The organism is Halorhodospira sp. M38, from assembly GCF_022227985.1.
Classification (GTDB): Bacteria; Pseudomonadota; Gammaproteobacteria; order Nitrococcales; family Halorhodospiraceae; genus Halorhodospira; species Halorhodospira halophila_A.
Genome location: NZ_JAJNQP010000001.1, coordinates 112,431 through 168,971 on the forward strand (window position 1 = coordinate 112,431; position 56,541 = coordinate 168,971).

54 protein-coding genes, 2 tRNA genes and 1 pseudogene (2 of these 57 running past the window's edge) are annotated in these 56,541 nt (G+C 66.4%); 27 read left to right on the plus strand and 30 right to left on the minus strand.

Features of this window, described 5'->3' with window-relative positions:
* On the minus strand, positions 1-2,491 hold the 5' portion of the coding sequence (gene rne, locus LRA98_RS00535) for a ribonuclease E (RefSeq protein ID WP_238632606.1). The gene continues 185 nt to the left of window position 1, outside the view; the window shows 2,491 of its 2,676 coding nt (coding positions 1-2,491); it begins with the start codon at positions 2,489-2,491; the stop codon falls past the left edge of the window.
* Between the two features lie 409 nt (positions 2,492-2,900).
* On the opposite strand from rne, the gene LRA98_RS00540 reads away from it, so the two are divergent.
* Together LRA98_RS00540 and LRA98_RS00545 are read left to right on the plus strand one after the other, a co-directional pair.
* Positions 2,901-3,878, plus strand: coding sequence for an RluA family pseudouridine synthase (locus tag LRA98_RS00540; protein WP_238632605.1), 978 nt, complete (start codon positions 2,901-2,903; stop codon positions 3,876-3,878).
* Positions 3,875-4,825 (plus strand): S49 family peptidase, encoded by a 951-nt coding sequence (locus LRA98_RS00545; protein WP_238632604.1) that lies wholly within the window; start codon positions 3,875-3,877, stop codon positions 4,823-4,825. Before LRA98_RS00540 ends, LRA98_RS00545 begins: the two co-directional genes overlap by 4 nt.
* Before the next feature lie 48 nt (positions 4,826-4,873).
* On the opposite strand, the gene LRA98_RS00550 is transcribed toward LRA98_RS00545, so the two are convergent.
* Positions 4,874-5,455, minus strand: coding sequence for a Maf family protein (locus tag LRA98_RS00550; RefSeq protein ID WP_201167181.1), 582 nt, complete (start codon positions 5,453-5,455; stop codon positions 4,874-4,876).
* A 92-nt stretch (positions 5,456-5,547) separates the two neighbouring features.
* On the opposite strand from LRA98_RS00550, the gene LRA98_RS00555 reads away from it, so the two are divergent.
* From LRA98_RS00555 to holB, 12 genes are all read left to right on the plus strand, one after another.
* Positions 5,548-6,063 (plus strand): YceD family protein, encoded by a 516-nt coding sequence (locus LRA98_RS00555; RefSeq protein ID WP_201242508.1) that lies wholly within the window; start codon positions 5,548-5,550, stop codon positions 6,061-6,063.
* Between the two features lie 51 nt (positions 6,064-6,114).
* On the plus strand, positions 6,115-6,294 hold the full coding sequence (gene rpmF / locus LRA98_RS00560; RefSeq protein WP_201167188.1) for a 50S ribosomal protein L32: 180 nt from the start codon (positions 6,115-6,117) through the stop codon (positions 6,292-6,294).
* A 58-nt stretch (positions 6,295-6,352) separates the two neighbouring features.
* The gene (gene plsX, locus LRA98_RS00565) at positions 6,353-7,384 is read left to right on the plus strand and encodes a phosphate acyltransferase PlsX (protein ID WP_201242510.1); all 1,032 of its coding nucleotides are present in this window, start codon (positions 6,353-6,355) and stop codon (positions 7,382-7,384) included.
* A complete protein-coding gene (locus tag LRA98_RS00570) occupies positions 7,381-8,352 on the plus strand; it encodes a beta-ketoacyl-ACP synthase III (RefSeq protein WP_238632603.1) in 972 nt (323 codons plus the stop codon). The genes plsX and LRA98_RS00570 overlap by 4 nt, the downstream gene beginning before the upstream one ends.
* 33 nt (positions 8,353-8,385) lie before the next feature.
* Complete coding sequence (fabD, locus tag LRA98_RS00575) at positions 8,386-9,339, plus strand: ACP S-malonyltransferase (protein ID WP_238632602.1); 954 nt, start codon at positions 8,386-8,388, stop codon at positions 9,337-9,339.
* A gap of 35 nt (positions 9,340-9,374) precedes the next feature.
* Positions 9,375-10,130, plus strand: coding sequence for a 3-oxoacyl-ACP reductase FabG (gene fabG, locus LRA98_RS00580; RefSeq protein ID WP_238632601.1), 756 nt, complete (start codon positions 9,375-9,377; stop codon positions 10,128-10,130).
* Between the two features lie 134 nt (positions 10,131-10,264).
* Complete coding sequence (acpP, locus tag LRA98_RS00585; RefSeq protein WP_011814030.1) at positions 10,265-10,504, plus strand: acyl carrier protein; 240 nt, start codon at positions 10,265-10,267, stop codon at positions 10,502-10,504.
* A gap of 87 nt (positions 10,505-10,591) precedes the next feature.
* The gene (gene fabF, locus LRA98_RS00590; protein ID WP_238632600.1) at positions 10,592-11,836 is read left to right on the plus strand and encodes a beta-ketoacyl-ACP synthase II; all 1,245 of its coding nucleotides are present in this window, start codon (positions 10,592-10,594) and stop codon (positions 11,834-11,836) included.
* Positions 11,837-11,849: 13 nt separating this feature from the next.
* Positions 11,850-12,716 carry an aminodeoxychorismate lyase gene (gene pabC / locus LRA98_RS00595; RefSeq protein ID WP_238632599.1) on the plus strand — a complete coding sequence of 289 codons (867 nt, stop codon included), beginning with the start codon at positions 11,850-11,852 and terminating at the stop codon, positions 12,714-12,716.
* Positions 12,713-13,738, plus strand: coding sequence for an endolytic transglycosylase MltG (gene mltG / locus LRA98_RS00600; protein WP_238632598.1), 1,026 nt, complete (start codon positions 12,713-12,715; stop codon positions 13,736-13,738). Before pabC ends, mltG begins: the two co-directional genes overlap by 4 nt.
* Positions 13,735-14,382, plus strand: a complete 648-nt coding sequence (tmk, locus tag LRA98_RS00605) for a dTMP kinase (protein WP_201167200.1) — start codon at positions 13,735-13,737, stop codon at positions 14,380-14,382. The genes mltG and tmk overlap by 4 nt, the downstream gene beginning before the upstream one ends.
* A complete protein-coding gene (holB, locus tag LRA98_RS00610; protein ID WP_238632597.1) occupies positions 14,379-15,434 on the plus strand; it encodes a DNA polymerase III subunit delta' in 1,056 nt (351 codons plus the stop codon). Before tmk ends, holB begins: the two co-directional genes overlap by 4 nt.
* Here holB and LRA98_RS00615 read toward each other — a convergent pair.
* The 4 genes from LRA98_RS00615 to LRA98_RS00630 form a co-directional block, all read right to left on the minus strand.
* On the minus strand, positions 15,410-16,561 hold the full coding sequence (locus tag LRA98_RS00615) for an aminotransferase class V-fold PLP-dependent enzyme (RefSeq protein ID WP_238632596.1): 1,152 nt from the start codon (positions 16,559-16,561) through the stop codon (positions 15,410-15,412). The genes holB and LRA98_RS00615 overlap by 25 nt on opposite strands.
* Before the next feature lie 193 nt (positions 16,562-16,754).
* Positions 16,755-17,321 (minus strand): cytochrome b/b6 domain-containing protein, encoded by a 567-nt coding sequence (locus LRA98_RS00620; protein ID WP_238632595.1) that lies wholly within the window; start codon positions 17,319-17,321, stop codon positions 16,755-16,757.
* Between the two features lie 299 nt (positions 17,322-17,620).
* Positions 17,621-18,394 carry an SDR family oxidoreductase gene (locus tag LRA98_RS00625; protein WP_238632594.1) on the minus strand — a complete coding sequence of 258 codons (774 nt, stop codon included), beginning with the start codon at positions 18,392-18,394 and terminating at the stop codon, positions 17,621-17,623.
* 104 nt (positions 18,395-18,498) lie between these two features.
* Entirely contained in the window at positions 18,499-19,476 is a 978-nt protein-coding gene (locus tag LRA98_RS00630) for a D-2-hydroxyacid dehydrogenase (RefSeq protein WP_238632593.1), read from the minus strand.
* Positions 19,477-19,582: 106 nt separating this feature from the next.
* Here LRA98_RS00630 and mobB point away from each other — a divergent pair, with 106 nt between their 5' ends.
* Positions 19,583-20,206, plus strand: a complete 624-nt coding sequence (gene mobB, locus LRA98_RS00635; protein WP_201167215.1) for a molybdopterin-guanine dinucleotide biosynthesis protein B — start codon at positions 19,583-19,585, stop codon at positions 20,204-20,206.
* 149 nt (positions 20,207-20,355) lie between these two features.
* Entirely contained in the window at positions 20,356-22,257 is a 1,902-nt protein-coding gene (locus LRA98_RS00640; RefSeq protein ID WP_238632592.1) for a propionyl-CoA synthetase, read from the plus strand.
* A 60-nt stretch (positions 22,258-22,317) separates the two neighbouring features.
* Here LRA98_RS00640 and LRA98_RS00645 read toward each other — a convergent pair whose 3' ends face one another.
* A complete protein-coding gene (locus LRA98_RS00645; RefSeq protein WP_238632591.1) occupies positions 22,318-23,070 on the minus strand; it encodes a zinc-dependent peptidase in 753 nt (250 codons plus the stop codon).
* Between the two features lie 72 nt (positions 23,071-23,142).
* Here LRA98_RS00645 and LRA98_RS00650 point away from each other — a divergent pair, with 72 nt between their 5' ends.
* Positions 23,143-24,342 (plus strand): TraB/GumN family protein, encoded by a 1,200-nt coding sequence (locus tag LRA98_RS00650; RefSeq protein ID WP_238632590.1) that lies wholly within the window; start codon positions 23,143-23,145, stop codon positions 24,340-24,342.
* On the opposite strand, the gene LRA98_RS00655 is transcribed toward LRA98_RS00650, so the two are convergent.
* Positions 24,339-25,892, minus strand: coding sequence for a peptide chain release factor 3 (locus LRA98_RS00655; protein ID WP_201167225.1), 1,554 nt, complete (start codon positions 25,890-25,892; stop codon positions 24,339-24,341). The two genes, LRA98_RS00650 and LRA98_RS00655, sit on opposite strands and share 4 nt — an antisense overlap.
* A 219-nt stretch (positions 25,893-26,111) precedes the next feature.
* On the opposite strand from LRA98_RS00655, the gene LRA98_RS00660 reads away from it, so the two are divergent.
* The 7 genes from LRA98_RS00660 (at position 26,112) to LRA98_RS00690 (ending at position 31,443) form a co-directional block, all read left to right on the plus strand.
* Positions 26,112-26,585, plus strand: coding sequence for a DUF4168 domain-containing protein (locus LRA98_RS00660; protein ID WP_238632589.1), 474 nt, complete (start codon positions 26,112-26,114; stop codon positions 26,583-26,585).
* 176 nt (positions 26,586-26,761) lie between these two features.
* Positions 26,762-27,286: a bifunctional 3-hydroxydecanoyl-ACP dehydratase/trans-2-decenoyl-ACP isomerase gene (fabA, locus tag LRA98_RS00665; RefSeq protein WP_201167229.1), complete on the plus strand. Its 525-nt coding sequence runs from the start codon at positions 26,762-26,764 to the stop codon at positions 27,284-27,286.
* A 38-nt stretch (positions 27,287-27,324) separates the two neighbouring features.
* Entirely contained in the window at positions 27,325-28,542 is a 1,218-nt protein-coding gene (gene fabB, locus LRA98_RS00670; RefSeq protein WP_201167231.1) for a beta-ketoacyl-ACP synthase I, read from the plus strand.
* Positions 28,543-28,605: 63 nt separating this feature from the next.
* Entirely contained in the window at positions 28,606-30,000 is a 1,395-nt protein-coding gene (gene hemN, locus LRA98_RS00675; protein ID WP_238632588.1) for an oxygen-independent coproporphyrinogen III oxidase, read from the plus strand.
* 19 nt (positions 30,001-30,019) lie between these two features.
* Entirely contained in the window at positions 30,020-31,180 is a 1,161-nt protein-coding gene (locus LRA98_RS00680; RefSeq protein WP_238640819.1) for a LytR C-terminal domain-containing protein, read from the plus strand.
* A 44-nt stretch (positions 31,181-31,224) separates the two neighbouring features.
* Positions 31,225-31,298, plus strand: a tRNA-Cys gene (locus LRA98_RS00685).
* 60 nt (positions 31,299-31,358) lie between these two features.
* Positions 31,359-31,443: transfer RNA gene (locus LRA98_RS00690), tRNA-Leu, on the plus strand.
* A gap of 165 nt (positions 31,444-31,608) precedes the next feature.
* Here the strand turns inward: LRA98_RS00690 and pgsA are convergent.
* From pgsA to LRA98_RS00705, 3 genes are all read right to left on the minus strand, one after another.
* Complete coding sequence (gene pgsA / locus LRA98_RS00695; protein WP_201167237.1) at positions 31,609-32,160, minus strand: CDP-diacylglycerol--glycerol-3-phosphate 3-phosphatidyltransferase; 552 nt, start codon at positions 32,158-32,160, stop codon at positions 31,609-31,611.
* Between the two features lie 9 nt (positions 32,161-32,169).
* Entirely contained in the window at positions 32,170-34,011 is a 1,842-nt protein-coding gene (gene uvrC, locus LRA98_RS00700) for an excinuclease ABC subunit UvrC (protein ID WP_238632586.1), read from the minus strand.
* A gap of 221 nt (positions 34,012-34,232) precedes the next feature.
* Positions 34,233-34,883, minus strand: a complete 651-nt coding sequence (locus tag LRA98_RS00705; protein WP_238632585.1) for a response regulator — start codon at positions 34,881-34,883, stop codon at positions 34,233-34,235.
* A 122-nt stretch (positions 34,884-35,005) separates the two neighbouring features.
* On the opposite strand from LRA98_RS00705, the gene LRA98_RS00710 reads away from it, so the two are divergent.
* Complete coding sequence (locus LRA98_RS00710) at positions 35,006-35,815, plus strand: RibD family protein (RefSeq protein ID WP_238632584.1); 810 nt, start codon at positions 35,006-35,008, stop codon at positions 35,813-35,815.
* Between the two features lie 34 nt (positions 35,816-35,849).
* On the opposite strand, the gene LRA98_RS00715 is transcribed toward LRA98_RS00710, so the two are convergent.
* The gene (locus LRA98_RS00715; RefSeq protein WP_238632583.1) at positions 35,850-37,247 is read right to left on the minus strand and encodes a class II fumarate hydratase; all 1,398 of its coding nucleotides are present in this window, start codon (positions 37,245-37,247) and stop codon (positions 35,850-35,852) included.
* A gap of 107 nt (positions 37,248-37,354) precedes the next feature.
* Between LRA98_RS00715 and purB the strand changes: the two genes are divergently transcribed.
* On the plus strand, positions 37,355-38,722 hold the full coding sequence (gene purB, locus LRA98_RS00720; RefSeq protein ID WP_238632582.1) for an adenylosuccinate lyase: 1,368 nt from the start codon (positions 37,355-37,357) through the stop codon (positions 38,720-38,722).
* A gap of 82 nt (positions 38,723-38,804) precedes the next feature.
* Here purB and LRA98_RS00725 read toward each other — a convergent pair whose 3' ends face one another.
* The 14 genes from LRA98_RS00725 to rpoE all read right to left on the minus strand — a co-directional run bounded on the left by LRA98_RS00725 (position 38,805) and on the right by rpoE (position 51,499).
* Positions 38,805-39,446, minus strand: a complete 642-nt coding sequence (locus LRA98_RS00725; protein ID WP_201167246.1) for an NUDIX domain-containing protein — start codon at positions 39,444-39,446, stop codon at positions 38,805-38,807.
* A gap of 17 nt (positions 39,447-39,463) precedes the next feature.
* A complete protein-coding gene (gene rlmD, locus LRA98_RS00730; protein WP_201167250.1) occupies positions 39,464-40,768 on the minus strand; it encodes a 23S rRNA (uracil(1939)-C(5))-methyltransferase RlmD in 1,305 nt (434 codons plus the stop codon).
* 7 nt (positions 40,769-40,775) lie between these two features.
* Positions 40,776-41,549, minus strand: a complete 774-nt coding sequence (locus LRA98_RS00735) for a 3'-5' exonuclease (RefSeq protein ID WP_238632581.1) — start codon at positions 41,547-41,549, stop codon at positions 40,776-40,778.
* A gap of 18 nt (positions 41,550-41,567) precedes the next feature.
* Complete coding sequence (acpS, locus tag LRA98_RS00740) at positions 41,568-41,948, minus strand: holo-ACP synthase (protein WP_201167254.1); 381 nt, start codon at positions 41,946-41,948, stop codon at positions 41,568-41,570.
* Positions 41,945-42,682, minus strand: a complete 738-nt coding sequence (gene pdxJ / locus LRA98_RS00745) for a pyridoxine 5'-phosphate synthase (RefSeq protein WP_201167256.1) — start codon at positions 42,680-42,682, stop codon at positions 41,945-41,947. Before pdxJ ends, acpS begins: the two co-directional genes overlap by 4 nt.
* Before the next feature lie 23 nt (positions 42,683-42,705).
* The gene (gene recO / locus LRA98_RS00750; protein WP_238632580.1) at positions 42,706-43,410 is read right to left on the minus strand and encodes a DNA repair protein RecO; all 705 of its coding nucleotides are present in this window, start codon (positions 43,408-43,410) and stop codon (positions 42,706-42,708) included.
* Complete coding sequence (era, locus tag LRA98_RS00755) at positions 43,411-44,328, minus strand: GTPase Era (RefSeq protein WP_238632579.1); 918 nt, start codon at positions 44,326-44,328, stop codon at positions 43,411-43,413.
* On the minus strand, positions 44,321-45,025 hold the full coding sequence (gene rnc / locus LRA98_RS00760) for a ribonuclease III (RefSeq protein WP_201167262.1): 705 nt from the start codon (positions 45,023-45,025) through the stop codon (positions 44,321-44,323). The genes era and rnc overlap by 8 nt, the downstream gene beginning before the upstream one ends.
* A gap of 3 nt (positions 45,026-45,028) precedes the next feature.
* Positions 45,029-45,790, minus strand: a complete 762-nt coding sequence (lepB, locus tag LRA98_RS00765; protein WP_201167263.1) for a signal peptidase I — start codon at positions 45,788-45,790, stop codon at positions 45,029-45,031.
* Positions 45,791-45,799: 9 nt separating this feature from the next.
* Positions 45,800-47,599, minus strand: a complete 1,800-nt coding sequence (gene lepA, locus LRA98_RS00770; RefSeq protein WP_238632578.1) for a translation elongation factor 4 — start codon at positions 47,597-47,599, stop codon at positions 45,800-45,802.
* Positions 47,600-47,693: 94 nt separating this feature from the next.
* Positions 47,694-49,169 (minus strand): DegQ family serine endoprotease, encoded by a 1,476-nt coding sequence (locus tag LRA98_RS00775; RefSeq protein WP_238632577.1) that lies wholly within the window; start codon positions 49,167-49,169, stop codon positions 47,694-47,696.
* Positions 49,170-49,232: 63 nt separating this feature from the next.
* Positions 49,233-50,222 (minus strand): MucB/RseB C-terminal domain-containing protein, encoded by a 990-nt coding sequence (locus LRA98_RS00780; RefSeq protein ID WP_238632576.1) that lies wholly within the window; start codon positions 50,220-50,222, stop codon positions 49,233-49,235.
* Positions 50,209-50,886, minus strand: coding sequence for a sigma-E factor negative regulatory protein (locus LRA98_RS00785; protein ID WP_201167274.1), 678 nt, complete (start codon positions 50,884-50,886; stop codon positions 50,209-50,211). The genes LRA98_RS00780 and LRA98_RS00785 overlap by 14 nt, the downstream gene beginning before the upstream one ends.
* A 28-nt stretch (positions 50,887-50,914) precedes the next feature.
* Complete coding sequence (rpoE, locus tag LRA98_RS00790) at positions 50,915-51,499, minus strand: RNA polymerase sigma factor RpoE (RefSeq protein ID WP_201167424.1); 585 nt, start codon at positions 51,497-51,499, stop codon at positions 50,915-50,917.
* 178 nt (positions 51,500-51,677) lie between these two features.
* On the opposite strand from rpoE, the gene nadB reads away from it, so the two are divergent.
* Positions 51,678-53,321, plus strand: coding sequence for an L-aspartate oxidase (nadB, locus tag LRA98_RS00795; protein ID WP_201242537.1), 1,644 nt, complete (start codon positions 51,678-51,680; stop codon positions 53,319-53,321).
* An 82-nt stretch (positions 53,322-53,403) separates the two neighbouring features.
* Here the strand turns inward: nadB and LRA98_RS13200 are convergent.
* The 4 genes and pseudogenes from LRA98_RS13200 to sdhA form a co-directional block, all read right to left on the minus strand.
* Positions 53,404-53,664 (minus strand): annotated as a pseudogene (locus LRA98_RS13200) (hypothetical protein); the annotation flags it as partial.
* Positions 53,665-53,713: 49 nt separating this feature from the next.
* Positions 53,714-53,995: an FAD assembly factor SdhE gene (locus tag LRA98_RS00800; RefSeq protein WP_238632575.1), complete on the minus strand. Its 282-nt coding sequence runs from the start codon at positions 53,993-53,995 to the stop codon at positions 53,714-53,716.
* Positions 53,992-54,780, minus strand: coding sequence for a succinate dehydrogenase iron-sulfur subunit (locus LRA98_RS00805; RefSeq protein ID WP_238632574.1), 789 nt, complete (start codon positions 54,778-54,780; stop codon positions 53,992-53,994). The genes LRA98_RS00800 and LRA98_RS00805 overlap by 4 nt, the downstream gene beginning before the upstream one ends.
* Positions 54,781-54,799: 19 nt before the next feature.
* Positions 54,800-56,541, minus strand: partial view of a succinate dehydrogenase flavoprotein subunit gene (sdhA, locus tag LRA98_RS00810; protein ID WP_238632573.1) — the 3' portion only. Its footprint extends 49 nt past the window's final position; only the last 1,742 of its 1,791 coding nucleotides appear in the window; its start codon lies beyond the right edge, outside the window; it ends in the stop codon at positions 54,800-54,802.

A 56,541-nucleotide genomic window follows, 5' to 3' on the forward strand; every position in this document is an offset into this window, starting at 1 on the left:
CAGCAGACGGCTGTGAGGGCTGTACATCCCCGGTCTCCGCGCTCGGGGGCTGTGTATCCGCCCGGTCCGGCGCGTTTGCAGGTTTGTCCGGCGTCTTCTCCGCATCCGCGCCCGCCGGCGTGGAAGTGGCGGGCGATGCGGCAGCCGCCGGGTCAGGTGCCGGGGATTCCGGCCCCGTGTCGCCGTTCTCCTCCGCGCCTGAGGCGGTGGTGGATCCGTCGGCGTGCTCGTTGCCGTTGCTGGAGCGACGGCGCCGGCGACCCCCGCGGCGCCCGCGGCGGCTGCGACCGCTGCGGGCGGAGCGGGCTTCGGCGTTGCGGGAGGTGTCGTCCTGACCCGCTGCCGCCGAGGGGGTGTCCTGCCGGGTGCTGCCGCTGTCAGCGTCCGTGGTCTGGGCATCGTCCACCGGGGGCTCGGCGGTGGCCTCAGCCTTGCCGTTGCCACCGGCATTCTTGCGCTTGCCGCCCGTGGAACGCCCTTTGCCGCCGTTGCCACCGTGCCCCTTGGTCTCATCCGGGGCGCGGGGCGCTTCGCTCGACGCGCCCTTCGACGGGCTCTCCTGCTCGTTTTGCTGCTGACCGTTGCCGCCCTCGCTGGCACCACCGCCGGGGCTGCGTCGACTCCGGCCGCCGCCGCGGGAGCGGCCACCGCGCCGGGTTCCCCGTCTGTTCTGGCCGGTGCTGGAGCCGTTGCCATCACTGGAGCTCCGCTCGCTCCGGGACCGTGGCTTCTTCTCGCGTCCGGAATCCCCCTCTTCGGTGCGCTCGTCGCCGGGCGCGCTCTGGAACAGCAGGCCGCGGAGACGGCGGAAGATCGAACTCAGCGGGGCATCCTCCTCCTGGTGGCCATCCCCGGCTGCAGCGTCCGATGTTTGTTGCGATTCCGGCGCGGGCGCCGGCGCGCTGGGGGTTACACCCTGCACGGCGGGTGCCGGTGGCCGGCTGGCCGGCAGGCCCGCTTCGATGACGGTCGGCTCCGGCGCGGGTGTGGCCAGGTTGTAGCTGGAGCCGCTCTGCTCGAGCCCCTCGTCGGTACGCACGCGCTGGACGTCGTAATGCGGGGTCTCCAGGTTGCGGTTCGGGATCAGCAGGACGTGCACGCCGTAGCGGTGTTCGAGCTCGGCGATCTGGGCCCGCTTTTCGTTGAGCAGGAAGGTGGCGACCTCGATCGGGAGCTGGGCGAGCACGCGCCCGGTCTTCTCCTTCATCGCCTCTTCCTCGATGATGCGCAAAATCGACAACGCCAGGGACTCGACGCTGCGCACCGTGCCCTGGCCGCCGCACCGACCGCAGACCTCTTGGTGGGCCTCACCAAGCGAGGAGCGCAGGCGCTGCCGGGACATCTCCAGAAGGCCGAACCGGGAGATTCGCCCGATCTGCACCCGGGCCCGATCCGCCTTGACCGCCTCACGCAGCCGATTCTCCACCTCCCGCTGGTGGCGCGGCGGACCCATGTCGATGAAGTCGATCACGATCAGGCCACCGAGGTCGCGCAGGCGCAGTTGCCGGGCGATCTCGTCGGCGGCCTCGAGGTTTGTGTTAAGCGCCGTCTCCTCGATGTCAGCACCCTTGGTGGCGCGCGAGGAGTTGATGTCGATGGAGATCAGCGCCTCGGTATGGTCGATGGCGATCGCACCGCCGGAAGGGAGGCGCACGTCCCGCTGGAACGCCGACTCGATCTGGCTCTCGATCTGGTAGCGCGAGAAGAGGGGAACCGGGTCGGTGTATTGCTTGAGCTTCTGCCGGTTGTACGGCATGACCTGCTCGATGAAGTCGCGCGCCTTGGCGAAGACCTCGTCGTCATCAACCAGGATTTCGCCGATGTCCGAGCGGAGATAGTCGCGCAGGGCGCGGATGATGACGTCGCTCTCCTGGTAGACCAGAAACGGAGCGGCGCGCTCGGCGGTGGCGTTCTGGATGGCGTCCCAGAGCTTGAGCAGGTAATCCAGGTCCCACTGGAGCTCTTCGGTGCTGCGCCCCACGCCCGCTGTACGCACGATCAAGCCCATGCCCTCCGGGACATCGAGCTGGCGCAGGCTTTCACGAATCTCGGCGCGATCGGAGCCTTCGATCCGGCGGGACACGCCGCCGGCCCGGGGGTTGTTCGGCATGAGCACCAGGTAGCGCCCGGCCAGGCTGATATAAGTGGTCAGCGCGGCGCCCTTGTTGCCACGCTCCTCCTTATCGACCTGGACGAGGACTTCCTGATTTTCGCGCAGGCCGTCTTTCGGCGTGTTCCGCTGACCATCCGCCGAGGTGAAGTAGGCGGGCGCGATTTCCTTGAAGGGCAGAAAGCCGTGGCGCTCCGCACCGTACTGGACGAACGCGGCCTCCAGGCTCGGCTCAACCCGGGTGATGATCCCCTTGTAGATGTTCGCCTTTTTCTGCTCGCGGGAGGGCGCCTCGATGTCGAGATCGTAGAGGATCTGGCCGTCCACCAGCGCAACGCGCAACTCTTCCGGCTGAGTTGCGTTGATCAGCATTCTTTTCATGGGTGCGCAATCTCCGCAGCCCTGCCGCCATCGCTTCCAGGCCGCCGGACAGGACGGACCGGTACGTCGGCGTCGTATCTGGCCACGCCACCAAGGGCCGCTCGGGCGACATTGGTGGCGCCGACCAGGCGGCGAGCCAGACCATCCAGTGCGACAGATCCGTCCGTGTCATCCGCGCTCGACTCCTGTTGAAGGGGCGCAGGGCTTGTTGGTCGTGGTCAAGTGGCCCGCGCCGCGTCCGGGCGCGGGCCCGTTGTCTCGTTCTGGTGCTGCAATCAGTGCCGCACGAGGTGCGACACTGCATGAAACCCGTCGTCGCGGATCCCGGCTTAACCGGTCGCCACGTGCGACTAATTGTATCAGTGACTTGCGTCACCCTTCAAATTTCTTCTTTTGCTAAAATTTCCGAATGAGTGCCTCTGATCCCAAGGTTCGACACCATCAGGTACTGGCCGAAGAGGCCGGGCAACGAATTGACAACTTCCTCCTGCGCCAGCTCAAGGGTGTTCCGCGCAGCCGGATCTATCGCCTGCTGCGCAAGGGGGAAGTCCGGGTCGACGGGGGGCGGGCGCGGCCCACGCGCCGCCTGAGCACCGGGGAGGTGGTGCGCATACCGCCGGTTTCGGGGCAGCGTCAGCCCGCTGAGGTCGCTTCCGGCGGGCTGCCCGACGGCCTAGAGGCGCGACTGCGCGATGGGGTCCTCTACGAGGATGAACGGCTGCTGATCCTGGACAAGCCGTCGGGGCTTGCTGTGCATGGCGGTTCTACCGTGCGTGTCGGGTTGGTCGAGGCGATCCGGGGTATTCGGCCAGACCTTCCCTTCGTTGAGCTGGTTCACCGGTTGGACCAAGAGACCAGCGGTTGCCTGATGTTGGCCAAGCGGCGCTCCACCCTGCGTCGGCTCCACGAGCAGCTTCGCCAGGGCAAGGTGGAAAAGCATTACGCCGCGCTTCTGGCCGGGCGGGTGCGCGGGGTGATGCCGGTGCGGGTGGACGCGCCTCTGGAGCGCCTGCCCGGCGCACCGCGGGATCGCCAGGTGCGCGTCAGCAAGCAGGGGCGGGCGGCGGTGACCGAATTCCGCCCGGTACAGCGGTGGGTGCGGGCGACTCTGGTCACTGCGCGGCTGGAGACCGGACGCACTCACCAGATCCGGGTCCACGCCCGCCATATCGGCCACCCGGTCGCCGGCGATGAGCGCTACGGCGATCGTGCGGCGAATGCCGCGCTGCGTGAGTGCGGCCTGCGCCGGCTGTTTTTGCATGCTTCATCGCTGCGCTTCCAGCATCCGGACAGCGGGGAGCCCCTATGTATCGAGGCACCGCTGGGCGATGAGTTGCAGGCGGTGCTTGAGCGCCTGTCGCAATCCCAAGACGAGGAGTCAGCATGAGCGAAGAGACATCCGAGCGCGAAGCGCTACTGGAGCTGCTGAAGGAGAATATCCGCGAGCAGCGGCGGGCACGGCGCTGGCGCCTGATTACCCGCGGTGCCGTTCTGGCGGTGGTTGTCTTGGTGGCGATCTCCCTCGGGCGCCTTGATTTCGCTGCCGAAGAGGAGGTTGGCCCGCACACGGCTGAGGTGCGGATCGATGGTCCGATCATGTCGGATTCTGCGGCCAGCGCCGAGCAGGTGATTCGCGGCTTGGTGCGCGCCTTCGAGGCGGACGATGTCGCCGGGGTGGTGCTGCGCATCAACAGCCCCGGCGGGAGCGCCGTGCACGCCCGGCAGATCTACCAGGAGATTCGGCGTCTGCGCGACGAGCATGAAGACATCCCGGTCCATGCGGTCATCGAGGACGTCGGCACCTCCGGCGCATACTATGTCGCTGCCGCCGCCGACCGGATCCACGTCAACGAGTCGAGTGTCGTGGGCTCGATCGGGGTGATCATGGGCAGCTTCGGTATTGGTGAGGCGCTGGAGAAACTCGGCATCGAGCGGCGAATCTATACGGCCGGAGAGGACAAGGCCTTCCTCGATCCCTTCGCGCCGGAGAACGAGGACCATGTCGAGCACGTCCGCACTATGCTCGACGATATCCATGGCCAGTTCATCGCCGCGGTCCGTGACGGGCGCGGGGAGCAGATCGACGCAGCTGGAGCCGACGAGGAGCGCCTGTTCTCGGGGCTGATCTGGACCGGGCGGCAGAGTCTCGACAAGGGGCTTGCCGACGAGATCGGCAGTGTGCGCAGCGTTGCCCGGGACGTGATCGGCGAGGAGGAGCTCGTCGACTACACAGCCCGTCGGGACTTCCTCTCCCAACTCGCCGAGCGTTTCGGCACCGCCGTGGGGCAGGGGGTCTACCAGTCGTTGCAGAGTCTCGAGTATCAGCCCCGCTGATGTCGCGCTGCGGGCCGGCCCCCGGGCCGGTCCGCAGCCGCAGGGGGATCAGGGCAAACGGTAGCCCTTGTCGCGCAGAAGCCGGGCGACGCCGATCAGCGGCAGGCCGATGAGCGCCGAGGGGTCGTTGCTCTCCACGGACTCCAGCAGAGCGGCACCAAGGCCCTCCGAGCGAATTGCCCCGGCACAGTCGAGGGGATGGTCGGCTCGGACGTAACGCTCGATGGTCTCTGCGTCGAGGCTCCGGAACCGGACCTGTACGGTTTCCAGCAGGTGTTCCTCGGCGCTGTCCTGGCATACGCAGACTGCGGTGAGAAAGCGCACGCATTGGCCGGAGTAGCGGCTCAGTTGCTCTCGGGCACGCTCTTCGCTTCCGGGCTTGCCGAGGATCTCGCTGCCGAGTGCGGCCACCTGGTCGCTGCCGATCACCACGGCTCCGGGGCGACGCTCGGCCACCGCCCGGGCCTTCTCCCGCGCTAGGCGCGCCACGGCGCCTTCCGGGGATTCGCCGCTGGCGATGGTCTCGTCAATAGAAGCGGCATCGATCTCAAACGGGATGCCCAGACGTTCGAGTAGCGCCCGACGATAAGGCGATGCGGAGGCCAGAATCAGCGATCCTGCTTCAGACATGGATTAAGACCCATTGGCTTGGAACGCCGTGCACCCTAGCGCCGTAAACGGCGCAGTGCCAGCACTTTACAGTATCCGGTGGCGGGGCTAGTATGCAGACCCTTATGTTGCCGGATGGGCTGGCTCCAGACGATTTTGGCACGCCGCCTCGTGTCCACCAGGGCACTCTGGCGCTGCCGACCATGCCGCGCCTGGCGCCGTTGCTGGCGATCCAGGAAGGGCAGGCGTGGGCTCGCCTGGAAGGCAGCCTGGATGACGCGGGCCGGCGGGAACTGGCGGGGCGCATCGAGGCGGACGTGCCGCTGACGTGCCAGCGCTGCCTCGGGGTTTATCATCACCCGGTGGTCGTCGCCTTCCGGGTGGTCATCGTGGCGACCGAGGAGGAGGGCGAGGCCCTGCCCGACGAGCTGGAGCCCTATGTCTGCGGCTCGGCGGTTCGGCCCCTGCAGGTCGTCGAGGAAGAGATCCTGCTGGCGCTGCCGGTGGTGGCGCGGCATACAGGGGCGGATTGCACGCCCCCCGAACACGAGGCCGGTATCGCGCGGGAAGCCCTCAGCCCGTTTGCCAGCCTGCAGGGCAAGGTCCGCCGCCACGAGGCAGATGACTAATCCAGGGCCCCGCCAAAAACGAATTTCTGAACCGATCGGAGTGATTAGACAATGGCCGTACAACAGAATCGCAAGACGCCCTCCAAGCGTGGCATGCGTCGCTCCCACGACAGCCTGAGCAAGCCGACGCTCGCCACGGAGCAGAGCACCGGCGAGACTCATCGCCGTCACCACATCAGCGCCGACGGCTACTACCGGGGCCGCAAGGTGACCCGCGGGCAGGACGACTGAGCCGCTCCGCCGTGGTCGTCATCGCGGGGTATTGCCCAGTCGTCGAGCGGGTGAAGGCATGACGGGCCATATAACCCTTTCGCTGGACGCTATGGGCGGGGATCACGGACCCAGTGTCGTGGTCCCCGCTGCTTTGCGGGCGCTGGAACGCCACCCCCATCTCCACGTGGTGCTCGTGGGGCAGGAAGAGACCCTGCGCGAGCACCTCCGGGCGGAGAGGTACGGCGATGCCGAGCGCGTGAGCGTGCGCCACTGCACGCAGGTCGTGGCCATGGACGAGCCGCCTTCCCAGGCGCTGCGCTCCAAGAAGGATTCGTCCATGCGTGTCACCCTGGAGATGGTCAAGGCCGGGGAGGCCGATGGCTGTGTAAGCGCCGGGAACACCGGTGCGCTCATGGCGACCGCCCGCTACTTGTTGAAGACCCTGCCGGGCATCGACCGGCCGGCGATCATGAGCACCCTCCCCACGCTTGACGGTGCCACACACATGCTGGATCTCGGTGCCAACGTCGACTGCACCGGCGACCACCTCTTTCAGTTTGCTGTCATGGGGGCGGTGGCCGCGGAGGCTGTCCACGGGGTGGAGCGTCCGCGTGTGGGGCTGCTGAACATCGGGGAAGAGGAGATCAAGGGCAACGAGTCGGTCAAGCACGCCGCGGAGCTGCTGCTGGAGTCCCGGGAGATCCACTACACCGGTTACATCGAGGGCGACGGCATCTTCAAGGGCGAGGCCGACGTGGTCGTTTGCGACGGATTCGTCGGCAACGTGGCCCTAAAGTCCAGTGAAGGCGTGGCGTCACTGATCTCCGAGTACATGCGCAGGGAGTTCCGCCGCAACCTTCTCTCGCGGATCGCCGGGTTGATCGCGCTGCCGGTGCTGCGTTCCCTGCGCGGGCGTATCGATCCCCGTCAGTATAACGGCGCGAGCCTGCTCGGCCTGCGGGGGGTTGCCCTCAAGAGTCACGGTTCGGCGGACAGCTTTGCCTTTGGTCGGGCCATCGACACCGCTGTCCGGGAGGCCGAACAGGGGGTCCCGGACCTGATCAATGCGCGCATCGAGCGGCTGCTGGGGGCGAGAGAAGGGGCGTGAGCAACGCAAGGATAATCGGCACTGGGAGTTACCTCCCCGAACGTGTGATCACAAACAAGGATCTCGAGCAGCATGTCGAGACCTCGGATCAGTGGATCCGCGAGCGCACGGGGATCGGCGAGCGGCGGGTGATCGCCGATGAGGAGGTCTGCGGCGATCTCGGTCGGATCGCGGCGCAGCGGGCGCTGGAAGCGGCCGGAGTCAGCGGCGATGAGATCGATCTGGTCATCGTCGCCACCTGCACGCCTGACCGGATCTTCCCAAGTACGGCCTCGTCCCTGCAGCGCGCCCTTGGGGTGCGTCCCGGTGCGGCGGCCTTCGACATCTCGGCGGCCTGCTCAGGGTTTATCTACGCTCTGGGTATCGCCGAGCGTTTCGTGCGTTGCGGTGATGCGCGCCGTGCCCTGGTGATCGGTGCCGAGGCGATGACCCGCATCCTCAACTGGGAGGATCGCGGAACCTGCGTGCTCTTCGGGGATGGCGGTGGAGCTGTGGTGCTCGAGGCCTCGGACGAACCCGGTGTGCTCTCCACCCACCTGCACTGTGACGGTCGCTATGAGCCGCTGCTGTATGTCCCGTGGGGGCCGGGGCGGGGCTACGCCGCCCTCGGGGCCCAAAGCGGCTACATCCACATGCGGGGCAACGAGGTGTTCAAGGTGGCCGTGAACACCCTTACGCGGATTGTCGAAGAGACCCTGGACTCGGCCGGGGTCGACAAGGGCGAGGTCGACTGGCTCGTCCCGCATCAGGCGAATATCCGCATCATCCAGGCCACCGCGAAGAAGCTCGATCTGCCCATGGAGCGCGTGGTGGTGACGGTGGGCGAGCACGGCAACACGTCGGCTGCGTCGATCCCCATCGCCTTGGATACCGCGGTGCGTGACGGTCGCATCCAGCGCGGGGAGACCCTGCTGCTGGAAGCCTTTGGTGGCGGGTTTACCTGGGGGTCGGCGCTGGTCCGGTACTAGCCCTCCCGAGATGGATTCCGTGCAGGAGCTGAGATGAGCAATCACACCCCGGAACTTGCAATGGTCTTTCCCGGCCAGGGCTCCCAGGCGGTCGGGATGATGGCGGCCTGGCAGGAAGACGAAACGGTCCGCGAGACCTTCGGCGAAGCCTCCGAGCCGCTGGGTTACGATCTCTGGGAACTGGTCGCGAACGGGCCAGCTGAGGAACTCGATCGGACCGATCGTACGCAGCCGGCCATCCTGGTCGCCAGCGTGGCGCTGTGGCGCGTCTGGCAGGAACGAGGCGGTGCGGAGCCGGCGGTGCTGGCCGGACACAGCCTGGGGGAGTACAGCGCGCTGGTGGCTGCCGAGTCGCTGCAGCTCGCCGATGCGGCCGCGCTGGTCGCCGAGCGCGGTCGCTACATGCAGGAGGCCGTGCCGGCCGGCGAGGGCGCCATGGCGGCGGTCATCGGGCTTGAGGACGACAAGATCCGGGAGATCTGCGCCGGCGCCGCCCAGGGGGCCGTCGTGCAGCCCGTCAACTTCAACGCGCCGGGACAGGTGGTCATCGCCGGCAACCAGGAGGCAGTGGAGCGGGCCGGTTCCGCCGCGAAGGAGGCCGGCGCCAAGCGAGTTCTGCCGCTGCCAGTCAGCGCGCCGTCCCACTGCAGCCTCATGCAGCCAGCCGCCGAGCGTCTGGCCCAGCGCCTCGAGGAAGTAGCGATCGAGGAGCCGCGCCGTCCGGTCATCCACAACGTCGATGTCTCGGTCAGCCGGGACGCTGCGTCGATCCGCCGCCGGCTGGTCGAGCAGCTGGCGAACCCGGTGCGGTGGACGGAGACGGTCCAGAAGATGAGCGGCGAAGGCGTTCAGGTCCTGGCGGAGTGCGGCCCGGGCAAGGTTCTGACCGGACTGACTCGCCGGATTGAGCGCAGCCTTCAGGGCGGATCGCTCAGCGAGCCGGACACTCTGGACGACATGCTGCGCCGTTTCCCGGCGACCAGCTAACCCCATCCGGACAGCTTTTGTTTGAAGGAGGCAGCGTGCACGGCAAAGACGACCTGCAGGGGCAGATCGCCCTGGTAACCGGGGCGAGCCGGGGCATCGGCCAAGCCGTTCTGGAGTCCCTCGGCCGCGCCGGCGCGACGGTCATCGGGACCGCCACCAGCGAGCAGGGCGCCGAGGGAATTCGGCAGCGCCTGTCGGAGGCCGGGCTTATGGGCACCGGGATGGCACTGGATGTCACCGACTCGGAGCAGATTGCCGAGGTGCTGGGCGCCATTGGCCGTGACTTCGGGGCGCCAACCATCCTGGTGAATAACGCCGGCATCACCCGCGACAACCTGCTCATGCGGATGAAGGATGATGAGTGGGATCAGATCATCGACACGAACCTCAGCTCCGTCTACCGCATGAGCAAGGCGTGCCTGCGCGGCATGATGAAGGCGCGCGGCGGGCGCATCATCAACATCGGTTCGGTCGTCGGGGCCATGGGCAACGCCGGTCAGGCCAATTACTCTGCGGCGAAGGCCGGCATCATGGGCCTGACCAAGTCGATGGCCCGGGAGCTCGGTGCGCGCAACATCACGGTGAACACGGTAGCGCCCGGATTCATTGAGACGGATATGACGGCCGCCATGAGCGAGGAGCAGCGGGCGGCGCTGATTGGCAATGTGCCCCTGGAGCGGCTTGGCAGCCCGGAGGATATCGCCGCGGCGGTGACTTTCCTGGCCTCGCCGTCCGCCGGTTACATCACGGGCGAGACACTGCACGTCAACGGCGGCATGCACATGGCTTAAAACTCGTTGTTAAACAGTATCTTGTAAATGGTTCAGGATTCCGCTGGGGCGTTCTGGTACTCAGCGAACTGTTCCCCTACAATACGCGCCGCAGCCGGAAGACTGCGCCAATTAGAACCTCGGAGGACCTTTTAATGAGCAGCATCGAAGATCGCGTCAAGAAAATCGTCGTCGAGCAACTGGGGGTCAAAGAGGAAGAGGTCACTGGTGAGGCCTCGTTCGTGGACGACCTTGGCGCCGACTCGCTGGACACCGTCGAGCTCGTGATGGCGCTCGAGGAGGAGTTCGAGTGCGAGATCCCCGACGAGGAAGCCGAAAAGATCACGACGGTCCAGCAGGCCGTGGACTACATCAAGAAGCACCTGGAGGGGTAACCCCCACGGGCCACAGTCTGAAGGCGCAGCGGGGCCGGTCCGGTGGACCGGCCCCGATACATTCTGCGCCCCGAAGGGCACAAGGGTATGGATGATCGAGCCGTTGTCGTAACCGGGCTGGGGGTGGTCTCTCCGGTCGGTCACTCCGCTGATGAAGCCTGGTCCGCGGTGACCGAGGGCCGCAGCGGGATCCGGACCATCACCGAGTTTGATACGTCCGCCTACGCGGTCCAGTTCGGCGGGACGATCGAGGGCTTCGATGTGTCCCAGTGTCTGCCGCGCAAAGAAGCACGGCGGATGGACCCGTTCATCCACTATGCCTTCGGCGCCTGTGCCGAAGCCCTGGAGTCGAGCGGCCTGGAGATCCGCGAGGACAACGCGGACCGGATCGGGCTGTCCGTTGGCTCCGGCATCGGCGGTATCCTGGGGATCGAGACGGGCCACCAGGCCCTGATGGAGGGTGGGCCACGCAAGGTCTCTCCCTTCCTGGTGCCGAGCAGCGTGATCAATATGGCGGCCGGGAACCTATCGATCCACTACGGGCTGCGCGGCCCCAATCTCTCAACCGTCACCGCCTGCGCGGCGGGCACCCACAACCTCGGTGTCTCCGCCCGCATGATTGCCGCCGGAGACGCGGACGTCATGATCGCCGGCGGTGCGGAGAAGTGCATCACCCCGCTGGGACTGGCGGCGTTCTCGTCGGCGCGGGCGCTGTCGAGTCGCAACGATGATCCCTCGACGGCCAGTCGCCCCTGGGATATCGATCGCGATGGTTTCGTCCTGAGCGAAGGCGCGGCGGTCCTGGTGCTGGAGTCCTATGCCCATGCGCGAGCGCGCGGGGCGACCATACTGGCCGAGCTGGCCGGGTTCGGCACCAGCTCGGATGCCCATCACATCACGCAGCCTGCCGAGAGCGGCGAGGGGGCGCAGCGTTGTATGGCACGGGCCCTTGAAGACGCCGCCATGGCACCCGCGGATATCGATTACATCAACGCCCACGGTACATCGACCCAGGTCGGCGACCTGGCCGAGGCGGCGGCCGTCAAGCGCCTGTTTGGCGATCGGGCCGGCGAGGTGGCCATGAGTTCCACCAAGTCGGTGACCGGGCATCTGCTCGGCGCCGCCGGCGGGCTGGAGGCGGTATTCAGCGTGTTGGCGCTGCGCGACGGGATCATTCCGCCGACCTGCAATCTCCATCACCCGGAGGCCGATTGCGCCGGTCTCGATCTGGTACCCGGCGAGGCGCGGCAACAGCGGCTGCAGGCCGTACTCAGCAACTCCTTCGGATTCGGCGGGACGAACGCTTCCCTGATCTTTCGCAAGGCGAGCTGAGAAGTGGGGGCCCTTGAGCCGTAAGCAACTGGTCAACGGCAGAGCGGATACGGCCCTGGATGCCGAGGACCGTGGCCTGGCCTATGGCGACGGTCTGTTCGAAACCATAGCGGTGAATCGGGGGCGGCTGTGTCTGTGGGACTACCATATGGACCGGCTGCTGGACGGGGCGCGGCAGCTGGGGCTCCCGGAGCCACCATTGGCGACCCTGCGAGAAGAGGCCCGCTTTCTTACCGAAAAGGTGGAGAGCGGGGTGCTCAAGGTGGTCTACACCCGGGGCAGCAGTGAAGGGCGCGGCTACCTGCCCCCGTCCCGGCCGATCCCCACCCGCATCCTGACGCTTCACAATCCGCCGGCGATCCCGCCGGAACGCTGGCAGGGAGTCGATGTCCGCCTCTGCCGGACGCGCATCAGTGCGCAGCCCCGGCTGGCCGGTATCAAGCACCTCAATCGCCTGGAGCAGGTGATGGCCCGTTCCGAGTGGCGGGATGCGGCCATCGCCGAGGGCTTGATGCTCGATGCCGACGGGCTCATCGTGGAGGGTACCGCGACCAACGTCTTCGCGGTCCGGAACTGGGTGTTGCTGACACCGCCGCTGACCCACTCGGGCGTGGCCGGCGTGATGCGCCGCTGGATCGTGGAGCAGGCCGAGGCGTTCGGCCTGCGGGTGGAGAAACGCGGTTTCTATCCGGGTGAATTCGCCGAGATGGACGAGGTTTTCCTGACCAACAGCCTGATCGGCCTCTGGCCGGTCCGCTCGGTGGCCGGGACCTGGGTCCCAGTCGGGAAGGTCAGTCGCGGCTATCTCGAGCAGATCGGCAGTCGCGGGCTCACGCCGCTGGTGGACCCGCCCGAGGTTGGCGGAGAAGGGCGTTGGTGACGCGCGCATCCCGGCGGCGCTGGTGGATCCTCGCCCCGGTGCTTGTGCTTGTGCTTCTGCCGATCGTCGGCGGCGGCTGGCTGTTCTACGAGCTCGACCAGCGCCCTATGGCCGTTAGTGATCCGCCCGCGACCCTAGAGGTTCCGCGGGGCAGTTCGCTGCACGCCCTGGGGCGGGAACTGGAGGCGAGGGGCTGGATCTCCGGGGCGACGCGATTCGGGCTGCGGATCTACGGGCGCCTGACCGGTATCTCCGCTGAGCTCAAAGCGGGCGAGTACGCGGTGGAGCAGGGCATGACCGTCCGTCAGCTCCTGGCGCGGGTGCGCGCCGGCCGGGTCAAGCTCCACCCGCTCACCGTGGTCGAGGGTTGGACGTTTGCACGCCTGCGCGAGGCCCTGGGCCGACACGATGCTGTAGAGCAGACGCTGGAGGGTATCCCCGATCATGAGATCATGGAGGAGCTCGGCCTCGGGGAGCGACACCCCGAGGGGATGTTCTTCCCCACTACTTACCATTTCCCGCGCGGTACCACGGATCGTGATCTGCTGCGCGTGGCGTTCGGGCAGATGCGTCAGGAACTGGCCCGCGTGTGGGCCGAGCGACGGCCGGAACTGCCCCTGGAAGATCCCTACGAGGTACTCACTCTCGCTTCGATCATCGAGCGCGAGACCGGCCGTGATGACGAGCGGCGGAAGGTGGCGGGGGTGTTCACGCGGCGGTTGGAGCAGGGCATGCGCCTGCAGACGGATCCAACCGTGATCTACGGCCTGGGCGAAGACTACGACGGGCGGCTGCGCCGATCCGATCTGCGCCGTGATACGCCTTACAACACCTACACGCGCCACGGCCTGCCGCCGACCCCGATCGCCCTTCCCGGGCGGGCCTCTCTGAAAGCGGCTGTCGACCCGAAGCCGGGCAGTGCGCTCTATTTCGTCTCCCGCGGCGACGGCAGCCACCATTTCTCGGACACGCTGGACGAGCACAACGAGGCCGTCCGACGCTACATCCTGGAGGAGGAGTGACGGAGCGAGGCCGTTTCATCACCGTCGAAGGGCTGGAAGGGGCCGGCAAGACCACCTGTCTGCGGGCCATCGAGCAGATGCTGGAAGAGGCCGGCATCGAGCGGCCGCTGTTCACCCGCGAGCCTGGGGGTACGCCTTTCGGCGAGGCCCTGCGCGGCGCGCTCCTCGACCCGCAGTACAGCGGTCTCAGCGCAGAGGCCGAGGCGTTGACCGTCTTCGCCGCGCGGGCCGAGCACCTCGCGCAGGTCATCCATCCAGCCCTGGCCACGGGGCGCTGGGTGGTCAGCGACCGCTTTACGGACGCCACCTACGCCTATCAGGGCGGCGGCCGCGGGCTCGGTGATGAACGGATCGCGGTACTGGAGCAGTGGGTCCACGGGGGCTTCGTGCCTGACCGGACGCTGCTGCTCGATGTGGATCCGTCGGTCGGACGCTCCCGGGTCGCCAGTCGGGGCAGCGGGGAGGATCGTTTCGAGCAGGAGCAGGACCCGTTCTTCCTTGCGGCGCGCGCCGCTTACGCCCGTCGTGCCGCAGCGGAACCAACGCGCTTCCGTTGCATTGACGCGAACCGGCCGGAAGACGACGTGGCCCGCCAGGCACGCGCCGCACTGGCCGACCTGCTCCCGGCGCGGAGTGCGTCATGAGCGAAGCACCCGAGCATCCGGACTGGGTGCCGCCGGGGCAGGGACGGGGCCAGCTCCCGCCCTGGCTGCTCCCGGAACTTGACCGGCTGCTCGCCCTGCACGACCAGGGTCGGTTGCATCACGCCCTGCTGCTGACTGGGCGAACCGGACTCGGAAAGAGGCTGCTGGCCGGCGTCCTGGCCCGGGCGCTGCTCTGTCAGGGTGGGGAGGAGAGCGGACAGCGGCCCTGCGGGGAATGCCGTGGCTGTCGTCTGACCGGTGGCGGGGCCCATCCCGATCTGCGCACCCTCAGCCCCAGCCGCGGTGGCGAGCGCGGCGAAATCGTGGTCGATAGCGTCCGCGGGCTGGTCGATTTCCTGCATCTGAGCGCGCAGCTCAGCGGTAGCCGGGTCGCGGTGATCGTGCCGTGCGACCGGCTCAACCGCGCAGCAGCCAACAGCCTGCTCAAGACACTGGAGGAGCCGCCCGCAGGGGTGTTCCTCATCTTGGCTACCGGGCGACCGGGGCGGCTGCCACCGACCGTACGCAGCCGGTGCACGGTGCGCGGGTTGTCGCCACCGCGTTGGGGCACGGCACGGCAGTGGCTAATCGAGCGTGCCGCGGCCGGGGCTGAGCGGGCAGACAAGGCACTGGCGCTGGCCGGCGGCATGCCGCTGGCGGCCGAGCGCATCCTCCGCGAACAGGGCCTTGAGGGGTACGAGGCATTGCTCCAGCAGCTTCACCGGTTGAGTGCCGGTGGCGATCCGGTCAAAGAGGCAGAGACCTGGGAACGGGCGCCGGAGGCGTTGGCCGACGCGGTTTCGGCGATCCTCGCGGATCTGCTGCGTCAGCGCCACGGCGCACCGGATCGCGGGCTGCTGCCCTCAACCCTGGCGCAACAGCTGATTCGGCAGGCATCGCCGGAGTCGCTGCACCAGACGTTCCTGCGCATCGGCGAGCACCGGCGCAGCCTGGAGCAACCCCTGAATGGACGTCTGGCCGCGGAGGCGATCCTCCTCGACCTGGCCGCAGCCCTGCGGCCCGTGGGTCACTCGGCCGCCAGGCAGGCCTGAAGCCGCCGCCAGGCTTCCTCCAGGTCCTCCGCCGTGTTGTAGAAGTGCGCCGAGAAACGGATGCCGCCACAACGCGAGGCACAGGCAACATCGCGGGCGCGCAGAGCCGCCAGGAGGCGCTCCGGGTCGGCGCCCGGGACGCGGAAGGTGACAATACCGGCGTGGCGATCCGCTTCAGTCGGTGTCACCAGCTCGAAACCGTGGCGCCGGACGCCTTCCATGGCCTCCCGGGCATTCGTCAGGACGCGCCGCTCGACCTCCTCCAAGCCGACATCCTCGAGCACCGCCAGGCTCGCTTCGAGGGCGTGGCTGCCAAGCAGGTTCGGGCTACCGGGTTCCAGGCACCGGCCGGTGCCGGCGGGATCCCAGTCGGGTCGGTCGAAGGCGCCCAGATCTTCGGCCATATGCCAGCCGATCTGCCAGATCCGCAGCTCATCGCGCACCCGGGGATGGACGTACAGCCCGCCGATCCCCTCCGGGCCGAGCATCCACTTGTGTCCATCCGCGACAATGAAATCGGCGTCCACGGCAAGCTGAAGGGCGCCCAGCGTCTGGATCGCATCGACGCAGAGCAGGACGCCGCGCTCGCGACAGGCGTTACTCAGCCGCTCCAGGTCCATGCGCAGTCCTGTGCCGTACTGGACACTGCTGATCGGAAGCAGCCGGGTGCGTGGCGTCAGGGCGTCGATGAGGGCGTCCTCCGGCGTGGCGCCGTCGCTCAGTCGCACCTGACGGACGTGGACGCCGTAGTGTCGGGCCAGGGATTGCCAGACCCAGCGATTGGAGGGGAATTCCTGGTCGTTGATGATCACCTCGTCGCCGGGCTGCCAGGTCACCCCGTGGGCGACCATGGAGAGGCCCGCCGAGGTATTCGGCACCAGGGCGATGTCCGACACGGCACCCGCGACACCCATCAGTCGTGCCAGCCGGGCCCGTAGACGGTCTTCCGCCTCCAGCCAGTTGGGATAGTCCGCGGCTCCGCGATGGAGGCATTCGTCGGCAAATCGGTGGACGGCATCCCGAGTCCGCTGCGGCCAGGTGCCGACCCCGGCGTGGTTGAGATAGACCAGGTTCGGGTCGAGCGGGAACTCCGGGTGGGCCATTGCCGTTGCCTTTGTCGTTGCCATCGGATCCGGGGGGCGAGTATACCGGCCCGTCGCCGGGCTGTCGGCAGGTTGGCCGCTCAGTCACCCGTGCGATCGGGGTCACCCGGAGAGCCGCGGAAGGTATATTATGTTAAATTATGTTAGACGCAAGCAGCGCGGCTCTCCCGCCACGCTGCCATGGGCTTGTTTCGGCTTGTTTCCGTCTCTCTTCGCCTCAGCTACTCGGGCGCTTGTAACCATCGACCATACCAGCGGTCAGGTTCTGCTTCTCACGCCGACCGGAGAGCGTTACGCCGAGGATGTGCATGCCGACCAGGACCAGCAGTGTATAAGAACTCACGATGTGCACATCCGAGATCAACTCCCCAGGCAGTTGCGCCCCGTACAGGAACCCAAGCGGACCCGCGCCGCGATCCAGCGCTGGCAGCATCATGCCCGATACGGACGCGATCACCAGTCCCAAGAGCAGGATCACTGCCATCACACCGCCCTGCGGCGGATGGCCCAAATAGCGACGATCCTCTCCGGTGCTCATCGCACGCAGATGCGCCATCAACGCACGCGGCCCCGGCACGAAGTGCGAGAAACGTGCCTGTGGCGGCCCGACGAATCCCCAGACGATCCGCGCCAGCACGACCACGGTCAGCAAGTAACTGACCCACAGGTGGGCAGGCATCTCGCCAATCACCGCGGTGAAGAACGACGCCGCAAAGAGGAACGTAATCAGCCAGTGACTGCCACGAACCACCGGGTCCCAGACATAGATGGTGCGCTGCTCCATGAGTCCTCCCATCGCTCGGATGCGCCGGCCTGCGGGCCTTTAGCCCTGGCCGGCCATTCACAGAGGTCTCCCGACCCAAACGCCGCAGCCGGGAGGCAGGGTGTGGCGAATTGTTTCAGCCACTGCGCCCGCAGCCTATCTGTACAACTTTTGTACAACAATACCCCGTAGGCGGTTACCCGCGGGGCCAACAAGCTGGGTGCGCACCAGGTGGGACAACGATAGCCTGTGCTGTGATCCCTGACTCAGCCGTCATTAACGAAAAAAATATTCCATTGCGCTGCAGGGTGCCGCTGTACTCAGACCTGTCGGGTCTCACGCCAGCGCTGCGCGTGCTCCTCGTCGCTGATGTTCCACTCCTGTTCGATGAACTGCTTGTCGCCTGTCTCCAGCAGCGCCCACTGGACGAAGTCGGCGGCGTCCTCCGGAGTATGGAGCTGGCCGTTCTGCTTGAGCTTGATGAATCGGTCTACGGCCGGGAAGCGCTCCGGCGTCTGGGTCCGGATGTGATCCTGCATCGGGGTATCCACGACACCCGGGCGAACGGAGCCCACCAGGATACCGTCCCGCCACAATTCGTCCCGGTAGACCTGATAGATCATGAACAGCGCGGCCTTGCTGGTGCAGTAGGCCCCCCACCCCATCGATGGCTTGTGTGCCGCCCCCGAGGAGATATGCAGGATACGGCTGCCCCGCTCCATGCGCGGCAACAGCCCCTGGGTGAGAAAGACCGGAGCCTCAACGTTAACGGCCATGGCCTGTCGCCAGGCCTCGAGGTCTACCTCTCTGAGCGGTCCCACCGGGTCTAGCAGACCGGCGTTGTGGACCACGGCGCGGACTCGCCACCCCTGAGCAGCATCCACAATGCGGGCGCGATCCTCCGGGTTGGCAATATCTGCACTCAACGTGCGAATGCGCTCAGGAGCGACACTGGCGGTCTCGCCCAACGGCTCGGCACGCCGCCCTACCGTGAGCACTTGTGCCCCGTCCCGGGCGAGTCCGCGCACCAGGGCCCTGCCTAGGCCACTACCGCCACCGGTTACCAAGACCAGATCGTTGTCCTGCCACTTCATCCTGCACTCCTTCACTCGATCCCAGCGACCCGTCCCCACCCGAGCGGGTGTGGACCGGGCCCCGCTCCGATTCAAGGAAAAACCCAGTGTAACCAGTCAGCGCCTTACGGGTCGTTGTCCGGGCCGACGACCTGGTTCGGTGGCACTTCTCCGGCTGCAAAGGCCGCCAGGATGTCACGTAGTTGCCCCACAATGCGCTGTCGTGCCTCCAGCGCAGACCATGCGCTATGCGGAGTGACCGCCAGATTCGGTAGATCCGCAGCCAGTAGCGGATGCTCCGGTGGCGGTGGTTCCTTGGTCAAAACATCCAGTGCCGCTGCACCGATCTCCCCGTTACGCAGCGCCGCTGCCAGCGCCGGCTCATCGATCAGGCCCCCACGAGCGGTATTGACCAGTAAAGCATCGCGGCGCATCAGCCGCAGGGCCTGCGCGTCGATGACTCCGGCCGTCGTTTCCGTCAACGGGCAATGTAGACTCAGGACATCCACCTCGGGTAACAGGTCGTAGAACGGCACACGGCCACTGCGACAGGTCGCGGCTGCGGGCCGTTCCGCTACGCGGACCTTCATGCCCAGGGCCTCGGCATAAGCCGCCACCCGCTGACCCAGGGTGCCGTAGCCGAGAATGCCCAGGCACCGGCCGGATATTTCGCGCTGACCGGGGTCGATGAGGCTGAAATGGGCGCTGCTGCACCACTCCCCCGCCCGGACCCGCGCCGTGGCCGCGGGGATCCGCGTGAAGTGGTTGAGGATCATGGCCAGCGTGTGCTGCGCCACCGCAGTGGTCCCGTAGCCCCGGCAGTTCGCGACGGTGACCCCCCGTTCGCGGGCCGCGTCCAGGTCTACATTGTTGGTGCCCGTGGCCGCCACCGCGATCAGTCTCAGGTTAGGAAGACGGGCCAGGGCCTCAGCGTCGATGACGACCTTGTTGACGATCGCCGCCTCGGCGGGTTCGAGCCGGGGGAGCAGCGCCTCGGGACGGGTCCGGGGGTAGCACTCGAGTGGATCAGCCACCCGTTGCAGCGGGCCGAGATCGAGATCGCCAAGATCGAGGGATCCTGCATCGAGGAAGGCGGTGTGCATAGCGTGGCCCTGGGTGTCAGTTAATAGACCACCTGGCGCGCGGTTGCGCGACAGCCTGTTCGTTATTCTATGATCTTTCAGCTCTTGAGACAGGAGGCAACAAAATATGCCGCCAGGCTGTGGACACTGCCCGCCCCCTCCGGAAGACGCCCTGCAGCAAGCGGCACGCTTGCCGGCCCTCCGGCCGGTTATCGCCGTCACCGGGTACTCGGGGGCGGGCAAGACGACGTTGCTCACCGGGCTCGTGGCGCGGATGCGTCGCGGTGGCTGGTCCCCGGCCGTGGTCAAGCATGCCCACCACGGCTTTGACATGGATCGTCCGGGCAAGGACAGCTATCGGGCTCGGGAGGCCGGCGCCGAGCAGGTTCTGGTGGTCTCCGCTCGGCGCTGGGCGCTGTTGACCGAAACCCCGACTGCCGAGCGGGATGAGGATCTGCTCGTCAGGCGGCTTCAGGCCATCGACCCTGAACGGGCTGACGTCATCATCGCCGAGGGATTCCGCCACAGCGGTGCTGGGCAACTGCTGGTCCACAGCCAGCGCACCGGGACCGATCGCCCCGATTTCCGGGCACCCGGGATACTCGGTGTCGCCACCGATGAGCCGCAGGCTGTGCCTTCGGGGCTGCCCTGCCTGGATCTCGATGACCAGGCCGCTATCGCAGCATTCGTCGAGCAATGCATCCACGGCATTATTGCGCGTACTGACGGCAATCCGGCACCTCACTATTAACAAGTCGAATCAATAAGTTAAAAGCGTACTTGCCCTTCCCTGCAGCCTGGACCGGGGTTACATTGAGCGGACCGGCGCGGGCGTACGCGCGGGTCGATAACAAGCATAAGCCCGGGGACGGCGACACCCCCAACGGAGGGAGGGGAGCCATGAGCTATCAGGAGACTTATCAGGAGTCGATCAACGATCCGGAGGGGTTCTGGTTACGCGAGGCGCGGCGCCTGGCGTGGATGACCGAGCCCCCAGCAGCCCTCGCGGAGGATGAACAGGGACGACAACGCTGGTTTCGCGGAGGACGCCTGAACGTCGCCCAGCTGGCGCTCGACGTGCATGTCGATGCCGGCCGGGGCGATCAGCCCGCCCTCCTCTACGACTCACCGGTTAGCGGCGGTAAAGAACAGTACACCTACCGACAGCTTCGCGACGAGGTGGCGCGCGCCGCCGGGATGCTGAGCGATCTGGGGGTCGGCCGCGGTGATCGGGTGGTCATCTACATGCCGATGATCCCGGAGGCGGTCATCAGCATGCTCGCTTGTGCACGGCTCGGTGCCATCCACTCGGTGGTGTTCGGTGGGTTCGCCGCCAACGAGCTCGCCGTGCGGATCGACGATGCCAGCCCACGGGTGGTGCTCACCGCGAGCTGCGGAATCGAGGTCGACCGGGTTATCCCGTACCAGCCACTGGTCAACGAGGCCCTGCGCCGTGCGGAGCACAAGCCGGAGCGGGTGATCTACGTCAGTCGCCCGCAGGCCGGGGTGGAATGGGACGAGGAACGGGATCTGGACTGGCACACCGGCTTAGCGGGTGCCGCTCCGGCCGATCCGGTGCCTGTCGATGCCACCGATCCGCTCTACATCCTCTACACCTCGGGTACCACCGGGAAACCCAAGGGCGTCGTCCGGGACAGTGGCGGATACGCCGTGGCGCTGAACTGGAGTCTTGGAGCTGTTTACGACCTGCACCCGGGGGACGTCTTCTGGACTGCCTCCGACGTCGGCTGGGTCGTCGGCCACTCTTACATCGTCTACGGCCCCTTGATTCGGGGCTGCACCACAGTGGTCTATGAGGGCAAGCCGGTGCGCACCCCCGACGCCGGTGCCTTCTGGCGGGTGATCTCGGAGTACCGCGCCAAGGCTTTCTTCACCGCTCCTACCGCCTTCCGCGCCATCAAGAAGGAGGATCCCGAGGCGAGCCATCTGCAGCGCTACGACATCTCCTGCCTGGAGAACGTCTTTGTTGCTGGTGAGCGACTCGACCCCCCTACCTACGAGTGGCTCTCACAGACCCTGCAACGGCCGGTGATCGATCACTGGTGGCAGACAGAGACGGGCTGGCCCATCGTCGCCAACCCAATGGGTATTCAGCCCATGCCCGTCAAGAGCGGTTCCGCCACCGTACCCATGGCCGGTTACGATATCCGCGTACTGGACGACTCCGGCCGCGAGTTACCGGCAGGTGAACAGGGCAACCTGGCCATCCGGCTCCCGCTCCCACCGGGCTGCCTGCCGACCCTCTGGAACGACGAGGCCCGCTTTCAGAAGTCGTATCTGGAGCGCTTTCCGGGGTTCTATGACACCTCGGATGGCGGGTTCATCGACGAGGACGGCTACGTCTACGTCATGGGCCGGGTGGATGATGTGATCAACGTAGCCGGCCACCGCCTCTCCACCGGCGAGATGGAAGAGGTCATCGGCGATCACCCGGCAGTGGCCGAGTGCGCTGTGGTTGGTATCCACGACGACACCAAGGGCGAGCTGCCGGTGGCCTTCGTGGTGCTCAAGGATGGCAGTGACATCGACCAAGAGCGCATCGAGGCGGATCTGACCGGCATGATCCGCAACGAGATTGGCGCCATTGCTTCCCTGCGCCGGGTCGCCGTAGTCCAGAAACTGCCCAAGACCCGTTCCGGGAAGATCCTGCGCAAGAGTATCCGGACGCTCGCGAAGGAGGCGCGCGAGCAGGTTCCCACTCCTTCGACCATCGACGACGTCTCGAGCCTGGACGAGATCGCGGACGCGATTCAGGCCTACAATTTGGGACGTCACACCTGACGTCGCCGTGTCGGGCGCGGCCAAAGCGCCGCGCCCCACGGGGCCCCCGCGCCGGGGCGCCTAGCCCAGTGACCAGCCATAGAACCGCTCAAGCTGCTCGTAAACCGCCGGGAAAGATCGTTGCAGCCGCCGCGGGTCGGCGAAGAAAGTCTCCGTGGCTACCGCGAAGAATTCGCCGGGATCCTGCCCGGCGTAGGGGTCGAGTGGGGCCGCGTCGCTCCCCTCTTCCGCCGCGTAGGTCTCCATCGTGCTGAACGCCGGCAGGAAGGCCGCCGACCAGTCCTCGACGGCCATTCCGCTCGGCAGCGGCGGCAGCCCGTTGACCGCGCCCTGACCCATATCCAGCTTGTGCGCGCACTCGTGGATGACCACGCTGCTACCCGGCTCCGGTTCCAGGGCGTCCTCAAGGGAGAGGACCAGCGGCCCCCCTTCCCACGCCTCGCCGATTAACGGTCCCTCCTCGATGTGCACGATGCCGTCTTCATCCTCGTACTCATGGGTGGCGATGAAGCCGGCTGGATACAGAAGGACGGTCGCCCAAGGCGCATACCAGTCCAGTCCCAGCTCCAAGACGGGCACAGCAGCTTGCAGTGCCACTGTGTCGATGGCTAGCGCATCGACTGTAACGCCGGCCAGGCCTTCGAAGCGCTTCTCGTGAACCAGCGCAGCCGCAACGGCTGCCAGGCGTTGCCGCTTGGCAGCATCCAGCCGACGCAGCCCGGGCAGCGCTGCCTCGGCGCGGCTCCAGGCGCCGGGCGAAAGCCTGTAAGCGCGGGCAACACGGCGGCGGCGCCAATTACGCAGCCATCCCACGTCCACGCCTCCCTTGGGATCTTGGGCCCGCCTGGGTCATAATCCACCACCGTTGTCACTGGAAAGCCGATCATGCCAGAAACCACCCCCTGCGGTCCGCGCAAGCACATCAACGTTAACGGCACCGAGTTCGTACTCCTGGGCACGGCGCACATCTCCCGGGCCAGTACCGAAGAGGTCGAGCGTGAAGTGGCCGGCGGCGCCTACGACGCGGTGGCCATCGAGCTCTGCGAGAGCCGCCTGCGCGCCTTCCGCGAGCCCGACCACCTGGAGCGGATGGATCTTTTCCAGACACTCCGTGAGGGGCGTGGTGGGCTGGTCATGGCCAGTCTGGCCCTGGGGGCGTATCAACAGCGCCTGGCCGAGCAGCTCGGCGTGGACCCCGGGGCAGAGATGAAGGCAGCCGCCGCTGGGGCCGAACGCGAGGGCGCCGATATGGTGCTGGTGGACCGGGAGGTCGGCGTTACCATGCGGCGGCTCTATCGCAACGTGCCCTGGTGGCAACGCTTTGGCCTGATCGGCGGCCTGATCGGCAGCCTCGCCTCCTCCCAGCGAATCAGTAGCGAGGAAGTGGAGCGGCTCAAGCAGGGGGATCTGCTGGAGTCGACATTCCGCGAGTTGGCCCAGAGCAGCCGGGCCCTGTACCAGCCACTGATCGATGAGCGGGATCGCTATATGGCCGCGCGGTTGCTGGAGTCCGCGGCTGGGCGCTACAAGCGTGTCCTCGTCGTGCTCGGCGCCGGACACCTCGAGGGGGTGGCGCGCTACCTGGGGCAGGCCTGGGAGGATCCGGGCGTCGAGCGCGAGGCGCTGGATCGGATGCCGCCGCCGGCACGCTGGCCACGCTACTTGGCCTACTTGGTGGCCATCGTGATCATCTCCGGCTTCGTCATCGGATTTAGCCGCAGCCCGGAGCTGGGCTGGACTCTGGTTGCGACCTGGGTGCTGATCAATGGCGGCTTCTCGGCACTGGGAGCAGCCCTCGCCTACGGCCACCCGGTGACCGTGGCTGGCGCCTTCCTGGCCGCCCCCCTGACCTCGCTCAATCCGACCATCGGCGCCGGCTTCGTGGCTGCCGCCATCGAGCTGACCGTGCGGCGGCCTCGGGTCGGCGATTTCCGCGCCTTGCGTCAACATGTGGCCCACTGGCGCGGGTGGTGGACCAACCGGGTGGCCCGCACCCTGCTTGTATTCTTCTTTGCCTCACTGGGCTCGGCCATCGGCACCTATCTGGCCGGTGCACGCATCATCGAGCGGCTGATCGCCGCCTAGCGGTCCCGCGTTGCGTGGAAGCCCAGGTCCGGCCAGCGCTCCTGGGTCAGCTCGAGGTTGGCCCGGGTCGGGGCGAGATACGCCAGCGCCCCGGTGCCGTCCCAGGCCAGCGCGGACTCGTTGCGCTCCCGGAAGCGTTCGAGCATCTTGGGATCGTCGCCGGTCACCCAGCGTGCGGTGTAGACCTGGACGCCCTCGAAGGTGCACTCGACGCCATACTCCTTGCGCAGGCGGTACGCAGCCACGTCGAACTGCAGGGTGCCGACAGCACCGACGATCCAGTCACTGCCGAGTAGCGGGCGGAATAGCTGGGTTGCCCCCTCTTCACACAGTTGTTCAAGTCCTTTTTGTAAGGCCTTCATTCGCATCGGATCCCGAAGAACGACGCGACGGAATAGCTCCGGTGCAAAGTCGGGGATCCCCGTAAAATGCAGCGGCTCGCCCTCGGTGAAGGCATCGCCGATGATGATGGTGCCGTGGTTGTGGATACCGATGATATCCCCGGGAGCCGCCGTCTCGGCATGGGAGCGGTCACTGGCCATGAAGGTGGTGGCGCGGGGGATCTTCATGCTCTTGCCGGTGCGTACCTGGTAGAGCTTCATGCCGGGCTCGAAACGACCTGAACAGACGCGCAGGAATGCAATGCGATCACGGTGCTGCGGGTCCATATTCGCCTGGATCTTGAAGACGAATCCGGTGAAACGCCCCTCGTCGGCGTGGACCTCGCGGCCGGCATCGCGGCTGCGCGGCGCCGGGGCATGCTCAACAAAGTCGTCCAGCAGCTCGCGGATGCCGAAGTCGTTAACCGCCGAACCGAAATAGACCGGCGTCAGGCGCCCGGCGAGGTAAGCCTCAGGATCGAAGGAATCGCTGGCCTCGCGGACCAGCTCGATCTGCTCGCGCCACTCGTCCACCTCTCCCGGGAAGAGCTCGTCAAGGCGCGGGTTGTCCAGCCCCTGGATGACCTCGCCATCGGCGAACAGCCGCACCTGGTCCAGGTTGAGGTGGTAGACACCGCGAAAGCCCCGGCCCATCCCCAGCGGCCAGGTCACCGGCGCGCAGCGGATGCGCAGGACCGACTCCACCTCGTCGAGAACCTCGACCGGGTCACGGCCTTCGCGGTCAAGCTTGTTGATGAACGTCGTAATGGGCGTATCCCGCATCCGGCAGACGTCCATCAGCTGCACGGTGCGCTCCTCGACGCCCTTGGCGATATCGATGACCATCAGGGCCGAGTCGACCGCGGTCAGGGTGCGATAGGTGTCTTCGGAGAAGTCTCCGTGCCCCGGTGTGTCGAGCAGGTTCAGAATGCGCTCGCGATAGGGGAACTGCATGACCGAGGAGGTTACGGATATCCCCCGCTCCTGCTCCATCGCCATCCAGTCGGAGGTCGCGTGAAGCTTGGATTTGCGGCCCTTCACGGAGCCCGCCATCTGGATGGCGCCCCCGTAATAGAGCAATTTCTCGGTCAGTGTGGTCTTGCCGGCGTCGGGGTGCGAGATGATGGCGAAGGTGCGTCGCTTCGCTGCCTCGGTGGCCACGTCTTGCATCGGGTCTCCTGAACGGGGTGAATCCGCGCATCATGAAACCGTACGATTCTACCCGAAGCCCGGCCGTTGCGTCGTCTCCTGAGGCTGGCATCGATGGCCGGGCGGGAACCTGAGCGGGCCTGGTGATGTCGCACCAGGCAGCGCGCCGGGACCGGACGGCAGACCGGCTGTGTCGCGGCGGCATGTACATTCGGTAATGGTGCAAGAGGAGTCCTCAGCATGAAGAACCAACAGTGGATCAAGCTCCCTGCCACGGCAGCTGCCCTGGCGCTGGTGTTCAGCGTGAGCGCCCAGGCCCAGCAGGATCCGGGCATGGGGCAGCAGGATCCCGGTATGCAGCAGCAGGATCCGGGGATGGGGCAACAGGACCCCGGCATGCAGCAGCAGGACCCGGGCATGGCCCAGCCGGAGCCTGACCAGGCCACCTTCAGCAGCGACCAGATCGAGCGCTTTGTTGACGCTTATCTGGACATCATCGACATCCAAGAGCAGTACACCTCCGAGATCGAGGGTACCGATGGCGCCGAGGACGCTCGCGAGCTGCAGGAGCAGGCCAACGATGAGATGGTGGCGGCGATCGAGGACAACGGCCTGAGCGTTCCCGAGTACTCTGAGATCGCCAATGCCATGGACATGGATCCGGAACTGCGCGACCAGGTCTCGTCCAAGATCCATGAGCGCGAAGGCGGCTGAACGCTCGGCCCCTGGCCGCGCGCCGAACCACCCCGGCCCCCCACGCAGGGCCGGGTTTTTTTTGCCCGAGTGCGGCAGCGGGTGCGTGGCTAGTTCAGACGGGAGTGTGTACGATAGCGGCCGCACCGGCGCAAAACCGCCCTCTCTTTCGACGCTGAACTCTCCAAGAAGGTCGCATGGTCAAGCAACACAGCTACAACCGAGACGAACTCCTGCTCAGCGGTCATGGCCGGCTCTTCGGCCCGGGGAACCCCCAGCTCCCGAGCCCGAACATGCTCATGTTCGACCGCATCACCCGGATCAATGATGACGGCGGGACGTACGGCAAGGGTGAGGTGGTCGCTGAGCTGGACATCCATCCGGAACTCTGGTTTTTCCGCTGCCACTTCCCGGGTGATCCGGTGATGCCCGGCTGTCTGGGTCTCGATGCACTCTGGCAGATGGTCGGCTTCTACCTCGGCTGGATCGGAGGCAACGGGGCCGGTCGCGCGCTGGGTTGCGGCGAGGTGAAATTTACCGGACAGATACTCCCGGACAATCGGCTGGTTACGTACAATGTGGCGCTGAAGCGCGTGATCAACCGCCGGCTGGTCATGGGGATCGCCGATGGCAGCGTGTCTGTCGACGGCGAGACGATCTACGAAGCTACTGATCTGAAAGTCGGGCTCTTCCAGAACACCGGCGAGCTGAACGGGGCATAGGATCAGGCGCGGACGCCAAGAGTGACAGGAGGAATATCGTGCGTCGAGTGGTAATTACCGGTCTGGGCATCGTGTCGTGCATCGGCAACAGCCGCGATGAAGTCACGGCGTCTTTGCGGGCCGGCAGGTCCGGGATTCGTTACCAGCCCGAGTACGAGGAGGTCGGCCTGCGCAGCCTCGTCGCCGGCAGCTGCGACATCGATCTCCAAGATCACATCCCCCGCAAATCCCTGCGTTTCATGGGCGATGCCGCCGCCTACAGCTACATCGCCATGGACCAGGCGATCGCCGATGCGGCCCTGGACTACGATTCCATCTCGAGCCCGCGTGTTGGCCTGATCGCCGGTTCAGGCGGCGCGTCGACAGCGAATATCGTTAGCGCCACCGAGACCTTGCGCAGCCGTGGGGTCCGCAAGATCGGCCCTTACGGCGTCACGCGCACCATGGGGAGCACCGTCTCGGCCTGCCTGGCGACACCGTTCCGGATCAAGGGCCTCAATTACTCCATCACTTCTGCCTGTGCGACCAGTGCTCACTGCATCGGGGCGGCCATGGAGCAGATTCAGTTGGGCAAACAGGATCTGATCTTCGCCGGGGGCGGTGAAGAGGAGCACTGGTCGCTGACCCAGTTATTCGACGGCATGGGCGCGTTGTCGACCAAGTACAACGACACCCCCGAGCAGGCATCCCGCCCTTACGATGCCAGCCGCGACGGCTTCGTGATTGCCGGCGGGGGCGGTATGGTCGTGGTCGAGTCGCTTGAGCATGCCCAGGCGCGTGGCGCTCCGATCCTCGCCGAGTTGGTTGGCTTCGGAGCGACCTCCGATGGTTACGACATGGTCGCCCCGTCCGGAGAGGGGGCGGCGCGCTGCATGCGCCAGGCCCTCGAAGACGTCGAAGGGCCGGTCGACTACATCAATACCCACGGCACCAGCACCCCGGCCGGCGATATCACCGAGCTCGAGGCCACGCGGGAGGTCTTCGGGGACAGCATGCCGCCGATGTCATCGACTAAGTCGCTGACCGGCCACTCCTTGGGCGCCACCGGGGTCCAGGAAGTCATCTACTCGCTCCTGATGATGGAGCAAGGGTTTATCTCGCCCTCGATCAACATCGAGCAGCTCGACCCCGAGGCAGGTGACGTGCCCATCGTCACCGAGACGCGCGAGGGGGTTAAGCTGACTACCGTGCTCACCAACAGCTTCGGCTTCGGTGGTACGAACGCAACGCTGGCACTACGCCGTTTCGACGGCTGAACGGGGCGGTGCCGGCACCCCGGCGCCGCTGGCCTCCAAGCGATTAGGGCGTAAAGGTCTCTTATGGAACAACGGCTTGACTTCGATCGCGATTTGCTGCGCCGCTACGATGTAAGCGGACCGCGCTATACGTCGTACCCGACGGCGCCCCAATTCCATGAAGGGTTTGACGCCCAGGCTTACGCCGCGGCAGCCCGGGCCACCAACGAGGCGGATCAACCCAACCCCCTGTCGGTCTATGTGCACGTGCCGTTCTGCCGCAATGTTTGCTTCTATTGCGCGTGCAACAAGATCGTGACGGCGAATTACGGCCGCGCCCAGGAGTACCTGGAGCACGTGTTCAGGGAGATCGAGCTCCAGGCACAACTTTTCGGAGACCACCGACGCGTTGAGCAACTGCACCTGGGAGGCGGCACCCCCAACTACCTCACGGTCGACGATCTGGGCCGCCTGGTCGAGAAGCTGCGCGAGCAGTTCACCCTCGACGACACCGATCACCGGGAGTTCTCCATCGAGATCGACCCGCGCGACGTGCAGCTCGAGGATATCGGTCGCCTCGCCGAGCTCGGTTTCAACCGCATGAGCGTAGGCGTTCAGGACTTCAACGAGGACGTGCAGGCAGCGGTCAACCGCGTACAGAGTGCCGAACTCTGCCGTTCGATCATCGAGGAAGGCCGGCGACACGGGTTCCGCTCGACCAACGTCGATCTCATCTACGGCCTCCCCAAGCAAACGGTGGAATCCTTCGAGGAGACCCTGGACGAGGTCATTGAACTGCGCCCTGAGCGCTTGGCGATCTACAACTACGCCCACCTGCCGCACCTGTTCAAGATCCAGCGGCAGATCAACGAGGACGAGCTGCCCGGTCCCGAGGACAAGCTGACCATCTTTGGGCGCACCATCGAGAAACTCACCGAGGCCGGTTACGTCTTCATCGGCATGGATCACTTCGCCCTGCCCGATGACGAACTGGCCGTGGCGCAGAAGAAAGGCACCCTGCACCGTAACTTCCAGGGGTACTCCACACGTGCCGAGTGCGACCTGATCGCCCTGGGGTCCACTTCCATCGGCAAGATCGGCAACACCTACAGCCAGAACCTGCGGGATCCCGAGGAGTACCAGCAGCGCATCGCCAACGGCGACCTGGCGGTCTTCCGCGGCTACGAGCTGAACGAGGATGATCTGCTACGCCGGGAGGTGATCATCGAGGTCATGTGCCACTCCCGTCTCGATTACGCGGACATTGAGGCGCGGCACGGCATCAACTTCAACGAGTACTTCGCCGATGCCCTGGAACGGCTGCAGCCGCTGGTTGAAGACGGGCTGATGGAGATGGACGACCGCCACCTTCAGGTACTTCCGAGAGGGCGGTTAATGCTCCGCCACGTCGCCATGGCCTTCGATGCCTACCTGGAGCGCGAAGCCAATGAGGGCAAGCGCTATAGCCGCGTGCTGTAGGAGGCTCTGGCGAGGGGGCGTGGCCGCATCGGCCCTGGCCACGGCGGCAAGCGCCGTGGCCGGGCCGACCCTCCCCGATACGCAAGTTCTGGACCCCGGGCAAGTCGATGCACGCGGGACCCTGGGATTCAGCTATTTCGGCGCGGGCCAGGGCACGACCATGGATATCCTGCCCACGCTGCGCGCCGGTCTTCCGGGGCCTTTCGACGTCGCGATCACGGTTCCCTACCGGCACGACCTTGAAGAGGACGAGTACGCTCTGCGCAGCTCGTTCCGTACCGACTTCTCCTTCCGGATCCACGACGACGGGCGTCGCCGGGCGGTGCTGCGGGGCTACACCACCGTCGACCCGGCAGACTCCGGGGAGCGAGTTGGGAGCGGATCGCACAACTACGGGGTCAGTGCCGATTTCCGGGGCGAGGACTGGCTGGTCCCCGGAGCCTTCTACCTCCGCGGCGCTCTCGCGCGCCACGACCACCGCCAAGATCCCGGCAGCGGCGACCTCGACTATCGGCTGGCGAATCGGCTAACCGCCGAGGCCGGTGTGGGTCTGGATACCGACATCGATGCCGAGCCCTATCTCGGGATCCGCGGCACCCAGGGGCTGGGATCGACGACTCGGGATCAGCAGAGCCTGTCCTTCCGTCCGGGCATTCGGTTTCGCATCACGCGCAACTCCGAGCTCCAGTTCCTGGCTCAGTTCGATACCGTGCAGCGCAACGCTGAGCCCGAGCGGGCGATCTTCGCTACGTGGACGTACCGGCATCGCCCGCCGGATCGCGATCTGGATAGCCTCCGCGAGCGTATTGCCGCCAACGAGACAGCGATCGAGCGCCTGGATCGGCGGGTGGGGGATATTGAGCGCCGGCTGCTGACGCGTCCCGAGGTTCCCGAACCCGAGGCGACCGGAGGCGTTGTCGTGCTGAACCACTCCGGTATACCGGAACTGACAGCCCTGGTCGTCGATACCCTGGAGACCCTTGAGCTATCGGTTGCGGAAGCCCGTGAGGAGGACGACGTGGCCCGCCGGGACCGCACAAAGATCCTCTATCGGCCGGGGCACGCCGAACGGGCTCGGGAGATCGCCCGCGCCCTCCCGGGCAATCAGCTGATCGAGCAGCGGGAGGATCTGCCTGATCAGGCGGAAATCGCCGTGCTCGTCGGCTTCGACCTGGAGTAGCCCCCTTGCCCTCGGAGCACTGTATCGCTATCATGCGACGCGCTGGCTAGGTGGCAGAGTGGTGATGCAGCGGCCTGCAAAGCCGTGTACGTGGGTTCGATTCCCGCCCTAGCCTCCACACCTTTCCCCATCGGCTATCGCCCCCTCCAAATGTCATGGCGAAGTCGATCCCCCGCCTGCCCAGGTGGCGGAACTGGTAGACGCAGGCGACTTAAAATCGCCAGGCTTATGCCGTGCCGGTTCGAGTCCGGCCCTGGGCACCATGCCGGGCGCCTTGCCGCGCCTACGCGGCCTCTACCCCGATCCCGCAACTCGATGGCTGTCGGCACCAAACGATGCCCCCTCGAAGGGCCGGCTCAAACCGGCGGCGGGGTGCCGGCGGCCGAAGGCGGCCTAGTCGCCCGCGTCCTGCCCGTCCCATCCACGTGTCAGTCTAGGACCTCCATCGCCGCTCGCATGTAGACGTAGGCGGAGTAGAGGGTCAGAAGTGCCGCCATCCAGACCAGAATGAATCCGATCTCGGGAATCGGTATCCCGAGGATGGGTTCGCGATAGAGTAGCATGAGGATGGCCGCCATCTGCGCGGCCGTCTTCAGCTTGCCCATCTGGTTCACCGCTACACTAGCCCGCTTGCCGATCTCCGCCATCCACTCGCGCAATGCCGAGACCGCGATTTCGCGACCAATGATCACCGCCGCCGGGATCGCCATCCAGAGTCCGGGGTAGACCGCCACGAGGGCAACCAGTGCTACGGCCACCATAAGCTTGTCCGCCACCGGGTCCAGGAACGCGCCAAAATCCGACGACTGGTTGAGTCGGCGGGCCAGGTACCCATCAAGCCAGTCGGTGATCGCCGCTAAGGCGAACACGGCCACGGTGAGCAGGTTGGTCCACGGCGGAGGCAGGAGGAAACAGAGCCCGAAGACCGGGATCAGCACGATGCGGAACAGTGTGAGCGCGGTGGGCAGAGTCAGCGTCATGATGGTGTCCTAGCCGTGGAACGTGTCGTAGATCCGTTGAGCGAGCGAGCGGTTGATGCCGGGCACGCAGGCCAGGTCCTCGACGCCCGCCTGGCGGATTCCCTGCATCCCCCCGAAGTGTTTCAGCAGGCTCTGGCGGCGTTTCGGCCCCAGTCCTGGGATCTCTTCCAGGATCGACTCCCGTCGTGCCTTGCCGCGGCGCTGGCGATGACCACTGACCGCAAAGCGGTGGGCTTCGTCACGCACTTGCTGCAACAGGTGAAGCGCCGGCGAATCCGCCGGCAACTCGAGTTCCCGCTCCCCGTCATCGAGCAGCAGGGTCTCCTCACCGGGGCGACGCTCCGGCCCCTTGGCGATCCCCATCAGGGCGACGCCGTCGATACCCAGTTGGTCGAGGACTTCCCGTGCCTGTGCAACTTGCCCCTTTCCTCCATCGATTAGCAAGAGGTCGGGCAGCGGTGCCTCGCCGCTCTGCACGCGCCGGTAGCGCCGCGTCAGCGCCTGGTGCATGGCCGCATAGTCGTCGCCGGCCGTTACATCGCGGATGTTGAAGCGACGATAGTCGCTCTTGACCGGCCCCTCCTGATTGAAGACCACGCAGGAGGCCACGGTTGCCTCGCCGCCGGTGTGGGAGATGTCGAAGCACTCGATCCGCTCCGGCGGCATGTCGCTGTCGATGATCTCGGCAAGCGCGCCGTAGCGCTTGCGTTGGCTGGACGTGGAGGCACTGCGTGCCGACAGGGCGTAGCGGGCATTCTCCTCGGCCATCTCGACCCAGCGGCGACGGTCGCCGCGCACACGATGGCGGATCGCCACCGCGCCGCCAGAGGGGGTGCGCAGGGTCTCTTCAAGCAGGCGTTGCTCGCGGACCGGGCGATTGATCACGACCTCTGGGGGGGCGGCACGGCCGATGTAGTGCTGAGCCAGAAAGCTTGCCAGGATATCGGTCTCGCGACTGCCTCCCGGCACGTTGGGGAAGTACGACTGGTTGCCCAGGCTGTTGCCGCCGCGAATGAAAAAAACCTGAACGCAGGCCGTATCCCCCTCTGCCACGCAGGCAACCACATCCATGTCGTCGTCCCGGTCCTGCGCGACGTACTGCCGCTGCTGGATGTGCCGGAGATTGGCAATGCGGTCACGCAGGCGCGCCGCCTGCTCGAACGCCAGGTTCTCCGCGGCCTCCTCCATGCGCTCGACCAGCTCGGCAATGACCTCGCCGGAGCGCCCTTCCAGGAAGAGCTCCACGTCCCGCACCTCGCGGCGATAGTCTTCCTCGCTGATGTACCCGACACAGGGCGCCGTGCAGCGTCGGATCTGGTACTGCAGGCAGGGGCGCGAGCGGTTCCGGAAGAACGTGTCCCGGCACTGCCGTATGGGGAAGACCTTCTGCAGATGACCGAGCGTCTCGCGCACGGCGGTGGAGTTCGGGTAAGGCCCGAAGAATCGGCCCGCCCCCTTCCGGCCGCCCCGGTGGTAGCCTAGCCGCGGAAACTGTTGATGACTGGAGAGGTAGATATACGGGTACGACTTGTCGTCCCGCAGCAGGACGTTATAGCGCGGCCGGTGCTCTTTGATCAGGTTGTTCTCCAGGATCAGCGCCTCGGCCTCGGTGTGCGTCACCGTGATCTGGATATCGGCAATGAGCTGGACGAGCCGCTCCGTCTTGGGCGTCTTGCGGGACGGCGTAAAGTAGCTGGAGACGCGCCGACGCAGATTGCGGGCCTTACCGACGTAAATGATGGTGCCTTCGGCGCTGAGCATGCGGTAAACGCCCGGCCGCTCCGGCAGGCTGCGGACCCGCTCGCGCAACGCCTCACGCCCGGAGATCTGCTCTGCCGAACCCTTGCTCATCCCGTTCCATGCCCTGCCCTGCTGTTGAGCCGGTCTGACCGCCTGCCGTCGCCCCCCGGAACCCCGGTTCTGGAGAGTCCGGGTGTTGTACCCGCTCCTTCAGCCACTGTCCACCGGAGCGGAACACAGTCGGAGTCATGGCGGCCGCGCCGGCACCAGGCGCGCGGGCAACAGCCGCGGCCCGTGACACCCCCGACCGCCACCCGCAGGCGAGGAAACGCTCAGGACTCGGGGGGCCTGGAGTCAAGCAGACCGTAGTCGAGGGCAACCCGCGTCAACTGGGCATCGTTACGCACGCCCAGCCGTTCGTAGAGACGACCGCGGTAGGTGCTCACGGTCTTGGGGCTCAGGCACAGCTCCTTGGCGATGCTGGTCCCCCGCTGTCCGTTGAGGATGCGCATCAGCACCTCGAACTCGCGGGAAGTCAGACCATCGAACGGGCTCTCGCCGGTGCCGTCCAGGCTGACCAGGGCCACGTGCCGGGCGACCTCCGAACAGATATAACGGCGTCCGAGGTAGACCGAGCGGATAGCCTCGATCAACTCTTCCCGGTCCGCCCCCTTGTGCACATATCCCCTGGCGCCCGCCCGCAGCGCGTGGGCCGGATAGGGCCCCGAGTCATAAATGGTGACCGCGATCACGCCGACCTTCGGGTGGCTACGGGACAAGCGCCGTGTGGCCTCGATCCCCCCCATGCCTGGCATCTGAAGATCCATGAGAACCACATCGGGCTCATACTCGCGCACTGCAGACAGGGCCTGCTCGCCGTTCTGTACCTGCTCAACGATCTGGAGGTCCGGGATATCCCGGAGCATTCCCTCGATGGCCTGCCGGACCAGGCGGTGATCGTCTGCCAGAACAATGCGAATCATCCACCCACCTCGAAACCGCTCGGGATACTCGGCTATTCTGTAGAGCGTGTTACATTCGGGCAACCCAAACTGATCAGGCCGTCACCTGCATGGACCCTACCCCACACCCCCGGCTTCAGCGATTGTATCCTTTCGAATCAACAGGTTCCGTCGACCTCGAAGGCCTCTACCTCGACACCCCTCTCCCGGAGGGGAGCGGCAATACGCCATGGGTCTACGCCAACTTTGTCACCAGCCTGGACGGGCGCATCAGCCTTGATGTCGGCCCCGGTTGCCGCGTGCCAGATACGGTGGCTAATGCCCGTGACTGGCGACTCTTCCAGGAGCTCGCCGCGCGAGCGGACTGCCTGATCACCAGCGGGCGTTACCTGCGGGAACTCGAGGGGGGCTTTGCCCAGGATATCCTTCCGGTGGGCCCGGCATTCAACGACCTGCAGCAGTGGCGGCGGGATCACGGGATGCAGCCGCAACCGGATGTGGCGGTTGTTTCCGGTTCAGCGGATTTTCGGATCCCGTCCCTGCTGCGCGAGCAGGGGCGACGAATCTGGCTGTTCGTCCCGGAAGATACAGCAGCGGAACGGCTGCAGTGTCATCGTGAGGTGGGAGCCGAGGTGGCGGCCCGGTTCCCCGGCGGGCGAGTGACGGGTCAGCAGGTGCGCGAGACGCTCGGCGCACTTGGGTATGCCCGGGTGTATTCGGTCGCCGGTCCCCAAGTGGCACATACTCTGGTCTCGGACGGGAGCCTCGATACACTCTTCAAAACCGTCCGCCACCGGATCATCGGCGGCAAGCCAGGTGCGTTCGAGACCATCATCGAAGGTGCAGGCCTTGAGCGCCCGGCCGACTTCCTGTTGCGCTGGATCTACCTCGACCCCGGTACCGCCCCGGGCGAGGAACAGCAACTGATGCGCCTGGACCGGGTCCGGGGGTAGACCGATCCAGGCGCCGGGCATCCCGGCCGGGCGGTTACTGTCGCTGGCCCGGGATGCCGCCGCGTGCCAGCTCCCGAGGGTCCAGCAGGCGCTGCAACTCTGCCTCCGAGAGGTCGGTCATCTCGCGGGCCACCTCGATCACCGGCCGCCCCTCCCGATACGCCTGCTTGGCGATCTCGGCGCCCTTTTCGTAACCGATCACGGCGTTCAGGGCCGTCACAAGAATCGGGTTGCGGTCCAGAGCGGCGCGCAGGTTGTCCTCGTTAACGGTAAACCCGGCAATGGCGTCCTGCCCGAGGACCGTCGACGCGTTGGTGAGAAGATCGATGCTCTGCAGCACGTTGTAGCCGATCACGGGCAGCATGACATTAAGCTGGAAGTTCCCGGACTGGCCCGCCACCGAGACGGTGGTGTCGTTACCCATGACCTGTGCCGCGACCATAGCCACCGACTCCGGGATGACCGGATTGACCTTGCCGGGCATGATGCTCGATCCGGGCTGCAGGGCCGGGAGGCTGATTTCGCCCAGCCCCGCCAACGGGCCGCTGTTCATCCAGCGCAGGTCATTGGCGATCTTCATCAAAGAGACCGCCACGGTGCGCAATTGTCCGGATAGCTCCACCGCGGCATCCTGGCTCGACAGGGCCTCGAAGCGGTTCGGCGCCGGGGCGAAGGGTACGCCGCTGGCTTCGGCAAGCCGCCGACAGACCTGCTCACCCAGCTCTGCCGGGGCGTTGATGCCGGTGCCCACGGCGGTGCCCCCCTGGGCCAGGGCGTGCAGCCTCGGCAGGCCAGCCTCGATGCGGCTGACCCCGTTGCGGATCTGCGCGGCCCAGCCCGAGAGCTCCTGCCCCAGGGTCACCGGCATGGCATCCATCAGGTGAGTCCGACCGGTGGTAGTGACATCCTCAAGCTCGGTGGCGCGCTGCTCGATGGTGTCCGCCAGTCGGCGCAGTGCCGGCAGCAGCCGATCGTGAACCTCGAGGGCGGCGCTGACGTGGATTGCCGTCGGGATGACGTCGTTGGAACTCTGCCCCATGTTGACGTGATCGTTGGGGTGGACGGGGCAGCCCGCCCGGTCACTGGCCAGCCGGGCGATGACCTCGTTGGCGTTCATGTTGCTCGAGGTGCCCGAGCCGGTCTGGAAGACGTCGATGGGGAAATGGTCGTCGTACTCGCCCCTTGCGACGGCCTCGGCCGCCTCCGCAATGGCTTCGGCGACGGTCGGATCGAGACCGGAGAGGTCGCGGTTGGCTCGCGCGCAGGCCGCCTTGATCAGCCCCAGCGCCTGGATGAAGGGCCGCGGCATGGGCTGCCCGCTGATCGGGAAGTTCTGCACCGCACGCTGCGTCTGCGCGCCGTACAGGGCGTCCGACGGGACCTGGAGTTCACCCATGCTGTCGCGTTCGATCCGGTAACCGTCTTGAGTCATAGATTGGCTCTCTCTCCTGCTCAATAGCGAGGGGCGATCAGGCCCACAAAAAGGCGAACAGGCATTGTAGAATACGCGGCCGGAATTGGCAGCGGAGACCCTTACCCGTGGAGCTGGATACCCTGACCGCACTCGCGCCGATCGATGGGCGCTACGCCGACAAGACCGACAGCCTGCGGCCGTTGCTCAGCGAGTACGGCTTGATTCGTCACCGAGTGGTGGTCGAGGTCCGCTGGCTGCAGGCCCTGGCTAACGAGCCGGGAATCGCCGAAGTCCCGCCGCTGTCGGCCGATGCCACCACCTTCCTGGAGGAGCTGCTGGCCGGTTTCGACACCGAGCAGGCGCGGCAAATCAAGGCGATCGAGGCGACCACCAACCACGACGTCAAAGCCGTCGAGTACTATCTCAAGGAGCGGCTCACCGCGCACGAAGAGCTCGCGCAGCGCGCCGAGTTTGTGCACTTCGCCTGCACCTCCGAGGACATCAACAACTTGGCCTGGGCGTGCATGCTCCGTGGTGCCCGCGACGAGGTCTTACTGCCGGCGCTGGACGCCACCATCGAGCAGCTGCGTGAGCTCGCCCATGCCCAGGCTGAGCAGCCCATGCTCTCGCGCACGCACGGTCAGACGGCCTCGCCCACAACGCTGGGCAAGGAGATCGCCAACGTGGTGCATCGGCTGCGCGAGCAGCGGCAGCGCTTGGCGGATGTCCAGCCGCTGGGCAAGATCAACGGCGCCGTGGGCAACTTCAACGCCCACCTGATCGCGTACCCGGAGGTGGACTGGCCTGCCCTGGGGCAGCGCTACGTCGAGGGTCTGGGGCTGGGGTGGAACCCTTATACCACGCAGATCGAGCCCCACGACTGGATCGCCGAGTTGTTCGATGCCATCAGCCGGGTCAATACCGTATTGCTGGATCTCAGCCGCGACGTGTGGGGGTATATCTCGCTCGGCTACTTCGGACAGCGGGTCGTTGCCGGCGAGGTCGGCTCCTCGACCATGCCCCACAAGGTCAATCCGATCGATTTCGAGAATGCCGAAGGGAACCTGGGGGTCTCGTCAGCGCTGCTTGAGCACCTGGCTCGCAAGCTGCCCGTATCCCGTTGGCAGCGGGATCTGAGTGACTCCACGGCCCTGCGCACGGTGAGCCTGGGCATCGCCCACACACTCATTGCCCTGAAGTCCCTTGAGAAAGGTATCGGCAAGCTGGAGGCCAACCCCCACCGCCTCGACGACGACCTAGAGGCTGCCTGGGAGGTATTGGCCGAGGCGATCCAGACGGTGATGCGCCGCTACGGGGCCGAGGAACCGTATGAGCAGCTCAAGAAACTCACGCGTGGTCGCCGGATCGATGAGCACGCGGTCCGCACATTCATCGAGGGGCTCGACCTACCGGAGGAAGCCAAGGATCAGCTGCGCGGGCTAACCCCGCGAACCTACCTGGGCAATGCCGCGGCCCAGGCCCGCGCAGTGTAGCCGCTCGCCGCCTCTGCGCCGGGTGCGCCGGGCCCTTGCGGCCCGGCCCCGGGTGGGCCCGGTGACGTTGCTGCTCCGGGCGCTAGTCGGGATCCTCAGCGGACCAGAGATGGTCCGACCAGGCCCCCTCGGTCCACTCCTCGCGCAGACGACGGCGGTTGAGAGCCAGCCACTGTAGCGCAATCACCGGCATGGCGGCCCGATAATGGCCCTCTGCCACCTGTCCGATGGCCTCGTCGGCCGGGAGCACATGGGTCCAGATATCCTCGTGCTCCTCGTCGAGCCCGTGGACACCGCCGGCCTCACTGGTATCGCAGCGGGCACAGTAAAGCACGACCCGCTCCGTGCTGCCGCCGGGGCTGGGCAGGTAGTCCGCAATCGGGCGCAGGTCCTCAATGACCACGTTGGCCTCTTCCCGCGCCTCGCGGATGGCCACTGTGCGCGGATCTTCCCCAGGTTCCGCGATGCCGGCGATGGTCTCGGTGATCCAGGCGCCGCGATTGTCGTCGATGGCCCCGACCCGGAACTGCTCGACCAGGATGACCTCGTCGCGCTCGGGATCATAAGGCAGGACGCCAACGGCCAAGCCACGGACCAGACACTCCCGCGTCAACTCGGGCGTCATGCCGCCCTCAAACCTGGCGTGACGCAGACGGATCCGGTCCAAACGGAGGAACCCCTCATGGCAGGGGTCACGACCGAGGATCTCGAAACGGTGGGCCATTCCTTTACTCCCTCGATTCAGTCACGGTCGAAAACCGCGAAGCTCTCGACATGGGCGGTGTGCGGGAACATGTCCATAATACCCGCCGCCTTCAGCCGGAAGCCGTGCTCGGCGACAAGGATCCCGGCATCGCGGGCCAACGTTGCGGGGCCACAGGAGCAATAGACCACCCGGCTAGCGCCTGTGCCGGCAACCGCGGGAAGAACCTCCTGGGCACCAGAGCGTGGCGGGTCCAGCAGGACGGCGTCATAGTGTCCCGCCGCCTGTCGGGTGCCCTCCTCGCTGGCGAGATCGGCCACGGCGAAGGAGGCGTCCAGGCCGTTGGTGGCCGCATTCTCCTCGGCGCGGCGGACCAGTCCCGCCTCGCCCTCGATGCCGGTCACCGCGGCCCCTTCTCGCGCCAACGGCAGCGTGAAGTTGCCCACCCCGCAGAACAGGTCGAGGATGCGTCTGCCCGGCCGCGGCTGCAGCCATTCCAGAGCCTGCTCGACCATGGCCACGTTGATGGGGGCATTGACCTGCGTGAAGTCCGTGGGTAAGAACGCCACTTCGACATCGTAGGGCGGCAGGGCGTAGCTTAGGTCCAGCGCCGACTGCGGCGCCACCGGCGTCACCGTGGATTCGTCCCCCGGCTGACGGAGGATGGCCAAGCCGGTGGCTGCGGCAAACTCACTCAGCCGATCCAGATCGCTGTCTGTGAGCGGCGCCAGGTGGCGCAGCACCAGCGCCGCGCGCGCGTCCCCGCAGGCTACCTCGATCTGGGGAATGCGGTCCGGGATCGACAGGGAGCCGACCAGACTGGCCAGGTCCTGCATGCGCTCACCCACCCGCGGGTCGAGCACCGGACAACTGTCCACCGGCGCCACGAGCGGGCTGTGCTTCTCGCGGAAGCCGACTAGCACCCCACCCTTCTTAGGCACGTGCTTGACGGCTAGCCTCGCCTTGCGCCGGTACCCCCAGACCGGCCCGGTCAGCGGTGCCAGACGCTGCTCCGGTTCGACACCACCGATGCGCTGTAGCTGCTCGAGCAGGACCCGTTCCTTGTGGGCGATCTGCGCCTCCGGGGGAAGATGCTGCAGCGCGCACCCGCCGCAGGTGCCGAAATGGTCACAATGCGGTGCGATCCGCTCGGCCGCCGGCTCGAGAATCTCGATCGCCGTCGCCTCGGCCCGTTGACGGCGCAGCTTGGTATACCGGTAGCGAACCCGCTCGCCCGGCAGGGCGAAATCGACGAAAACCGGCCGCCCCTGGGCATCGTGGGTGATCCCGCGCCCCTCGTGGGCCATGCCCTCGATACGGGCCTCCACCGGCTCGCGGGACATACGCCGTTTACGCCCCACGCCAGGCCTCCAGGAAGCTGCTCAGGTGGGGACGATCGGTGGCTTCCAACGCCGCAGCCACCCGGTCGGTCTCGCGCTGGTAGTCTTCGCGGTCCAGGGCGCCGCGGAAGTACTGGAAGCGCAGGTATAGCAAATAGGTATTGAGCACGTCGGTCTCGCAGTAGTTGCGCACCGCCTCGATCTCGCCCCGGGCGACGGCATCGGCTACCGCGCCGCCGCTCATGCCCATCTTGCCGGGCAGACCGCAGAGCGTGGCCACCTCGTCCAGCGGTGCGGCACCCCGCATCTGGAACGAGGAGAGGACGTCCATCAGATCGAGGTGGCGATCATGATAGCGGTTGAGGTAGTTGTTGAAACGGAAGGCTCGATCGTTGTCGCCCGTCTCCCAGTAACGCGGCGCACTGACCCCATTGATCAGAGCGCGATGGTGCAGCACGGGGATATCGAAGCCATTGCCGTTCCAGGAAACCAGATTGGGCACATAGCGATCGAGTCCCTCGAAGAAGCGTTCGAGGAGTATCTGCTCGCCATCCTCCGGGGTGCCCAGTGACCAGACGCGAAAACGGCCCTCGACCAGACCGGCCAGCGAAATGGCCACCACCCGGTGCAGGTGCAGTCGCGGGAACTCGTTTCCAGTCTCCTGGCGGCGTCGCGCCGCCATGGCCCGGGAGACATCCGTGTCCTCGAGGCCGTCCAGACCGTAGACCACCCGGCCGCCGGCCAGGTCGGGAACGGTCTCGATATCAAAGGCGAGCACGTTCATCGTTTCTCTCCCTGTCGATCAGCCGGTTACGAGGACCACGAAGGCAACGGCGTACTCCCGCTCGTCGCTGAGGCTCAGGGCTGCCTCGTTCACCCGCAGGGCTGCGGCCCGCTCGGCGGCGGCGCCGTGGAAGCGCAGCGAGGGCTTGCCCCGGGCATCGTGGACCACCTCAAGATCGCGCAGCGTCACCCCATCGCTCAGCCCGGTGCCCAGGGCCTTGGAGGCAGCCTCCTTGGCAGCGAATCGGCGCGCCAGGAACGCCGCGGTACCGCCGGACTCTTGGAAGCCTTGCAGTTCGCCCGGCGCCAGAACACGCCGGGCGAGTCGCTCACCGTGGCGCTCCAGTGCACGCTCCAGTCGCACCACGGCCACAATGTCCGTACCAATGCCGGCAATCATGCCGCCGCCGACCGCATGAGCCGCTTCATCTCCGCCACGGCCGGCGCCAGCCCCTCGAAGACCGCGCGGGCGACAATGGCATGGCCGATGTTCAGTTCGGCCATGGCCGGGAGTGCCGCTACCGGCTCCACGTTATGGTAGTGCAGACCATGCCCGGCATTGACCTGCAGTCCGGCATCACGGGCCCGTAACGCCGCCGTCCGCAGGCGCTCGAGTTCGCGGCCCTGCGTAGCGGCATCCGGGGCATCGGCGTAAGCACCGGTGTGGAGTTCGATCACCGGGGCCCCGGCGGTCGCCGCGGCATCGATCTGGGCCGGATCGGGGTCGATGAACAGCGACACCCGGATGCCGGCCTCGCCCAGGCTGCGGCAAGCCTGCTCCAGGCGCTGCACATCCCCGGCAACGTCGAGGCCACCCTCGGTGGTCAACTCGGCGCGCCGTTCCGGCACCAGGCAGCAATCCGCCGGACCCAGCCGCGAGGCGATCCCGATCATCTCGTCGGTAACCGCCATTTCCAGGTTGACCCGGGTCTGCGTATGCCGCTGCAGCTCCTCCACGTCACGGTCTTGAATGTGCCGGCGATCCTCGCGCAGGTGGACCGTGATCGCATCCGCCCCTCCGCGCTCGGCCTCCGCCGCGGCGTGAAGGATGTCAGGGTAGCGTGTGCCGCGCGCCTGACGCAGCGTAGCCACATGATCGATATTGACACCGAGTTGAATTTGCCCCGTGGACATAGGTCTCCCAGAAAGCCGTCCCATCAACCGCGCAGCGATCGGAACATCTCGCGACTGCGCAACCGGCGCCCACCCAGATGTCGATGGAGCACCGCCCGCATCAGCCGCCGCGCCTCGCTGCGCACCGGTTCTTGCGACAAACCCTGCCCCTCCGTGGCTGCCAGTGCCAGCAGTGTAGCCCCCCGGACCTCCACGCCGCCCTCGCCCGTGCCCGCAGGCTCAGCGCCCCGCTCCGGGGTGTAGCGGTAGGCGGACTGCGGCACAACCGGCCGGCCGTGGACGTCCGTTTCCAGCTCCATGCCGTAGCCGCTCTCCTCCAGGAGCGCGAGCTCGAAGCGCCGCAGTGCGGGCTCCGCATCATCCCCAGCCAGACAATCGACGGCGATAGCGTAACGCTCCCAGGTCAGCGGGTGCGGGTCCTCCCGCCGGGTCAACGCCAGCAGGAGCTCAGCCATGTAAAACCCACACGCCAGCGCCCCACCACGCAACGCATAGCCGCGTCCGGCTTGCTCGACCTCGGTCAGGGTCTTGAGGTCGCCGCGGCCTTTCCAGACGACCTGAAGCGGGATAAAAGGCTCAAGCTGCCCGCTCCACCCCCGTCGCCGCACCCCGTTGGCAACTGCACCGATACGCCCGTGCTCGCGGCTGAACAGTTCGACCAGGGTGCTGCTCTCGCGGAAGGCTCGCCGATGAAGCACCCAGGCCGGCTGCCCCTGCGCGGTATCCATTCAATCCGTGTAACCGAGCTCGTCGAGCGCCCGCCGATCGTTCGTCCACTGCTCCTTGACCTTGGTCCAGAGCTCCAGGTGGACCCGTTCGCCGAGCATATTCTCCATCTGCAACCGGGCGCTGCGACCGATTTTCTTGAGTCGTTCGCCCCCGCGTCCGATCACGATGGGTTTCTGCCCCTCGGTCTCGACCCAGATGACCGCCGATAGCCGGGTCATACCCTCCTCGCGATGGAGCTGCTCGATCTGCACCGTGGTGGTGTAGGGAAGTTCGTCGCCGAGATTGAGCATGAGCTGTTCGCGGACTAACTCACCGAGGCGAAAGCCGAGGTCCCGGTCGGTGATCTGGTCGGCCGGGAACAGGGGTGGCCCCGCCGGAAGCTGCTGGATGATCTCCTGCTCGAGGGCATCGAGATTCTCTTTCCGGGTAGCCGATACCGGCACCAGCGCCGCGAATTCCCGTTTCGCGGCCAACCACTCCAGATGTGGTAAAAGCAGCCGTTTGTCCTGGACCCGGTCAACCTGATTCACCGCCGCAATGACAGGGGCGTCGACCTCGGTGAGGCGTTCCAGGACCCTCTGGTCGTCATCCTTCCACTCTGTTCCGCGGACGACGAAGACGACCACATCGATATCTTCCAGCGCGCTGTGGGCGGCCCGGTTGAGCTGGCGATTCAGGGCACGCTTGGCGGATTGGTGCATGCCCGGCGTATCGACCAGCACCGTCTGGGATCCGGGGCGATTGAGAACGCCCAGGATACGGTGCCGAGTGGTCTGTGGCTTGCGCGTGACGATGCTCACCTTCTCGCCGAGCAAGGCGTTGAGCAGCGTCGATTTACCGACATTGGGCCGACCGACCAGTGCGCACAGCCCGCTGTGCTCGAGCGTCGCAATCGCCTCGGTTGATCCATTACTCATGGCCGGAGCCTCCTCCTTCCGCCGACTCGGCGCCGATCTCGACGAGCATCGCCTCGGCGGCGCGCTGCTCGGCCTGCCTGCGGCTGCCGGCCTCACCGACCGTTTTCTGCTCGCTGTCGCTGAGTCGGCACTCGACCTGAAAGCGCTGATGGTGGGCTCGTCCGCGGACATCCAGCACCTGGTAGCCGGGCAGGGGACGGCGCGTCGACTGCAGAACCTCCTGCAGGCGAGTCTTGGGGTCCTTGAGCACCGCCTGCTCCGGCAAGCTCTCCAGTCGCGGACGATACAAGCCGATGATGACTTGCGACGCGGTCTCGAAGCCCGCGTCCAGGTAAACCGCGCCGAACACCGCCTCCAGGGCATCGGCCAGGATGGAGTCACGCCGGTGGCCGCCGCTCTTGAGTTCGCCGCCGCCCAGGCGAAGATGGTCACCCAGTTCTATGTCCCGCGCGATGGCCGCTAGGCTGGAGCGATTGACCAGGCTTGCGCGCAACCGCGACAGCGTACCCTCGCTATCGCCCGGGCGCCGGTGGAATACCTCGTGGGCGATGACGAAATTCAGCACCGAGTCGCCCAGGAATTCCAGGCGTTCATTGTGGCGGCCGCCGGCACTGCGGTGCGTGACCGCCTCCTGGAGGCGGTCAAGTTCCCGGAACCGGTGATCGAGCCGCTGTTGCAGGCGTTCGAGATCGGACATGGGTTATTCGATCCGCTGGCCAATGCGATCCCAGGCGATCCCGCCCTCCTCGCTGTCCCAACTCATCCAGATCAGGAACGCGCGCCCGGCCAGGTAGTCGTCCGACACCGGGCCCCACATCCGGCTGTCGGCACTGCGATCCCGGTTATCCCCGACAGTGAAGTACTTACCCTCGGGGACCGTGTACGTGAAATCCGCCGACTGGGAAGCCGGATGGTGGAGGATGGTGTATTCGCGACCGGAGACCCGCTCCGTGCGCAGGACCGAGGGTTGATCCGGGTCAGCGCCTGGGCCGGCGTAGCGCTCCTGCCCTTCCTGCTCCAGGCGCTCACCGTTAACGTAGAACGTCCGATCCTGATACCGAATCTCGTCCCCAGGCAGGCCGATGACTCGCTTGATGTAGTCCTGGCCCGGGTCAACGGGATAGCGGAACACGGCGACCTCGCCCCGCTCCGGCTCGCCATCCCCGAACAGGCGGCTGCGCAGGACGGGCAGACGGATGCCGTAGGAGGCCTTATTGACCAGGATGAAATCGCCGGCCTGCAGCGTGGGGAGCATCGAACCGGAGGGGATGCGGAACGGCTCGGCCACGAACGAGCGAACCAGCAACACGATCAGGATGATCGGAAAAAGCGAGCGCGGCAGATCGATATACCACGGGTCGCGGTCACGATCGATATTCTCGCGGTGACGCAGCCACCGATCCCAGCCCCACACCAGGCCGGTGAGCAGGGTCAGCACAACAAGGAGGATTTCAAAGTTCATGGGCGCCCACTAATCCTTTGAGTCATCGACCCGCAGCACGGCAAGGAAGGCATCCTGCGGGATCTCCACCTTGCCGACCTGCTTCATGCGCTTCTTGCCCTCCTTCTGTTTCTCGAGGAGCTTGCGCTTGCGGCTCGCATCCCCGCCGTAGCATTTGGCGGTCACGTTCTTGCGCATCGCCTTGACGGTGCTGCGTGCAATGATCTGCCCGCCAATGGCCGCCTGTATGGCCACCTCGAACATCTGCCTCGGGATGATCTCCTTGAGCCGTTCCACCAGGGCCCGGCCGCGGTGGTAGGAGTGATCCCGGTGGACGATATTCGACAGCGCATCCACGCGGTCGCCGTTGATCAGGACATCGAGCTTGACCAGATCGTCGGCCTGAAAACGCTTGAGTTCGTAATCGAAGGAAGCGAAACCACGCGTCGCCGACTTGAGGCGGTCGAAGAAATCGAGGACCACCTCGCTGAGCGGCATCTCGTAGACTAGCGAGATCTGCTGGCCAACGTACTGCATCTCTTTCTGGACGCCCCGCTTCTCCTCGCAGAGGGCGAGGACGTTGCCGACGTACTCCTGGGGCACCAGGATACTTGCCTCGATGATCGGCTCCTGGATCTCCTCGATCTCCGCGTTCGGCGGCAGATTCGCCGGGTTGTCGATCTCCAGCTCCTGCCCGTCGCGGGTGATCACGTGGTGGACCACGGTCGGTGCGGTCGTGACCAGATCCAGATCGTACTCCCGCTCGAGCCTCTCCTGGATGATCTCCATGTGGAGCATGCCAAGGAACCCCACGCGGAAACCGAACCCCAGTGCCTGGGAGTTTTCGGGCTCGTAGTTCAATGCGGCGTCGTTGAGCCGTAGCTTGCCAAGGGCGGTGCGCAGCGCCTCGAAGTCGTCGGAGCTGGTGGGGAAGAGACCGGCGAATACACGCGGCTGGACCTGCTTGAAACCGGGCACCGGCGTTTCGGCTGGCTCCTGAGCGCGCGTGAGGGTGGCACCAACCGGCGCACCGTCGATGTCCTTGATGCCTGCGACCACATAGCCGACCTGCCCGGTACCGAGCCGGTCCTGCGGGGTGCGTTTAGGGGTGAAGATGCCCAGATCATCCACCTGAAATTCGCGGTCCGTGGCCATCACGCGGATCCGGTCCCCCTTGCGCAGTTCGCCGTCGAAGATCCGGGCCAGGCACACCACGCCGAGGTAGTTATCGAACCAGGAGTCCATGATTAAGGCCTTGAGCGGCGCGTCGGCCTGCCCCTTCGGCGGCGGCACCCGTTGGACCAGGGCCTCGAGCAGATCCTCGACCCCCTCACCGGTCTTGGCGCTGACCATCAGCGCCTCGGCCCCGTCCAGCCCAATGATTTCCTCGATCTGCTCGAGCACCTCCTCAGGCTCCGCCGACGGCAGGTCGATCTTGTTGAGCACCGGGATGATCTCCAGGTCCTGCTCGAGGGCCGTATAGCAGTTGGCGACGCTCTGGGCCTCGACCCCCTGGGAGGCATCGACCACCAGCAGTGCTCCCTCGCACGCGGCCAGCGAACGAGATACCTCGTAGGAGAAGTCCACGTGGCCCGGGGTATCGATGAAGTTCAGCTCGTAGACCTGCCCGTCCCGCGCGTGGTATTTCAGCGACACGCTCTGCGCCTTGATAGTGATGCCTCGTTCGCGCTCAAGGTCCATGGAATCCAGGACCTGGTCGCGGCTCTCGCGCTCGCTCAGCGTCCCGGCGACCTGAATGAATCGATCCGAGAGCGTGCTCTTGCCGTGATCGATGTGGGCGATGATCGAGAAGTTGCGGATATTCTCCATGCGTTGCTCGGTCCTGCCTTGTCGCCGGTTCCAACCAAAAAGAAAAGCGCCACCCGCGTGCGGGCGGCGCCCACATTCTACTCGTTTCGAGGCCTCAGGGCATTTGTAATGCCAGAAAACTCGGGTGTCCGTCACGGATCACCAGCACCGGCACGGTACTGCCGGGCTCCACGGCAGCCACGCCGTCGCTGAGGTCCTCCGCCGTGTGCACAGGCTCCCGATCGAAACTGACCAGCACGTCGCCCACCCGCAGCCCGGCCTCGGCGGCCGGCCCCTCTTCGACGCCGGTGATGAGCACTCCGCCCTCATCCTCCAGTTCCAACTCCTGCCGGGTGGCATCGTCCACGGGCTCCACCCGCAGCCCCAGGTCGGCACCGCCCTTGCGGTCCGCAGGGTCCTGCTTCCCGGGCGAGGCGGCGAGTTCGTCCTCGCCCGGCAGGGCAGCCACTTCGACCTCCACGGTCTTGGTCTCGCCATCACGAAGGATCAGCAGTTCGACCCTGCGCCCGATACTGGTCCGCCCGACCATGGGCGGCAAGGCGGCGGAATTCTCCACCACCTCGCCGTCGAACTCCAGAATGACGTCTCCGCTCTGAAGGCCGGCCTCAGCGGCGGGGCTGTCATCGAGCAGCTCCGAGACCAGGGCCCCACGGGGGCGCTCAAGGCCGAACCCCTCGGCCAGATCACGCGTCAGGTCCTGGATCAGGACCCCGAGCCACCCGCGCTGCACCTCCCCGGTCTCACGGAGCTGATCGGCGACGTCCATCGCCAGCTCGATGGGGATCGCGAATGACAGCCCCATGAAGCCGCCGGTACGGCTATAGATCTGCGAATTGATCCCGACAACCTCACCGTCGAGGTTGAACAGCGGCCCCCCGGAGTTCCCGGGGTTGATAGCCACATCAGTCTGGATGTAAGGCACATAGTTCCCGTGCGGCAGCGAACGGCCCTTGGCCGAGACGATTCCGGCGGTTACGGAGTGCTCGAATCCGAACGGCGAGCCGATGGCCAGGACCCACTCCCCGACCTCAAGTGCATCGGCGCTGCCCACCGAGACGGTGGGCAGCTCATCGTCGGTCTCAATCTCGACGACGGCCAAATCGGTGCGCTCGTCGGAGCCGATCACCTCCGCGTCGTGCTCGCGACCATCGGCGAGTCGGACGATGACCTCCTCCGCCCGGGCGACGACGTGGTGATTGGTCAGGATGACTCCGTCCTCGCTGATCAAAAACCCCGAACCGAGTGATTGCCCATCCTCGCCGAAGGGACCCGGGCCAGGCTGCTCACCGGGATCGGGGAGATGCAGCTCGTCACCATGGGGCGTCGAGACCTGGCGCGCCCCGGTGGCCGGCGGCGCCGGACCCTGCTGGGGCTCAATGCCTTCGGGCGGCATTCCCTCCGGGGTCGGCTGTGCTGGCGCCTCCTGCCGGGTACTGATGTTCACCACCGCCGCACTGTTATCGCGGACGAGCTCGGTGAAATCCGGCAGCTCGAGGGCAGCCGCCGGGACACTGATACCCAGCCCCAAACCGACAGCCAGTGCGATCCGCACTGACTCACGTTTCGCCATACCCATCGATCCTCACCCTGTTGCCCGGGGGCGCCTGGCCCGGTCCACTGTTCCCGAGATGTCTTAGCGTCGCTGCGTCCGAGTCGCGAAACGCTCGACGGTCTTGGCTGGTACGTCGCCGATCGCCGTGACTTGATAGCCATCGACGGGGCGTTCGTGGGCATGCAGCGCCCCGGCCCGCGCCCGCCCCTCATCACCTTCCGGCTCCGGGGCGATATAGACGGACACAGTGGCCAGGCCGTCGCTGAACAGCAAGTGCTCGATGGGATCCTGCCCTTGCTCCTCCGACGGTATCCGGCCGTGGGCAATCCGGGAGAACCCCGCGGGCACGTCGATCACTTCCCAATCCGGTTCGGGGCCGTCTGCGGTCTTTGTAGCCGGGCGGCGCTCAACCCGCTGCTGCGCCTCGCCGCTGGGGGCCAACTCCTCGGTGCCGATGTCCTCGCGGAGGCGGAAGCTGGTAAACAGCAGGCGCTCGATGACCCGGCGCCCGTCCAGCAGTTGGGCCTGGAGCGGCAACCCGCTCTCTTCATCGACCCAGAGACGATGACCGTAGCGCAGCTGATCCAAGGGCTCGATGGAGATCACCTGGACCGGGCGTCCGGCGACCCGCCCTTCCCCACCGATGCGGATACGATAGAGTTCATCGGAGATGCTGGCAGCCCTGGGCCACCCTTCGCCCAAGGCGGTCGCCACGCCACTGCCGCGCAGTCGATCCCCCTCGGGGACAGGTCCAGCCAGCAGGGCACCCTCGGGCGTACGCACCAGCTCCCGGTGGGCTCCGGTGAGCATCTCCAGACGCTGGTGGCGACCAGCCTCGTCGGCGCGGTGCACGATGCGCACGGTCTCCACGACGCCGGCCCGGGCGTAGACGAAGATCCCTTCGTAGGAGCGCTGATCGAGGGCCTCGACCATGCGGTTGAGCGCTTCGCGGCCATCATCGGTCGCGCGCTGGCCGCTGTCATCGGCCAGCGCGACCTGGCCGTGCGCGGCCCAGAGCAAACCGGCGCAGAGGAGCGCGCCGCGGAACCAGCCCCGATCAGGGATCCCCATGCTGCGGAACCCGTACCTGATGAAGCATGCTGCCGGGGTAGTCGGACTCGGCCTGCTCGGCGTGATCGATCATGAAGCGATGCAAACGGGACGGCATGGCGTCTGGCACCGGATCAAAGGACTGTTCGCGGGTGGTTCCCGCTGTGCCCCGGTCGCTGTCCGGCCAGGGCAGTCCGCCACTGTCGCCCAGGGTGACGGGACGAACCGTGGTGCCGCCTATGGATCGCTCACCGCCTGCCGGCGAGGCCACCTCGGTCGCCGGTTCGCCGCTGCCGGCCGTCGGCCCGGTGCCAGCATCGGGTGGCGCCCCACCCTGCCACCAGAGCACGGTCACCGCCGCCACACTAGCGGCGATCAGACCGCCGAACGCCGGACGGCGCCAATCCCGCGCTGCGGGCTGCCGAGCCGCGCCGCGCTGAACATGGTGGACTGGCTCATCGGCCAGCCCCGCGCGCACCCGCTCGACCAGATCGGTACTGGGCTGCGGCGGCAGGTTGCGCTGCAGCGCATCACGCATCAGATAGTAGCGCGCCACCTGCAGGCGGGCATCGGCGTCATGGTCCAGACGCCGCATCAGGAACGCCCGTTGCTCGCGTGGCAACTCGTCATCCACCAGCGCGGAGAGTTGCTCTGCGAGTCGGTCCCGATGTTCTTCTTCCGACATACCCTTATCCCCCGAAAGCCACCATGCCCTATGTCTCTTCGCCGGTCAGCGGCCGCAGTCGCTTGTCGATCGCCTCTCGGGCCCGGAAGATGCGCGAGCGTACCGTCCCCACCGGGCACTCCATGACCTGAGCGATCTCCTGATAGCTCAGACCCTCGAGTTCCCGCAGCGTGACCGCGGTACGCAACTCCTCCGGCAGCTCGGCGATGGCCTCGACCACCGTGCGCTCGACTTCGTCCCGATAGGCTTCGGCCTCCGGCGTATCCTGCTCGCGGAGCATGGTGTCGATGTCAAAACGCTCCGCGTCCTGCGCATCGACATCGGAGTCCGGTGGCCGGCGCCCCTGCGCAACCAGGTGGTTCTTGGCCGTGTTGACCCCGATCCGGTAGAGCCAGGTATAGAAGCTGCTCTCCCCCCGGAATCCGGGTATCGCCCGGTAGGCCTTGATAAAGGCCTCCTGAGCCACGTCCATCGCCTCCTGCGGATCGCGCACGTAACGCGAGATGAGCTTGACCAGCTTCTGCTGATAGCGCAGCACGAGGAGGTCAAAGGCCTGCTTATCACCGGCCTGGACACGCTCCACGAGCTCACGGTCCGACTCCTCGGAGCTCATCGCCACCGGCGCCCTCCTGTGTCGGTGCGCCGGTACTTGCTGCTGTAGACACTCCGCTGGGGCGTGAGTTCGCGCACGGCTCCGGGAATCTGACAATCGTGGGTGGGTGATTTGCCGCGGGTGGCGCGGCGTGCGAAGCTTTGCAGCCTATCCGATAGGCTGGCAAAAGCGCAACCAAATGGCGGAACCAAGAACGGCTTACGATGTCCTGGTGATCGGTAGCGGACTGGCCGGGCTGACCGTGGCCCTGCAGCTCCCCCGCGAGCTTCGCGTGGCGGTCCTCTCCAAGGGAACCCTGACCGAGGGAGCCACCCCCTACGCGCAGGGCGGAGTCTCGGCAGCGCTGGATGCGGCCGACTCAGTGGATGCCCATGTTGCCGACACCCTGGAAGCCGGAGCGGCCCTCAACGATTCGGATATTACGCGATTCGTGGCCGAGCGCGCACGCACGGCGATTGAATGGCTCGTCGACCAGGAAGTGCCCTTCTCGCGCATCACACCCGGGGCCGGCACCGACGGGTTGCACCTCCACCAGGAGGGCGGGCACAGCCACCGCCGTGTCGTACATGCCGAGGATGCCACCGGGGCGGCGATCTCAAGGAGCCTATCCGGGCTCGTAATCGAGCGGGACAATATCGATCTGCTCGAGGGCCGCTACGCGGTGGACCTGATCACCGGGGCGCGGCTCGGCGAGCCAGAGGACCGCTGCTATGGGGCCTACGTCTTCGACCAGGCCAGCGGTCGCGTAGAGTTGCTCAACGCACCCTATGTGGTGCTCGCCTGCGGCGGGGCCAGCAAGGTCTACCTCTACTCGACCAGCCCCTACGCCGCCACCGGTGACGGGATTGCCATGGCTTGGCGGGCCGGATGCCGGGTGGGTAACCTGGAGTTCAACCAGTTCCACCCGACCTGCCTGTACCACCCGCAGGAGCGCTCCTTCCTGATCAGTGAGGCGGTACGCGGCGAGGGTGGGCACCTGCTCCTACCCAGTGGCGAACGCTTCATGCAACGCTTCGACCCCCGCGGCGAACTCGCCCCCCGGGACGTAGTGGCAAGGGCGATCGACTACGAGATGAAACGTCTCGGCGCAGACTGCCTCTATCTGGACATCAGCCACCAGCCGGACTCGCTCATCGAGGAGCACTTCCCGACCATCCTGAGGCGCTGCCAGGAGCTGGGTATCGACATGCGCCGCGAGCCACTGCCCGTGGTGCCCGCCGCCCACTACACCTGTGGCGGGGTGATCGCCGACAGACGCGGGCAGACCGACGTCCCGGGGCTCTACGCCGTCGGCGAGACAGCCTGCAGCGGGCTGCACGGAGCCAACCGCCTCGCGAGCAACTCGCTGCTTGAGTGCCTAGTCTTCGGCGCGGAGGCCGCCCGCGACATTGCGGCCAAGGCGCAGCAGCCGATCCCGGCACCCGAACTCCCGCCCTGGGACGAGAGCCGGGTTACCGACTCCGACGAACAGGTCGTGGTCAGCCACAACTGGGCCGAGCTACGCCGAGCGATGTGGAACTATGTGGGGATCGTCCGCAGCGACCGCCGGCTCGAACGCGCGGCAAGGCGCATCGACCTGCTCTCCCGCGAGGTCCACGAGTACTACAGCAACTTCCGCATCAGCGGTGATCTGATCGAGCTGCGCAACCTCATCGAGGTAGCCAATCTCACGGTGCGCTGCGCCGGCCGGCGCCGGGAGAGCCGCGGTCTACACTACACCCTGGACTTTCCGGAGCGCGACGATGAACAGAGCTCCACCACCGTCCTGCGCCCACCAAAACCCCGGCCTTTCGGCCACTTGCGCTCTTTCCGCGAGCGATGACGCCCGCCGGCGGATCAATGGGCCGCGAGCGGGCCCAGACCCGCAGCCGCCGGTGGTGCTCAGTACCGAGCCGACCGCGCGGAATGAACAGATCGTAGCGCCGCCCGTCCACGGTCCGGACGGTGAGCGCGACCAACCATGGGTGGGCGAAACGGCTGACCACCCGGGCGCCGCACCGGCGCCCGTCCCGCGACTGTAGGAAGATCCGCCCGTCGGGATGAAGATGACAGCGGCGCAGCCAGTGGAGACGGCGCTGGCTGCGCCAGGCGGCGATCAGCGCCGCGACCAGTCCGCCGCTCCAGAGCAAGAACAGCGCCACTGGCGGTGACCGCTCGGCAAGCACGAGCAGCCCCCCAACGGCCGCCGCCGCTAGGACAAGCAGCCACGCGCTGCTAACGCGCGGGCGGAAACTCAGTGGTTCGGATAAGTTCGACAACCCGGTGCAGCTCCCCGTCCGTGGGTGATTGCCCGGCGATCAGCCAGTCCTGCAGGAAGTGGTCCTCAAGCCCGAGCAGCCGCTCGAAAGCCGCCTGGTCCTGCGCATCGAGATGCAGGAATTGATCGTCCAAGAAGCGCTCCAGGAGCAGGTCCAGCTCCTTGGTGCCGCGACGGCAGCGCCAGCGCAACCGCTTACGCACCGCCACGGCCTCTGCATGGTGCTCGACCGGCGTCACGTCTCACGCTCGGCGATGAGCCGCTTGATGGCACCGATCGCCTTGCCCGGATTCAGCCCCTTCGGGCAGGTCGCCGTGCAGTTCATGATGGTGTGGCACCGGTACAGCTTGAAGGAATCGTCAAGGTCGTCGAGGCGTTCCCCGGTGCCCTCATCACGGCTGTCGGCAATCCAACGATAAGCCTGAAGCAGCGCTGCCGGGCCCAGGTAGCGATCGCCGTTCCACCAGTAGCTCGGGCAGGAGGTCGAGCAGCAGGCGCATAGGATGCACTCGTAGAGCCCATCGAGGGCCTCGCGCTCCTCCTTCGACTGCAGGCGCTCCTTGTCCGGCGGTGTCGGGGTTTCGGTCTTGATCCACGGCTCCAGCGAGGCGTACTGGGCGTAGAAGTGATTCAGGTCGGGGACCAGGTCCTTGATCACGTCCGTGTGTGGCAGGGGGTAGACCTTCACGTCGCCCTTGATCTCATCCATGCCCTTGGTACACGCGAGCGTGTTGGTCCCGTCGATGTTCATCGCACAGGAGCCGCAGATCCCCTCCCGGCAGGAACGCCGGAAGGTGAGTGTCGGATCGACCTCGTCCTTGATCTTGATCAGCGCGTCCAGAACCATCGGCCCGGCGCTGTCGGCGTCGATCTCGTAGGTGTCCATACGCGGGGTGGCGCCGCCCTCCGGGTCGTAACGATAGACCCGGATGCGCCGGATGTTCTCGCTCTCTTCCGCGTCGGGGGCACGGTAGGTGTAGCCCTTCCGGATGCGGGAGTTGGCGGGAAGCCTGAACTCTGCCATGTCTGTCTCCCTGGAGTCTTTAGTACACCCGGGCCTTGGGAGGGATCGCCTCCACATCATCGCTCAGGGTATGGAGATGGACGGGGCGGTAGTCGATATCCACCGATCCGTCGCTGCGCAGCGTGGCCAGCGTGTGCTTGAGCCAGTTCTCGTCGTCGCGCTCCGAGTAATCCTCCCGGGCATGGGCACCGCGACTCTCCAGCCGGTTGCGAGCCGAGTGGATGGTGGTCACGGCACTGCCGAGGAGGTTTTCCAGCTCCAGTGTCTCGATCAGATCCGAGTTCCAGATCAGCGAGCGGTCGGTCACGCCCACGTTAGCAAAGCCGCGTAGCACATCGTCCATCCGGTTGCAGCCCTGCTCCAACACATCACCCGTGCGGAAGACCGCGGCGTAGTTCTGCATGGTGTTCTGCATCTCGGCCCGCAGTTGCGCCGTCGGCTTGCTGCCATTGGCCCGACGCAGCCGATCCAGCCTTTGCAGCGCCAGGTCGGCGGCGCCTTCGGGCAGCGGCGCATGGGGCTTGCCGCGCCCGCCGATCACCTCGGCGGCCCGGTGGGCAGCCGCGCGCCCAAACACCACGAGGTCGAGCAGCGAGTTGGAGCCGAGGCGGTTGGCACCGTGCACCGAAACGCAGGCGGCCTCGCCGATGGCCATGAGCCCGGGGACCACGGCATCCGGATCGCCATCCTTGAGATGGACCACCTCACCCATGTGGTTGGTGGGGATCCCACCCATGTTGTAGTGCACGGTGGGCAGGACCGGGATCGGCTCCTTGGTGACATCGACACCGGCAAAGATCTGGGCCGACTCGGCAATGCCGGGCAGCCGCTCATGGATCACCTCCGGCCCGAGGTGCTCCAGGTGCAGGTGGATGTGATCGCCGTGCTCGCCGACCCCCCGCCCTTCGCGGATCTCGATGGTCATCGAGCGGGAGACCACGTCGCGCGAGGCCAGATCCTTGGCGTTCGGGGCGTAACGTTCCATGAACCGCTCGCCCTGGGCGTTGGTCAAGTAACCGCCCTCGCCCCGGACCCCCTCGGTGATCAGGCAGCCCGCGCCATAGATCCCGGTCGGGTGGAACTGCACGAACTCCATGTCCTGGAGCGGCAGACCGGCACGCAGGACCATGCCGTTGCCATCCCCGGTGCAGGTGTGGGCCGAGGTGCAGGAGAAGTAGCTCCGCCCGTAGCCGCCAGTGGCCAGCACCACCTGATGGGCCCGGAAGATATGCACCGTGCCGGTCTCCATGTCGAGCGTGACCACGCCCCGGCAGACCCCGTCATCCATCATCAGGTCGATGGCGAAGTGCTCGATGAAGAACTCCGCCTTGTGCTTGAGCGCCTGCTGGTAGAGCGTATGCAGAATCGCGTGCCCGGTGCGGTCGGCGGCGGCACAGGTGCGCTGAGCAGTCCCCTCGCCAAAATGCGTCGTCATACCACCGAAGGGGCGCTGGTAGATCTTGCCGTCCTCGGTGCGCGAGAAGGGCACCCCGTAGTGCTCCAACTCCACGATGGCGGGGACCGCCTCGCGGCACATGTATTCGATGGCGTCCTGGTCGCCCAGCCAGTCCGACCCCTTGATGGTGTCGTACATGTGCCAGCGCCAATCGTCCTCGCCCATGTTGCCGAGCGCCGCGGAGACACCGCCTTGGGCCGCCACGGTATGGCTGCGCGTGGGAAACACCTTGGTGACACAGGCGGTATTGAGGCCCTGCTCTGCCATGCCGAAGGTCGCCCGCAGCCCGGCCCCGCCGGCACCGA

Coding starts and splice junctions, on each gene's coding strand:
- LRA98_RS00540 (WP_238632605.1), top strand. CDS start 2,901: ATGAGTGCCTCTGATCCCAAGGTTCGACACCATCAGGTACTGGCCGAA.
- LRA98_RS00545 (WP_238632604.1), top strand. CDS start 3,875: ATGAGCGAAGAGACATCCGAGCGCGAAGCGCTACTGGAGCTGCTGAAG.
- LRA98_RS00550 (WP_201167181.1), bottom strand. CDS start 5,455: ATGTCTGAAGCAGGATCGCTGATTCTGGCCTCCGCATCGCCTTATCGT.
- LRA98_RS00555 (WP_201242508.1), top strand. CDS start 5,548: ATGCAGACCCTTATGTTGCCGGATGGGCTGGCTCCAGACGATTTTGGC.
- rpmF (WP_201167188.1), top strand. CDS start 6,115: ATGGCCGTACAACAGAATCGCAAGACGCCCTCCAAGCGTGGCATGCGT.
- plsX (WP_201242510.1), top strand. CDS start 6,353: ATGACGGGCCATATAACCCTTTCGCTGGACGCTATGGGCGGGGATCAC.
- fabD (WP_238632602.1), top strand. CDS start 8,386: ATGAGCAATCACACCCCGGAACTTGCAATGGTCTTTCCCGGCCAGGGC.
- acpP (WP_011814030.1), top strand. CDS start 10,265: ATGAGCAGCATCGAAGATCGCGTCAAGAAAATCGTCGTCGAGCAACTG.
- fabF (WP_238632600.1), top strand. CDS start 10,592: ATGGATGATCGAGCCGTTGTCGTAACCGGGCTGGGGGTGGTCTCTCCG.
- holB (WP_238632597.1), top strand. CDS start 14,379: ATGAGCGAAGCACCCGAGCATCCGGACTGGGTGCCGCCGGGGCAGGGA.
- LRA98_RS00615 (WP_238632596.1), bottom strand. CDS start 16,561: ATGGCAACGACAAAGGCAACGGCAATGGCCCACCCGGAGTTCCCGCTC.
- LRA98_RS00620 (WP_238632595.1), bottom strand. CDS start 17,321: ATGGAGCAGCGCACCATCTATGTCTGGGACCCGGTGGTTCGTGGCAGT.
- LRA98_RS00625 (WP_238632594.1), bottom strand. CDS start 18,394: ATGAAGTGGCAGGACAACGATCTGGTCTTGGTAACCGGTGGCGGTAGT.
- LRA98_RS00630 (WP_238632593.1), bottom strand. CDS start 19,476: ATGCACACCGCCTTCCTCGATGCAGGATCCCTCGATCTTGGCGATCTC.
- mobB (WP_201167215.1), top strand. CDS start 19,583: ATGCCGCCAGGCTGTGGACACTGCCCGCCCCCTCCGGAAGACGCCCTG.
- LRA98_RS00640 (WP_238632592.1), top strand. CDS start 20,356: ATGAGCTATCAGGAGACTTATCAGGAGTCGATCAACGATCCGGAGGGG.
- LRA98_RS00650 (WP_238632590.1), top strand. CDS start 23,143: ATGCCAGAAACCACCCCCTGCGGTCCGCGCAAGCACATCAACGTTAAC.
- LRA98_RS00655 (WP_201167225.1), bottom strand. CDS start 25,892: ATGCAAGACGTGGCCACCGAGGCAGCGAAGCGACGCACCTTCGCCATC.
- LRA98_RS00660 (WP_238632589.1), top strand. CDS start 26,112: ATGAAGAACCAACAGTGGATCAAGCTCCCTGCCACGGCAGCTGCCCTG.
- fabA (WP_201167229.1), top strand. CDS start 26,762: ATGGTCAAGCAACACAGCTACAACCGAGACGAACTCCTGCTCAGCGGT.
- hemN (WP_238632588.1), top strand. CDS start 28,606: ATGGAACAACGGCTTGACTTCGATCGCGATTTGCTGCGCCGCTACGAT.
- pgsA (WP_201167237.1), bottom strand. CDS start 32,160: ATGACGCTGACTCTGCCCACCGCGCTCACACTGTTCCGCATCGTGCTG.
- uvrC (WP_238632586.1), bottom strand. CDS start 34,011: ATGAGCAAGGGTTCGGCAGAGCAGATCTCCGGGCGTGAGGCGTTGCGC.
- LRA98_RS00705 (WP_238632585.1), bottom strand. CDS start 34,883: ATGATTCGCATTGTTCTGGCAGACGATCACCGCCTGGTCCGGCAGGCC.
- LRA98_RS00715 (WP_238632583.1), bottom strand. CDS start 37,247: ATGACTCAAGACGGTTACCGGATCGAACGCGACAGCATGGGTGAACTC.
- LRA98_RS00725 (WP_201167246.1), bottom strand. CDS start 39,446: ATGGCCCACCGTTTCGAGATCCTCGGTCGTGACCCCTGCCATGAGGGG.
- rlmD (WP_201167250.1), bottom strand. CDS start 40,768: ATGTCCCGCGAGCCGGTGGAGGCCCGTATCGAGGGCATGGCCCACGAG.
- LRA98_RS00735 (WP_238632581.1), bottom strand. CDS start 41,549: ATGAACGTGCTCGCCTTTGATATCGAGACCGTTCCCGACCTGGCCGGC.
- acpS (WP_201167254.1), bottom strand. CDS start 41,948: ATGATTGCCGGCATTGGTACGGACATTGTGGCCGTGGTGCGACTGGAG.
- pdxJ (WP_201167256.1), bottom strand. CDS start 42,682: ATGTCCACGGGGCAAATTCAACTCGGTGTCAATATCGATCATGTGGCT.
- recO (WP_238632580.1), bottom strand. CDS start 43,410: ATGGATACCGCGCAGGGGCAGCCGGCCTGGGTGCTTCATCGGCGAGCC.
- era (WP_238632579.1), bottom strand. CDS start 44,328: ATGAGTAATGGATCAACCGAGGCGATTGCGACGCTCGAGCACAGCGGG.
- rnc (WP_201167262.1), bottom strand. CDS start 45,025: ATGTCCGATCTCGAACGCCTGCAACAGCGGCTCGATCACCGGTTCCGG.
- lepB (WP_201167263.1), bottom strand. CDS start 45,790: ATGAACTTTGAAATCCTCCTTGTTGTGCTGACCCTGCTCACCGGCCTG.
- lepA (WP_238632578.1), bottom strand. CDS start 47,599: ATGGAGAATATCCGCAACTTCTCGATCATCGCCCACATCGATCACGGC.
- LRA98_RS00775 (WP_238632577.1), bottom strand. CDS start 49,169: ATGGCGAAACGTGAGTCAGTGCGGATCGCACTGGCTGTCGGTTTGGGG.
- LRA98_RS00780 (WP_238632576.1), bottom strand. CDS start 50,222: ATGGGGATCCCTGATCGGGGCTGGTTCCGCGGCGCGCTCCTCTGCGCC.
- LRA98_RS00785 (WP_201167274.1), bottom strand. CDS start 50,886: ATGTCGGAAGAAGAACATCGGGACCGACTCGCAGAGCAACTCTCCGCG.
- rpoE (WP_201167424.1), bottom strand. CDS start 51,499: ATGAGCTCCGAGGAGTCGGACCGTGAGCTCGTGGAGCGTGTCCAGGCC.
- nadB (WP_201242537.1), top strand. CDS start 51,678: ATGGCGGAACCAAGAACGGCTTACGATGTCCTGGTGATCGGTAGCGGA.
- LRA98_RS00805 (WP_238632574.1), bottom strand. CDS start 54,780: ATGGCAGAGTTCAGGCTTCCCGCCAACTCCCGCATCCGGAAGGGCTAC.